A 47,507-nucleotide genomic window follows, 5' to 3' on the forward strand; every position below is an offset into this window, starting at 1 on the left:
GAGACTCATTTTTTCCCTCTCGAAGGTACAGAGTACATGTATCGCAACTTGGAACTAAAGCCAGGGGTCCCACCTCTTAATTACAAACCTCCCCGGCGCGACAACGTGGTTGACTTCCTTGCAAGACGTGCGCGGCCTAAAAGAAAGACTTAGCCATCTTGAAGCCTTCTTTAGCTGCAATCTCTCTGTTTCGCTAACTGTTTATCGACCAAGATCCATAAGCGGAAAGGGCTATATCACAGGGCAAGACCAGGTCTTGGGAGCGGGTTAAAAGCTGACCTACCCGCAAGCGGTTGCTTATTGCCAGATCTTTATAGCCACACTTACGCTTACGCCTAACGCCGCGAGGGCGATGGCTATGGTAGCCCATACCAGCCCCCTTATCTCCTGACGGAAAGTCCTTATCTCTTCCCTTATGCCGTTTTCCGAGGCCTTGATCTCCTGCCTCAACTGGGTCTCCATGGTTTTCATATCCTGCCTTAGCTGAGACTCTATGGCCTTCATTTCTTGCCGTAATTGTGACTCCATAGACTTCATCTCTTGCCGCAGTTGAGACTCTACGACTTTCATTTCTTGCCGCAATTGAGACCCCATATCCTTTATTTCCTGCCGCAGCTGGGTTACATTTTCCTCCAGTTCTTTACGCAGTTCCCGGATCTCGGCCCGCAGGTCCCTTATCTCGCCCTGGACCCAGCTCCCCAGGAAAAACATCTGCCCCTCCCGGCGAAACTGTTCTTCTTCCGAAGCGGCAATCTCCTTTCGGACTTCCTCCATGGCTTTCACCTACTTTCTAGTTCCAGTATAGCACCGGGCTAAACAAAAGCAACACGATTTTCACTTTTGGAAAAGCGACAGGCCGGATATTGGCTACATTTAAGATAAGAGGCCGTTAAAAAAGGCTCTGAATAGGGGCTGGCAGTCAAAATATTCGCGCCAGGTTTCCTCCAGGAACGTATACCGCGCCCATTCGTTTTTGCTCACCAGCAACTCGCCGCGGGTGGCGTGGTAGGGGCTGTCAGGAGACTATTATCTTTGATATGCCTAGCGGGGGCTTCCTTGGCCATCCGGGCGGCAAGATGATTACATATGCCCAGGAAAAACCGGGATGGGCCTCTGGATGGGCCCGGTTAGATTTTAATGGGCTATGCCGAGCAGAGCTTTCACGTCGCTTTCACTGGACACCTCAAATATCTTCTCCGCCAGCTCGTCAAGCTCCTTCAAGGAGAGAGCCTTGATTTTCTCCTCTACCTCAGGAGAAACAGAACCTAAACGCTTCTTTAACTGCTTTAGCAAAATTTCCCTCCGTCCCTCCTCCAGGCCCACTTTCCGGCCTTGCTCCAACCCTTGCTGCAACCCTTCTTGCCATCCCTTTATGTGCCACGAAGTCCTGAGTTCCATTACCTTCTTCACCTCCTCCGGACTTAATTCCTTATGTAACATCTCCTCCACTTCCTTCTCCTCTTCCGGGCTTAAACCCAGGTAAGTGTCAAATATCGCGGTTATAAGCCCCAGTTTCGCCGGGTCTAGCTGCATCCTGGCTACCATCCTGGTAAACTCTACCTTTAACCGCCGCCTCTCCTGGGGGCTGTAGTCCATCTTGCTAAGAAGCGCCGCCGCCACCGGATTGTCGCTCCTTAGGTACTTCCTCCACGGCAGCTTCTTAAGTTGCACCTTGTAAAACTTAAACTCCAGCACCTTAAGAAAAGAGAAGGCTACTTCGTGTTTGTCCGGCTCCTCAGCCTTGCTGTCATATGAAAAGACGGCTATGGGCAATACCTTCTTCTGGTATTTCTCATATAGCCGGCTAAAGTATATAAACATGCGCCGGGCAAAGTCAGGTTCTCTATAAGCTTGAGGCTCTACGTGGATAAGGACATAGCCCTCTTCTCCTTTTATTTTAACACTGGCTAGTATATCTACATAGTGCTTTTCTCCGGCGGTGATGTCGGTGATGATCTCCTGGGTCAAGAAGGTCAGGTCGGAATAATCGATTAAGGCGTGGGCTTCGGGGAAGAAGAGCTCCATGAATTCTTTAAAGAAGTTGGTGATGAGCTCTTTGAATATGGCGTCATGGTCTATGGGCATTTCCGGTTTCTCCTGTTTTTTCTTTAGTTTACGTTATTTTACTTTGGGTGTAAAGAGGTGAAAAGCTTGGGCAAGGGGCTAATAAGAATCGCTAACCCTTCACCTGGCAGTGGAAAGCTGCCTGGACATAGCCAGTCATATTATCTCTGCTGAAGGATTAAGGGAGCCTACACGCTTAAGGCCCGCAACTTGTGCGCGGGCCTTAAGTTAAACCCAATATTTCTTTCAAGGGCTGGCGCAGCTCGATAGGTATGGTAGCAATTTTGGTGCGCTTGCCCTCTAGGACCGCTTTGCCCACCATGACCAGAGCCCTGGACCAGAGGAAGCTCGAAACGTTAACTGCTCCACCGATCAGTTGGTCACCGGAGTATTCAGGTTTGGCATTATATATGATATTATGTATAATATTATCGGGAGTGAATTACTATCAATGACAAAAAGAGAAAAGCTGCTAGAGAAAATAAAGCGCAATCCTTGGGATGTTAATTTCGAGGATCTGGACAAGATTCTTAGACAACACGGTTTCAAGTGTAGACAGCCAAGCAAAGGGAGCAGCCATTATACCTACATAAAGGGTGATATTAGGCTAACGCTCCCCAAGCAAAATCCTATGAGGCCAGTGTATGTAAAAATGACATTAAGAGTAATAGAAGAAGCAGAAGAGTAAAGGAGGAATTTGCCTTGAATAAGGGTCTGGCTTACTACCTCAGTCTTGAGTATCCGTTTGTAGTAAAACCCCTTCCTAAAGAAGACGGCGGTGGATATATGGTCGAATTTCCTGATTTACCCAATTGCATCGGTACTGGAGATACAATTGAAGAGGCCATTAAGATGGCCCAGGATGCCAAGAAATGCTGGATCGAGGCTAGCTTAGAGGAGGGTTTAACTATACCCGAACCTTCTAACCCGCACGACGAACTGGCTGAATACAGTGGCCGTTTTCCCCTGCGGATGCCCAAAAGTCTTCATAAAATGGTTATGGAAAACGCCAGAAAGGAAGGAGTTAGCGCCAACCAGTATTTAATTCACCTGATAAGCCTGGGTATAGGAAAATCCATGAATTCACAAGGGTAAGAAGCAGTCCTAGTTATCCAATAGAAACCCCTTCTGCGAGCTCTGGCTTGTAGCCTGCTATCGCCGAACCTTGGCCGTCACAAAATTATTTTTCCTTCAGCTAGCCAGAGTTGGAAGCCGGCAAGGCAGAAATAACCCGCGGGCGAATGGGCGGATTGGGGTGAACTCCTCGTTTACTATTTGAACCAGATTGGAGGCTGTAAGGGCTCCTGGCCCATAGCCTTCTTTTAAAAGAGCAGCCAGTTTCTCCTTAGGTACTTTGCCCCCACCTTCCTGAATTATTTTATCAATTATTGCTTGCAGCTCTTCCGATTGGCGCGCAAGTCCCTGCAATCTTCTGGAGGCGTCAATGGTTGCGCTTTTGGCTTGGTAGCGGCGTTCTTGCTCAAAGAGAAGGGCGTTAAGCCGTTGCCGTTCTTTCACTATTTGTGCTGCCCTCTTCCAGTTTCAGTTTCCGGGCACAGCCGTTAATCTTGTAAATTTTAAGGCACCGGTACCATTTTCCGCTATCTTCTTGGCAAACTACCCCGCTATTATTACGGTAATCCTTCATATCAACAATTACTTGAGCGGCCAATTCCGCCGCTAAACGGGTAATAATAAAATATAAGTAAGAAGAAGTATCTCTTTTCGCGTCATAGGCGTATCCCTTCCTTAATTACTCGCTCCACCAATGAAGACACTGCTCCCTCCATCAGAACCAAGCTTACAGGAAAAGGTACGGCGATTTCCTCCGCTTCTGCCACGGTTCTCCAGTAATTGGCACGGGCAGGAAAGCCTTCAACCAGAAGGTCTATATCAGAGCGGGGAGAAAAGTGTTTTCCCTAAACCAGCGAACCAAAGAGATAGACGTTTTTCACCCTGTAACGTTCATTCAAATGCCTGGCTACTGCCCGTGCTCTGTCCAGAGCAAGGCTCCGTCTTTCTCCCTCGGCCTGCCGCTTGTTCTGGGCACGGCATTTCCAGCTCTGCCTTATGGCAGCCCAAGTGCTACTGTATTCAGTTCCCCTAGACCCAGGTTGTCGCTTCACATTTTGTGTACGCCTCCGCTGATAATAATATAACGCACCGTCATAAAGGCCCCCATCTTAAGCGCGGGCCTTAAGTTAAACCCGATATTTCCTTCAAGGGCTGACGCAACTCGACCTTTGCCCAGTAGAAGCCGTCGCCTTGCAAGCCTTTTGCACTTAGAGGATAACCTTCGAAGTTAAGTCGCGGCCAGCAACTCGCCGCGGGTGGCGTGGTAGCAGGTGTCAGGAGACGATTATCTTGGATATGGCTAGCGGGGGGCTCCCCTGGCTACCCATGCGGCAAGATGATTAGGTATGCCCAGGAGAAACCGGGATGGGCCTCTGGATGGGCCCGGCTAGATTTTAATGGGCTATGCCGAGCAGAGCTTTTACGTCGCTTTCACTGGACACCTCAAATATCTTCTCCGCCAGCTCGTCAAGCTCCTTCAAGGAGAGAGCCTTGATTTTCTCCTCTACCTCAGGAGAAACAGAACCTAAACGCTTCTTTAAAAGCCTTAGCAAAATTTCCCTCCGGCCCTCCTCCAGGCCCACTTTACGGCCTTGCTCCAACCCTTGCTGCAACCCTTCTTGCCATCCCTTTATGTGCCACGAAGTCCTGAGTTCCATTACCTTCTTCACCTCCTCCGGACTTAATTCCTTATGTAACATCTCCTCCACTTCCTGCTCCTCTTCCGGGCTTAAACCCAGGTAAGTGTCAAATATCGCGGTTATAAGCCCCAGCTTCGCCGCGTCTAGCTGCGGCGAGAATATCTACATAGTGTTTTTCTCCGGCGGTGATGTCGGTGATGATCTCCTGGGTCAAAAAGGTGAGGTCTGAATAATCGATTAGGGGGTGGGCTTCGGGGTCATGGTTCAGGAGAAATATAAAACAAGAAAGGATTTGTACCGCCCGTATCCGGGCCCCCAGACAATTCGTTAAATAATTCCAGACTACGGCGCCAAACCTTTTGGGCCTCCATGAGCCGTAGCTGCAAGCTTTCTATCTTCAGCAGGCATCCCAGCCGCTGGTCGCCGGCCAACAACAAGCTGCTACGAAATTCGCCCTCCTGTTCTTCCTCCCAGGAAATTATTTTTTGCAGCACAACATACCCTGTGCCGCCCTGATCTCTGAAGAGGGGTCGGCGAACAGGAAGGGGTACTAACGTCATCTGCGGGCCCAGTACGATAGGGGAAGCATGTCGCCGCCCTTCCCTGCCCCACGCGCTTAGGGCTTGTCGAGTACTCATCCCCAAAAAACCTAAGATATTATTTACCACCGTCTTAGTGCGATTTCTCACCTCCAATTTGCGCCTGTCATCGAACCACACTTCGGTATAGTTTCCCCCATCGTCTTTCCCGTAAATCGGAAGGAGACAAGTTAAGCGGACTAATTCCTTTTCCCGGAGCCAGCCGTAATCAGCAGCATTCATACTAAACACCCCCGAAGGAACGTCAAACTTTTCAATTATTATTGTGGAATAGCCTGCCAGAAGAGTCAAATTCTGAAAAATAACCACAGAAGGTCATAATTTATCGTTTTTCACCGCATAAGACCTTTTTTCTTAAGTTTCGTTTGGGCTTACGTAAATTTGTAGAAGGCGTATGGACCTTTGCGTGCATCATTTCTGGTGAAGCGATAGACAAATTAACTATATTCCTCCAGCCATTCCTGCACTTTCTGTAAGCCGGTTGCCGTTATCCTCCATCTTTTCCCGTCCTGTGTCACCCACCCTTCTCTCTTGGCGCGCTGCAAGTATGTCGTGAGGCTGTTGACAGTGGTTGATTTCTCCCGCAGGTCTGCCTTGAGTATGCGGCGCAGGTCTTCGTTGGTGGGCGGTTCTTTGCGGCAGTAATCAGCATAATAAACCACCAATGTAACCAGTTCTTTGTTATTCTGTATTAGCGCCCTGGAGCGGAGTTCGGCAATAGTCGGGATGGCTTCGAGATTTTTTTCCATTCCCTCGCCCTCATCGGATACCCGTCCTACTTCCGCGGCCCTGTCTTCCCTTTCGGCAAAATAACTCCTTTCTTTTGCAAATTCGTATAAAAGTTCCGATAATAGTGGGTTAGCCAAAGTTTCCCTAACGAATTCCTGGTCGCCCTTCAATACTACCTTTAACCCCCTGGTAACCAACTTAAAGTATGCCTCCATGAGTTTTTCCTCCCAATATAGGATTATTTTTCTAATAACAGATTAGCCGTTATCTCCGCGCTTGTCAACGGACAAATTACCAAACTAGCGTGGAAACCTGCAGTACCTGTTTATCGACCGCTGTATACTTTGGAATGTCTATTTTTCAACTTGTTATGACTACAGGCATACAATGAATGATTTTTTGCCTAATGTGTATATTGTTTGGTGACAAGCAAAGGTATCTACATTAGGCAAACTGCACCTGGATTCGACCCGCTTTAGGAGTTAAATCATATTTAATTAGTACCCCCGGGACCCACTCCGCTTTCTCTCCGCTTCCACTCCGCTTTATGGACATATGAATCATAAAATAGGATTTAACTCAGGTTGGGCAGCTCACGGCGACCTCGGGATAGAAAAAGTAAAGGTATCTATCCTTGACTTTGCGGCGGTAGATGGATTCTACGGCCAGGGCATAGATCTCCAGTTGCGGCCGGTAGCGTTCTGCCACCTCCATCAAGGAGGCAGGCTCTATCTTATCGGTTTTGTAGTCGATGAGCAAGAAGCCCTCTCCCTCGTCTACCAGGCAGTCTATTATCCCTTGGACTACCACGGTCTCCTTAGGCTCCCCTTCTCCCAGTTCCGGGTAAAAGCGGCCGGCAGGCAGGCCCAGGGTAAAAGGTACCTCCCTTAAGATCCTTTTCCCCGCCAGCAGGCGTTGTCCCAGGTCGCTTTTAAAGAAATTGGCGATCCTGGAACAGGAGACAGCAGCCGCCTGTTCGGGGGTGAGTATTTCCCTTTTCACCAGCGCCTGGACCTGCCGGGCAATGCTTTGGTCATCCAGGGGCCCGCTTAAGTCCAGATGCTGCATTACCAGGTGGAAAGCGTTGCCCACTTCCAAGGGGGTGAGCTCCTGGACTGGCTTAAGGAAGCGCGGCTGCCGTATGACTGCCGGCATAAAGGGCCGCACTTCTATTTCTTCGCCGGTGAGGGGACCATCCAGGGAATTTTTTACGTCGCTGACGGCGATCTTGGCGAATTTGGTCGCATATTTCGCGTAAGGGTAGCTCCAGTTGAGGGCCTGGAGGACCTGTTCCCGGTAGGGGCTTTGTACGGGTACGGGGTCCAGTTTTTGGACTCTTTGCAGCAGCTCCTCCAGAGGGCCGCCTTTTTGTTCTTCCGGCGCCGGGAGGCTCCGGGGGTCCCAGTAGTATATTTGCCACGTGCCGGCATCGCGTGTGGGCCCTGAGTCGGCGACCCTCAGGGCCGGCAGTATCCAGTCTAGATAGTTCCGGGCGGTAAGGAGGATGGAAACGGGGAGGGGTTGGTCCTGCGCTCTTCCGGTGGGCCATAAGGCGCGCAATCTCTCCTCCCCTCCCTTTACGGTTCCTACCAGGATCAATTTTTCCCGCGCCCGGGTTAAGGCTACATAGAGGATGCGCAGCTCCTCAGCCAGGTTTTCTCTTTTAAGGCCGTCCCGTACCGCCATATAAAGCAAAGTAGGATAAACCAAACTTTTTGCGGGGTCTACAAATTGTAAGCCCAGGCCCCATTCTCTGTGGATGAGAGCATTCTGGTACAGGTCTTTTAAGTTAAACTGGCTGCCCAGGCCGGCCAGGATAACCACGGGGAATTCCAGGCCTTTACTCTTGTGCACGCTCATCAAGCGCACCACGTTTTCCTTTTCCCCCAGGGGCTGGGCTTCGGCCAGGTCCTCGCCGCTTTCCTGCAGCCGCTCTATGAAGCGCAAGAATCCGAAAAGGCCGCGCAATGAAGTCTGTTCGTACTGCCGCGCCCGGTCTATAAGAGCGCGCAGGTTGGCCTGGCGCTGCTGGCCGCCCGGCAAGCCTCCTGCCCAGTCGTAATAGCCTGTCTGGCGATATATGGTCCAGATCAGGTCGGAAAGTTTGCCCCGCCGGGCGAGAGTGCGCCAGTCTTCGAGTTTTTGCCAGAATTGGGCCAGGCGTTCTGCCAGGGGCCCTTGCCCTGTTTTCACTTCGGCCGCCACCGCGGCCGCGAATTCTCCCTGGGGATGCCTGGCGCGCAGCCTGGCCAGGTCGTCGGCCTTCAAGCCTACTATGGGCGAACGCAATACAGCGGCCAGGGGAATATCTTGATAGGGATTATCTATTATTTGCAGTAAGGCCAGCATAGTGGCTATCTCCGGGGCTGCCAGGTAGCCCTCCCCGGTATCTGCGTAGGCCGGGATACCCCACAGGCGCAGTTCTTCCAGGAAGATCCCGGCTTTCCCCCGGGTGGAGCGCAAGAGAATTACAATATCGCGGTAAGTCAAGGGCCGGTAAGACCGGTATTGGGCGTCCCATATTTGGCCCCTGTTCACCAGTTCCTGGATGCGGTGGGCTACTAGGCGGGCCTCTGCCTGGACGGTCTCCAGTTCTTCCGGTTCCTGAGGAGCAGGCCCTTCCTCCAGACCATTCGCCTCTCCGTCACGGTTAGCCTGGTGTATAAGCAGGTGCAGCTCTACCGGTTGAGCTGAGGTGTCCCCTTCAGCCGCGGGATAAGCGGCTCCCGGCCGCAGTTCGGCGGCGGTGTCGTAATCTATCTCCCCTACTTCGGCAGTCATGATATGGCGGAAGAGGAAGTTAACGGCGGACAAGATTTCCGGCCGGCTGCGGAAATTAACGGTGAGATCCAGGCGGCGGTGGCGGCTGCCGGGAGCTTTATCGTAAGTAAAATATTTTTCCAGGAACAGGCTGGGTTCGGCCCAGCGGAAGCGGTATATGCTCTGTTTCACGTCGCCTATTAAGACGAGATTGGGCCGCTCCCCTCCCTGCCGGGAGACCAGCCGCAGGATAAGGTCCTGCAAGGGATTGATATCCTGGTACTCATCCACCAGAACTTCTACAAAGTGCTCCTGCAGTTCCCGGGCCAGGGACGAAGGCGCCAGGTTATGGGGCCCTGCTTCCGGCGCAAGCAAGAGCTTAAGGCAGTAATGTTCCAGGTCGTTAAAATCTACCAGGCCCTGCCTCTCTTTGATTTCCTGGTAAGCTTGAGCAAAAGCAAGGACCAGGTCAACCAGCTCCTCTACCAGGGGAGCCAGGTCTTGCAGGGCGGCCAGAGTCTGGGCGGCGGAGTGGGAGAAATAGGTCTCCTGCCAGTGCCGTATCTTGTCTTTGTAATTCTGGCGCAGGGCCTGGACCTGCTCCTTTAGGGCAGGATCCACATCCTTGGGAGAACGTCGCAGCTGCCCGAAGGAGATGTCCTGGCCGGTCTGGCAAAATTCGTCCCAGGACTCCCTGCTCGCCCGGTACAGGCGCCGGAGGTGGAAGAGATCCTCGGCGAGCGCTTGCGCGTAGGTTGCGGGGCCCCGCGGGTTTTGGGCGAGGGTTAGGGCTTCCTCTGCTTCCCTTATTGCTCCTTTGATTTCCAGGGCCAGGCTTTTCTTTAAGGCGCGGACCCAGGGAAGTTCATCGAAGTTCTTAACACCGTGATTTTTATAAGCCGCCAGGACCTGCTTAAGCCAGAATTCCGGCCAGGGATGGGTGCGGGCAAAGTTGTAGAGGCGCAAAGTCAAGTCCTGAAGGAACTGGTCGTCCCGCTGACCTCCAAAGGCGTCCACCAGCCGGCCAAAGGCAGAGCTGGTTTCCAAAGCCCGGGCATAGCGTTCTTCCAGGACCTGTTCCAGTATTTCCTGGCGCAGCAGAGCGGCCTCTATCTCCCCCATTATCCGGAAAGATGGGGTCAAACGGATAAAATAGAAGTATTGCCGCAGCAGGTCCAGGCAAAAGGAGTGCAGGGTGGTGATGCTGGCTTTTTCCAGGAGCAGGATCTGGCGGCGAAGATGTAAGGAGGCCGGGTCTCGGGCCAGTGCCTGGTACAGGGCGTTGCTTATGCGCTCCCGCATTTCGGCCGCGGCCGCCTGGGTGAAGGTGACCACCAGGAGCCGGTCGAGGTCCGTTTTTTCCCGCGGGTCGGTGAGGCGCTGAATAACGCGTTCGACCAGCACCGCTGTTTTGCCCGCTCCTGCTGCGGCGGATATTAAGAGGTTAGAACCTCTCGCTTGTATGGCTTCCCTTTGCTCCGCGGTCCAGTTCATTTTCACCGGTTTCTCCTCTATATGGGTTTCGTTATATTACTTGCTCGTTGGCAGATATCCGCGAAACCCGCAGTTTCTCCCAGAGGCTTTTGTTATCCGGATCGTGTAAAAAGCGATAGCTATTGCCGGGCAAGAGGGGGTCAAAGCCGCAGACCTGACGGTAAGGGCAGTACGGACAGGGCGAAGAGCCTTTCCAGCGGTAGGGGGATATGCTGATGACCCCCTCCAGGATCTGCCGGCCGGTGTCTTCCAAGATCCTTCGCAGGTGTTGCCGGAGTAGAGCGAACTGTTCCGGGGATAATGTAGAAGACCTGCTCCCCGGCAGAAGGGGAGAAGGCTGGGGCCAACGGTTGTCCATAAGGCTTAAAGCGCCGGGATCGCCCAGGAGTAGCCCCTTCATTTTGAACTTTTTCAGCAGCTCTTCTTCTATATCAATATCCTGGGAAGGGCCGGGGCTCCTTACCAGGGGGTTTATCACCGGGAAATAGAGAACTCCGGCCGGCAGGCAGGGCTGCCCGAGGAGGTCCTGACCATGGGTTAGAAGGACTTCCAGGTAAGTGAGGAGCTGTAGCTTTAAGCCCCAGTACAGTTCGGCCAATTTTAGATCGGTGGAACTGGATTTGTAGTCGACAATGCGCACCCACAGGCCCTGTTGGCCGGGGGCTACGTCCACCCGGTCGATGCGGCCGGATATTTCCAGCACTTGTCCTCCGGGCATAGTTATCCTTAGAGGAGGCAGCTGGCCCTGGGGGCCGAAGGCCACTTCCAGCCCGGCCGGCCGGAAAGTGCTGTTCCGGGCCTCTTTAGCCAAGACTGCAGCGGCCCGCTCTAGGGTTTGTTCCAGCTTGCGGGTCAAATAGCGGTAGCGGGCGGTGCTTAAAAGGATCTCGTTTTGCAGCCTGGGGGCCAGTTCCGCCACTATCTCCCGGCAAAGCTCCTGGCAGTGGCTGTTCTCCAACTGGCCCCAATCCAGTTGCTCTCTTTCAAGGGTTTCGGCCAGTTTCTTTAAAGCAGCGTGGAAGAACTGGCCCAGGTCCGGCGCCACTAGTTTGTAGCGCTGGCGCTCTTTAAGTCTTAGGCCGTCCCCCAGGAAATGGGCAAAGGGGCAGGCCCGGAATCTTTCCAGGCGGGATACGCTGGTCCTTAAGGTTTCCCCGTACAGGGCGCGGCTAACCTCGGGCTGCAGGGGCTCCTCCCGGTTGGCGTAAAAAATCCCGGCTATTATTTTTTCCAGCTGCTGGCGGTAAAGGGGGTGCTGCCGGGCCCAATTATATACCTCGAACCACACGGGATCTGGGCTTTGGCCCGCCACAAGTTGGCGCAGCCGGCCGGCCAGGTAAGAGAGCGCTGGGGCCGGACGGGCTATTAAGTTTAGAGGGGAAGCCCCTTGGAGATCGGGTTCTGCGCTCAGAAAGGTTTCCTGGAGGCTGGGCAGGAGAGCTTTTACTCGGCCGATCACTGGTGAGGGCCTCAAGGCCCGGCCCTCCTCATCGGCCAGGGCGTAGCTCAAATAAAGGAACTCCCTGGAGCGGGTGAGGGCTATATAAACGAGGTGCTGTTCATCCAGGAGGCGCCTTGTGCTTCCGGGAGCCAGGTTTAATCCCTTTTGTTCCAGCTCTTCCCTTTCGGCATCCTTGAAGAACCCCATGGTGGCCGGACGGGCGGGAAAAAGCCCTTCGTTGGCGCCCAAGAGGAAGGCGGCCCGCACCTCCGGGTGGCGCGAGCGGTCCAGGGAAGTCACCAAGACCTGGTCCAGCCCCTGGGGGATAAGTCCTAGGCGCTGGCCCTCCAGGCCAGCGGTTAAGACTTTAGCGTACTCGTCCAGGGTCAAAGCTTCCTCTCCCAGGATTTCCACCAGTTGCTCCAGGGTTTGCACCACGGTTTCCCAGATTTGAGCGTGTTCCTGGGCTTCGTCCCAGAGGCCGCTGGCCCCGGCCCGGGAGCGCCAGCTTTCCAGCTGCTCGGGCACTTTTAGCCGCAGGAGGAGGTTATAGAGGGCGAGGGTCATCTCGCGGCAGTTGCTGGCCTGGCGCAGGGCGCGGTCCAGGGGGCCCAGGAAAGTGACAACCTTATCCCTTAGGGCATTGATCTGCTCCAGGTCAGAGGAATCTTCAGCCGTAGCTGTTTCTTCCTCCAGGGTATAGCGGCGCTGATAAGTCCAGGGCCGGCCGTCCAGCCAGCTTGATCCCCGGATACCATGGGCCAGGACGTAATTTTCCAGGATGTCTACTTCTTCCCTGCTTATGGGCACCAGATCTGTTTTTAAGAAGCGGAAAAGGGGATCGTAAGCCCAGTTCTGGGCCACGGTTTCCAGGGCAGCGCGCACCAGCTCCACTAGGGGATGCTGGATCAAGGGGCGCTTGGCGTCAATAAAAAAGGGAATATCATAATCGGCAAAAACGTTGGCTATAAGGTCCCGGTAGAGCTCCAGATCGCGCACCAGCAGGGCGATCTCCCGCCAGCGATAGTCACGGGTGCGGCAAAGGTGGATTATCTCTCGGGCCACCCCCTCCACTTCGGCCCGGCGATCCGTGGCTGCCAGCAGCCGCACGTGATTCACGGGTCCCTCCCGGGCCGGAGCGGCCGGATGGAAGAAGTTTCGTTCCAGATAGGCCAGCTCACCGGCCAGAAGGAAACGGTAAGGTACCTCTTGATCCAGCACCGCGGGAGGATCTACCGGTACTTCTAAGCGGTGGGCCAGGTCTTTAAGCCTGGCCAGGGTCTCTCTGGTGGGGTAAAAGGGGTCCCCTTCGAGGACGGGTTTTTGAAGTTCGCGGCTGTCCAGGCAGAGGGCGATATGTACGCACCGGCAAACTCTTAAAAGGCTCTCCAGTACGGCGTACTCCTGGGGCGTGAAGCCGGTAAAGCCGTCCACCCAGACCTCGGCTCCCCGGAGGCTTTGGGCTTGGAGAAGGTTGGCAGCCAGAAGCTCCAGGGTATCCTCGGGGTCCAGGAAACGAGGGGCTAAAGCTTTTTCCATCTCCTCCCACAGGAGGGCCAGGTCGTGGAGTTTAAGGGCCAGGGGACTGTGCGGATCTTGGGCCTGTAAAGAGGTGCTGGCCTGCCGGAGGTCTGCCGGGCTAAGGCGGTAACGTTTGAGCTCCTGCAGGGCAGCGGCCAGCTCGGCCACAAAACCGGGCTGCCGCCAGGCACCTAGGTGCAGGATTTGTAATTCTGCTTCATGGCGTTCCAGCAGGCGCCGCAGGATCATGTGTTTGGCCAGGTCGCTGATATAGGGCCTGGTCAGCCCTCCTACTTCCTGGCCCACCCGCCAGGCCAGGCGGCGAAAGCTTAAGACCTGGGCGCGGATCGACCCCTGGAGGTCGGGACCGGTGACCAGGGCCTTTTCCATTTGGAAGGTAGCCTGTTCGGGTACCAGGAGGACGAGGGGCGGCCCCTCCGGGTCGGCCAAAAGCTCCCGCCGTATGGAGTCCAGGCAATAGCGCGTCTTTCCCGTACCGGCGCGGCCGAGGATAAAGTGCAGGCTCATAAAGTCCTCCCAAAAAGGGAACGGTTGTACAACTGGCACATCCCGAGTTTTAGTCTCGTAGCCCTGGCGTATCCCCAGTTGTGCCTCTAGGCCTGCTTGGCTTTCGCTCGCGAAAGTTTCCCTCGCGGGCCAAACTAGCGCTCGGCCTAAAAGCTTAAGGCGGGGTTCCTCGTCAGCTGGCATCCTTGCCGATAGGGCCGGTCTTAGGCCTCTCTATCCTCGACCCCTTCTTAAGCTTTCGGCCGAAGCTTAAGTTTGGCTACCGCGAAGGCTTGTTCGCTCGCTTTCAAGTCCAAGCAGGCCTAAGTTTCAAGCCTGGATACGTCGGTTGTTCACCGCTCCCCTTATAAAGCCTTCAGTTACTCTTCTTTATCCCGGGCAGCCCTGGCTGCCTGGATAATTTTTTCGGCAATGCCCGCCGGCACTTCCTCGTAGTGGTCAAACTCCATGCGGAAATGGCCGCGGCCCTGGGTGAGGGATTTGAGATCGATGGCGTAGCGGTACATTTCCGCCAGGGGAACTTGGGCCCGGATGACCTGGTTTTTGCCGTTGGGCTCCATGCCCAGAATGCGGCCCCGTCGCCCGTTGAGATCGCCTATAATATCGCCCATGAATTGCTCGGGCACGGTGATCTCCACGTTCATGATGGGTTCCAAAAGTACCGGTTTGGCCTGCTCCATGGCTTTTTTGAAGGCCATGCCGGCTGCGATCTTAAAGGCCAGCTCCGAGGAGTCTACGGAGTGGTAGGAACCGTCGGCCAGGTTTACTTTAATATTGGTAACGGGATAGCCGGCCAGGATGCCTTCCTGCATGGCCTCGCGGATACCCTTTTCTACCGCCGGGATATACTGCCGCGGCACCGCTCCCCCGAAGATGGTCTCAGTGAATTCAAATTCCTTGTCCGGCAGAGGCGACATATCTATAAAGACATGGCCGTACTGGCCGCGCCCGCCGGTCTGCTTCTTGTATTTGCCTTCTACCCTGGTGACGGAACTCTTGATGGTTTCCCGGTAGGGCACCTTGGGCGTGGACATTTCTACTTCCACGCCGAACTTGGACTGGAGGCGTTCGACCGTGATGTCCAGGTGCAGTTCGCCCATGCCGGTTAAGATGGTTTCCCGGGTCTCGTTGTTTTTGGCTATGCGGAGGGTGGGGTCCTCTTCCAACAAACGGGCCAGAGCGTTGCTGAGCTTATCCTCATCTCCTTTGCTCTTGGGCTTGATGGCTACCGGCAGCGTAGGCTCGGGGAAGGTTATACCTTCCAGCAGCACCGGATGGGCCTTGGTGGTCAGAGTATCGCCGGTGGAGGAAACGGTTAGCTTGGTGACGGCCCCTAGATCTCCGGGTTTTAGTTCGGTTACCGGTACCTGATTTTTGCCCTGCAGGGTGAAGATAGACCCTATTTTTTCTTCGCTCTCTTTGTTGGCGTTGTATACGGTGGAATCGGGCCGGAAAATGCCGCTGTAGACACGGAATATGCTAAGTTTTCCTACATAGGGGTCGGCCAAGGTTTTAAAGATCAGAGCGGAGAGGGGTTCTTTTTCTAATTCGGCTCCGGATTTCCCCGCCCGGGAGGCTGGGGACGGCAGGAAATCAACGATAAAGTCCAGCAGAGGCGCCACAGCTATATTCTTAAGGGCGGAACCGCAGAGCACCGGTATCACTTTCCCGCTGGCCACGGCCTGTTTAAAACCGCGGCGGACTTCTTCCGGCGTCAGCTCCTCACCTTCCAGGTATTTCATTAAGAGCTCGTCATCGCCTTCGGCAGCCGCTTCGATTAAGGATTCCCGTATGGATTTTACTTCCTCTTGGTATTCGGCTGGTATGGGTATTTCCTGGGCCTTGCCGTCCTGGTAGGAATAGGCTTTGAGGCCCAGCACGTCGATTATCCCGCTGAAGGTTTCGGCTGCTCCTATGGGTAGCTGCACGGGAACAATATTGCCGCTCAGACGTTCTTTCATGGATTCCAGGGCCCGGTGGAAATTGGCGTTTTCGCGGTCCATTTTATTGATGTAGGCCAGGCGCGGTAGCCCCTGGGCATCGGCGTGCTCCCACACGATCTCCGTCTGCACTTCTACTCCGGCTACGGCGCTCAAGACCACCACCAAACTATCCGTTACCCGCAAGCTGGCTAGCACATCGCCGAAAAAGTCGGCATAACCGGGGGTATCCAGCAGATTTATCTTGTTATCCTTCCACTCGCAAAAAGCCAGGGAAGTGTTAATGGTTACCTTGCGCTTGACTTCTTCAGGATGAAAGTCGGTGACGGTATTGCCTTCCTCTACCCGGCCCAGCCGTTTAGTGGCTCCTGCATTGTACAGAAGCGCCTCAGTGAGACTAGTTTTGCCAGCACCGCCGTGGGCTACGATGCTGACGTTGCGAATACTTTCCGTGGGGTAAACCTTCATTAAAACAAGACCTCCTCGCTGCTCTATGGGTTTATGAAATATAATTGGCTTTCTGTTTTAAAAAATCCTTTTTCCCTTTAAATATTTTTTACCTAACCGTTTTTTATTTCTACTTTTCCCTTCTTTTGGTTCTTCTAAACCGCCCAGGACGAGCATAAGGATTTTAGGCGAGGGGTGAAAGGTTATGCCGGGGACCGGTCTCTGGCAGGGGGCAGCCATACTAATGCTGGCAGGCCTCTTCAACCGGGTCTTGAGCTTTATTTACCGGATTTTAGTAATACGGCTTATCGGGCCGGAGAGCATGGGGCTGTACGAGATGGTTTTTCCTTTCTATACGCTGGTGCTGGTAGTGGCTACGGCCGGAATACCGGTAGCCCTGGCCAAGCTCGTAGCCGAGCGGGTGGCACGCCAGGAGTGGAGAAGGGCACGCAATGTTTTTAGGCTATCTTTGTTTTCCTTAAGCTTAAGCGGCCTAACCTTTACTCTCCTGCTTTACTGGGGGGCTCCTTACCTGTCCACCAAGGTTTTTGCCGATAGCCGGGTGTACCCGGCCTTTATGGCCATGATAGTCGCTCTCCCTCTGGTATGTGTCTGCTCTGCCTTCCGGGGCTATTTTCAAGGGCTGCAGCTGATGCGCCCTCTGGCTGTGTCGCAGATGATGGAACAGGTGGTACGGGTGAGCAGCGGCTTGTGGCTGGCTATGCTGTTTTTGCCCCGCGGTATCGAGTGGGCGTCTGCCGGTCTGGCCTGGGGTATGGTCCTGGGGGAAGGAGTGGGGTTGCTGGCCAGTTTGCTCATCTTCTGGTGGGCCAGGGGTTATTATGAATTGGATACAGGCAGGACTCACCTCTTTAGCGACCTCCTGCCCCTCACCCGGCTGGCCGTACCCGTCACCCTCGCTCGGGCTGCCAGCGGCCTCATGCTCACCCTGGAAGCGCTGCTAATACCTCGCCAGCTGCAGGCCTGGGGAGTTTCTTTGCGGGAGGCTACTACCCTTTACGGCCAGTATTCCGGTATAGCTTTAACCTTGATTTATCTGCCCATGATTATTACGGTAGCGGTGGCCATGGTCATGGTACCGGCCATGTCCGAGGCCCAAGCCCTTAAAAACTATGAACTGTTACAAAAGCGCTGCACCCAGGCCCTCCGGGTCACCATCTTAAGTGGTTTACCCTTTGCCGTTTTCTTTTATTTTTTCGCTACCGAAATTTCGGCAGCCATATTTAAGACGCCGACGGCCGGTGTCCCTTTGAAAGTTTTGGCCTGGGGCTGTGTTTTCCTCTATCTCCAGCAAACCACTAACGGCATTTTGAACGGGCTGGGCGCCATGAACACCGCCCTGTATACTACTCTGGTGGACGGGGTGGTGGATATCCTGGCCGTCTATTTCTTAACTCCCCTCTGGGGCATAGTAGGCGCCGCCCTGGGAGTGAACTTGGGCTGTGCTTTTAGCACCTTCCTCAACTTGATGGCCATAAGCCGATTGATTAAGTTGCGCCTGGATATGAACTTCCTGCTCTGGCGACCCTCGATAGCTGCCCTGATCCTGGGTTTAGGCATAAAACTGGTGTGGGGCCTTTTGAGCGCTTGGAACGGACCCTGGCAGCTGGTGGCCACTTTGGCGGCAGGGGGCCTGTTATACTTTGGCGCCCTGCTCTTGACTCGCACAGTTTCCGGCCGCTACCTATGTTTTTGGAAATGGCTTTAAAGAAAAGGCCAGATTTTTATCCTCGCGCAGTTTCGTTAAAAAGCGGTGATTGGTTAAGTCCAGCTGGATAGGTGTGATGGAGATGTAATTTTGGTTTATGGCTCCTACGTCCGTATCCGGCCCGGGGTCCAGATCCTGGACCTCTCCCCCCAGCCAGAAATATACCCGTCCCCGGGGATCTACTCGCCTTTCAATGGTATTGACGTATCGCCTGCGGCCCAAGCGGGTGTAGGCTACACCCGCTATTTTTTCGGGGGACACATTGGGAATATTAATATTAAGTAAGGTGTCGGGGGGCAGTCCCAGGTCGGGCATCACCCGGCACAAGGAGGCTACAAAGGAGGCCGCAAAGGTATAATCAGGGTCCTGTTCCCCGGCCAGGGAAACGGCTAGGGAAGGTATTCCGTTGATACACCCTTCGATGGCCCCGGATACCGTGCCGGAGTAAAGGACATCGGTACCCAGGTTTTCGCCTCGGTTGATGCCGGAAATCACTATATCCGGCGGCTGGGGCAGCAAAGCCTCCAGGGCCAGCTTAACGCAGTCGGCCGGAGTGCCATTCACCGCCAGGCCGCGCAAGCCATTAGCCAGTTCAGTTTCCGTTACCCGCAAGGGTTTATGCATGGTGATGCCATGGCCGATGGCGCTTCTTTCCTTTTCCGGGGCCACGATAAATACGTCGGCCAGGGAGGACAAATGTTGGCCGAGGACCTTTAATCCTTCTGCTGTTATACCGTCGTCGTTGGTCAGTAGAATGAGCAATAGATTACACCTCGTAGATAGAAAGGATCATTACTTCCTTGACTTTATCTTTGGCCAGACCGAACATGAGCCGGTAATCTTTAAGATTCTTGTTCAGAAAGTCTACAATCTGGTAAAGGCTTTCGTCGCTGGGAATGGCTTTGGAAGCGAGCAACCGCATTTCGGGTACCTCCGGTAAATTCGGTGGCTTCCTGGGCATCGCCAGGTATTAGACCTAAGGCTTTATTATAGCAGTAAACCGCCTTCTCTTCCACCTTTAAGCGGGCATAAATATGCCCTTTTAGTTCCCAGGCTTTGAGGCTTTGGGGATACCGGCTGAGCAGCTCCTCCAGGTAGTGCAGGGCTTCTTCTTGCCGGCCCAGCCTCCTTAAGCACTCCGCATAGCTTAAGCCGATCGTCTCGTCCTCGGGGTCCAGGGCCAGCGCTCTTTGATAATAGGTCAGGGCCAAACTTTCTTTACCCATATCTACCAGGAAAGTGGCAATTTCATAAAATAGGGCCGGCTCTGGCGGTAAAAGCTTTAAGGCCTGTTCATAGCAGGTCAGGGCTTCGGCCCTGCGGCCACAAGCCAATAGGCTCTTGCCCAGGTTGATCCAGAATTCGCCTGCTGCGGGATCTAGGGAGATGGCTTGCCGGTAGCAATTAAGGGCCTCTTCTACCCTTCCCGCTTGAAACAGACATACCCCTAGATTATTCCAGAGATAAGCATCCATCTCATTGTAGCGCAGGGCGCGGGCAAAATACTCGCAGGCCTCTGACCACAGGGACAGCCGCTGGGCTGCTACGCCGGCGTTAACCGCTATAGCTGGGTCCTGGGGTGAAAGCCTAAGACCTTGCCGGCAGCTTTCTAAAGCCAGGGCAGGATGGCCCAATTTTAGATAACAGTAACCCAGATTATTCCAGGAGATGGCATCCCGGGGCCTTAAATTTAGATATTGGCGGTAAAAAGCCACGGCTTCTTTATAAAGTTCTTTCTCCAGCAGTTGTTCGGCCTCTTGCTTGAGCAGCTTGGGCAGGGCGTGACGGCGAGAGGCAGGAACAGGCAACTTTCATCTCCCCTTTTTCTTCGTCCTGCCTCTAAATTTTCGCCCCTACCCGCACTAATTCCTACCATAAATACCAAAAAGTTTCTGCCAAATATCAACACCATATTTATTTTATTTGCGCTTATCTTTGCATTCTCGACAGTACCCGTAAAACTTCAACTGGTGATCGGTAATTTCAAAATCGGTTTTTTTGGTAATCAGGGTCTCCAGGGATTCCAGCAGGTCGTGATCGAATTCTTGCACCTTGCCGCAATTCAAACAGATCAAATGGTGGTGGTGGTGTTCATCCCGGTGGGTAAATTCGTACCGGGCCCGGCCATCGCCGAAATTAATACGTTGGAGAATATCCAGGTCCACCAGGAGATCTAAGGTGCGATACACGGTGGCCAGCCCGATATCCGGGTATTGGCCTTTGACAATGTTATAGACCTCTTCGGCGCTCAAATGTTCGCTGGCGTTATTTAAAAAGGCTTTGAGAATTACCTGGCGCTGGGGAGTAATTTTATAATCCTGGTCATGCAGTTTTTTATAGATTTCTTCCAGATGGCTTTCCGTCATTTATCTCACCTTTTAATAGTAAGATTTTCCAGGAGTCCCCACATTTTATCTTCCCCTTCGGGGTTGGTGGCTAACCGCAGCTGGCCGGAAGCTAAGAATAGCCTTAAGGCGCCGGTGAGTAAGCCTTCTGTTAAGTTCTGTTCCCCAAGGATATGAGAGGCGCCGAGAATTAAAGCGGCTAACGGATTACCACCTGCCCGGACTTCAGCTCGAGGGAGAGTTGGAGAGTTATCAATATTAATGTCCACATGGGGAGTAGTTATATAAGCTTCTTGGCCCTTGGCTATATACATGGCTACAATATGTTTGCCGCTATATAGTAGGTTGCCCCAAAAATCGGCCAGTAAAAGGGTGTATTGGTCACTATAAAGGCGACCTATATAAGCCCCGGCTAAAGTTTCTTTTAGCGGGAAGTTATAACGGCGGTGATCGTGATATCCCACACCTTCTATGGTAAAAGTTTTATCCTTTATGGTGATTTCGCCTTGGACAGTTGCGCGCGGTACCGGCACTTGCCAGGCCAGATAAAGCCGCCCTAGATCGCCATAAGCGATCCTTCCTATTCCAGGCTGCCAGCCAGGCACTTCAGGTTTAAGTTCCAGCTCTCCGGATACCTGCTGGTTTTTAAACCTTACCCGATACTTACCGGATAAGTCTTCGGCTTCGTTAGGTCCTATTTTTATACGGCAACGGTCGGTGGCAGCCGCAAAATCTGCTGAGGATACGGCCTGGGTTTCCTGCCCTTTTTCTCCTTTGACCCACCAGGACAGGTGCGATCGGGCTTGTAGCTGGCTGGAATTGGTTACAGTAAACGACGTCCTTAAGTATATATCCTGGTCAGATAATACCTCAAAAATCCAGCTTTCCTCCAGGGTCTCTCCAGGCTGCGGGCGATGGTAGGCATCGTCTTCCGGGGTTAGCGGCCTGTCAGTTAGGGCATTGAACTCAGCATCTTGCCAGAATGAAAAAGTGCTTTCCCTCACCAGTATCACTCCCTTGAACCGCTCGAACTCATTCTATGCCTAAATTCGACGCGAAGCTTAAAAAACCTCCTGCCGTTACTTAGGTTCTTTTCTCTTGACCGGCCGCATAAGGTTAATATGAGCCAGTTATCCGCGGGAGGTGGAAAGGTTGCGTTACCTTCTGGTAGGACTGCTTCACGCGTTAGGCGTAGCTTTGGGGCTGGCGATGGTTTTGGGTTTCTTGCTCTATGCTACTCCCCTTTCCGAGGCACGGCTGCCCGTGATGGCGGGGGTAATCCTGGCACTGGCTGTTTTTTGGGGAGCTTTGCAGGCAGCCCGCCTGGCCGGTTCTCGCGGCCTTTGGCAGGGTCTGGGAGTCGGTTTTCTTTTTTCCCTGGTTATCTTACTGCTGAGCTGGACAGGCGTCCCGGCCAACCTGGCCCTTTTCGTGCAGAAGCTGGGGATATCTTTGCTGGCCGGGGCCATGGGAGGCATTGCCGGTGTAGCTGGCCGCTAGGGCTTATTTCTTTATTTCCCAGTGGCCTGCGATGTGGGTAATTAGCCACCGGGGACCTACCTTTTTTAGGCTTAGGGTTACTGGAGTTTCGAAGGTATCGGGGCTCAAAGGACGCCAGATGACGTCTCCTTTCACCCAGGCCTTGTCCCCGGAGGTAGCAAAATCATTAACATAAAAGACGACATAGACGCCGGAGGTGGTGCTCCGGCGGTCTTTTTTCAGAGCAGTAATAATACCTGCCGCGGTGAGGCGCTTCCAGTAATCGGGATCCACCAGGGACGGCAGCCGGCTCCAGTTGGCCTGCTGGATGGCGTTGTAGAATTCATTGGCCGTCTGGAGGGGGGAGTTGCTTTCTATAGCCGTAATTTTCCAGGTTTGACCGCTTTTGACCAGGTGGATGGTTTCTTCCGCGGAGATAAGGCCCCGCCTGGGGGACTCCCATTCGGCTTTGCCCCGCGCCCAGGCCCGGCCTGCGGCTTCATCTACGTTTTGTTCGGAGACCAGGAAAAGCACAAAGCGCAAGTTGGGCTCTAAGTTTTTCCTGGCCTGCCATTCTTCCCAAAAGCCTTCTTGCTTAAGCCGGGTCCATAGCTCGGGAGTGACCAGTTCGCTAACTTTCTGGCTGTCTCCTTCTTCTATGGCCTTGTAGAAAAAATAGATAACATCAAAGGGAGAAGGAGAAGACGCAGTAATAGAGGACATGGCCGGCCTGGCCGGTATCAATAGGTCTGATTCTCCCCGGCTTCCCGTAAATCCCCAGAAATAGCTGACAATTAACCCGAGGAGGAAACCTAAGCCAATATATCTTAACTTTATGGGTCGCAAAACCCTTCACCCCTTTCTATTTAATTCTAAGGGTGAAGGGAAGGGATTATGCTAAAAAAAGAGGGGCTTTCCCCTCATTCCTGGTGGAGTATTTTTTTTAGTAAACGCTTCAGAAAACCCGGCAGGGGTATAAAATAGACGCGCACTCTTTTGTCACCTCGCTCTAAGCTTGATCCGGGACCTCACTATATACTATTAACAGCCTTGGGGGAAAGTGATTAAAAATTAAACCAGGAGGCCAGGTGCCTGATTATTTCTGCTACTGTTCCCTGTTGAAAGTTTGTAGGGGGCAAGGATTTGAGAAAATAGACACCATATTGCTGGGAAGCGAGGCGACGGTCTAAGACTACTACTGCTCCCCGATCGGAAGAGCGGCGGATTAGGCGGCCAAATCCCTGGCGAAAGCGGATTATGGCCAGCGGGAGGCTAAGACTAGTGAAGGGGTCCACACCCTTGGCTGCCAGGTTTTCCAGGCGGGCGGCGAGCACCGGTATATTGGGCGCCGGAAAGGGCAAGCGGGGAATAATTACGCAGCGCAAAAGATCCCCGGGCAGGTCGATGCCCTCCCAGAAGCTGCTGGCTCCTAGAAGAATGGCCTGGGGACAGCGGCAGAATTCCTCCAAAAGCTGAGAACGATTGCCGTCCACTCCCTGCCCCAGGACTATAAAGGGAGAACCGGCTAAAGCCTGGTTTAAAGCTTCGTAGACGGCCCGCAGGAAGCGGTGAGAATTGCAGAGGACCAGGGTACGCCCCCCTGCTACTCGGGAGATTTCGGATATGGGCAGGGCCGTAGCCCGGGCATACTCTTCATCGCTTAACCTGCCCGGATTGGGCAGGTCGGTGGTAGCGCAGATCAAGGCCTGGTCCTGATAATTGAAAGGAGAATCTAATGAACAGGTATGTATTCGCTCCAGGGGCAGGAGACTTAGGCCCGTGCGCTGGCAATAGAAGTCAAAGCTTTCGTTGACCCGTAAAGTAGCCGAAGTTAAGATAATGCTTTTTTTCGGTCGGAAGAGCATTTCTTGTAACAGGGGTCCTATCTCTATGGGGGCGCTGTAGAGGGTAAGATAACCGTTATTGCTTTTTTCTACCCAGGATACATTCTGGCCTTCTTCCCCGTCGAGAAGAAGGTTTAGATTTTGCCAGTGAGTTTTTAAGGCACCGGCCAATCTTTCGGCTTCCCGGGCTTTTTCCATAGCCCCGGCTTGATCCAGCAGAAGAGCTAATTTTTCCAGGTCCCACCACAGCCGGTTCCAGGCCTCTTCCAGAAAACCGGCAGCGGTCAGGACGCCTTCCCACAGAGGAAGTTCCTTAACCCGCTCGGTAAGGCGCAGGCTGGGTTCCAGAGGACTAGCCTTGGCTCCTTCCCACAAGGAATGGAGGGAGCTAAAGAAGGCCTCGGTTGCCTCCCGGGCCAGGGCCGTGGCGCTGAGGCTTTTTTCTAGTTGGGTTAATAGTTTTTGCTGTAATTCACCCGGCCATTTAGCGACCTGGGCTAGAAGCCTGGGAAGATATCCGTTTTGCCTGTTCCCTCCATCCAAGTGACGGAAAAAGGCATTCAAGCTGGTTTGGCTAAAGGAAGTGGCCAGGTGGTCGGTGGCAGTTTCTTCTAAATGATGGGCTTCATCGATAATTACATAGGGAAAAGGCGGTAGGACCTGGTTATCCAAGCGCAGGTCGCTCAGGAGCAGGGAATGGTTTAAGATTAAAATATCGGCCTCTTCCGCCCGGCGCCTGGCGGCTGTCACGAAGCAGGATCCGGCCATGAAGGGGCAATGGAGGCCTAAACAGGTCTCATTGTCGGAGGAGAGGAGATTTTTCCATCCCTCTTCTTCCGGCGCTATTTTGATTTCGCTCCAATCGCCAGTACGGGTTAAATCCAGCCAGCGCCAGATTCGCATGAGAAAAAGTTTTTCCGTTTTTCCTCCGGCAGACAGAGTATCCTCTAATTCGCGCAACCGCCGCCGGCAAAGGTAATTGTTCCGGCCCTTTACCAGAGCGGCCTTAAAGCGAAGGGGCAATATCTTTTGGAGGAGAGGTATATCCTTGGACCATAGTTGCTCTTGCAAATTGATGGTATGGGTAGCAACGGCTACCCGGCAACGGTTATGGCGCGCCCAGTAGATAGCCGGGATAAGGTAAGCCAGGGATTTGCCGGTTCCGGTACCGGCTTCCACTAGGGCGTGTTTGCCCTCGGCGAAAGCTTGGGCAACGGTGCGGAGCACTTTCTCCTGTTCCGGCCTGTATTCAAAGCCAGGCAGATTGGCGGCGAGCAATCCGCCAGGAGCCAGGAAAGACGCCAGCATATCGGGAGAAAAAGGCGGAGGAGGGCTGTCCTCCTCTGCTGGGGCAAAAAGCCCCTCCAGAGCGGTAGCGGCTTCTTCCCTTAAGGGGTAGTATTGGTTCTGGGCGTTTTCGGCGGTTGTAAACCAGGTGGATAAGTGTGAGGGCGCCAGATATAAAAGGCGGCGCAAAAGGGAGGAGCCTAGTTTTAAAGTCTCCTTCCAGAGAATCTCCAGTAAGGCGGCGGTAGCTGTAGCATCGGCCAGGGCGCGATGGCGGGTAGTGAGGTTTAGTTTAAAGTGGTCGGCCAAAAAGCCCAGTTTATGGGAAGGTAAGCAGGGGAACAGGATGCGGCTAAGCTCCAGGGTATCGAGGGTCGGCCCGGGCCAGGGGTAGCCCAAGGCTTGTTCCAAAAAGGCCAGATCAAAAGCGCTGTTATGGGCTACTAAAGTGGCTCCTTTGGCCAGAGACAAAAAACGGGGTAAGACTTCTTCTAAAGGGGGCGCGGTGGCTACCATGTCATCGTTAATACCTGTTAAGCGCTGAATAGGAGGTGGAACGGGAATACCGGGATTAACCAGGGTGCTGAATTCCTCGACTAAGTGCCCTTCTTCAAAACGCAGCGCAGCGACCTCCAGGATACGGTCCTGGGAGGGATTAAGACCGGTGGTTTCCAGGTCCACCACCACATAACTGTGGGATAGCATGTTCAGTCCCGCCATTCCTCTTGCTCCTGTGCCTAGACAGACGGACTAGCCGCCTGCCCTATTTTTCTTCGTAGACCCGGTTCCTCTGCTCTTATGGGCCGGATACGAAGTGATTGTAGCCCCCACGGGGAAGGGGAGTTTTTTGGCCTTGATGTATTAAGCTTAAGCCCTCTTCAGCCGGAACTACTTCCCCTATTACTGTGACCGGAGTACCGCAACGGCTCATTACCTCTTGGCATATGTCCTCGACGGCTTCTGGCCGGCAGGTCCAGAGAAGCTCAAAATCTTCACCGCCGAAAAGGGCGTAATCCAGCGGGTCTTTAGCATAGATAGCCGCTACTTCCCGTACGGCAGGTGAGATAGGTATTTTTTCTGCGTATAAAATAGCCCCAACCCCTGAGGCCTTGGTCACCTCCCTTATTTCGCTGGCCAAACCATCGCTTATATCATCGGCGGAAGTCACGCCACCTGTGGTTACCGCCACCCGCGCTTCGTGTACGCGGGGTGTGGGCTGGAAGTGGCGTTTCCTTAAAGCAGCAGCCGCGTCTGCAGGAACGGGACGAGGGTCTAGGAGGAGATCTAAGCCGGCGGCCGAGCCTCCCAGATCACCGGTAACCAGGATTACATCGCCCGGCCGGGCAGTGGAGCGGTAAAGGACGCGCTCTGCCTCCACTTTGCCCAGAATGGCGATGTTGATTACTAAGGCCTTGGGGGAAGAGACAGTATCTCCCCCTATGATATTTACGCCGTACTCCCGGCAGCATTCTTTGATACCGCGGTAAAGTTCATCTACGAATTCCACTTCCTGGTGGGGATACAGGCCTAAAGAGATTAAAATCTCTTCCGGAAGGCCTCCCATAGCAGCGATATCGCTTATGTTTACTGCTGCTGCCTTATATCCTAGCTCAAAGGGAGTAGCGGTATCCAGGGTGAAATGGATACCCTCTACCAGCATGTCGGTGGAGGCCAGGAGGAGGTAGCCCGCTGGGGATAGGAGGACGGCAGCATCGTCGCCGATGCCTTTAACTACCCTCTCCGGCCTGATTAAGCAACCTTCTTTAATGCGATCTATAAGTCCGAATTCGCCCAGTTGTGCCAGATGCAAGGGAAAACCCTTCCTTTTCTTAACTTCCCTTCTTATATTGCCATAAGAAAAAGGCCGGTGCAAGTTCTCCCAATTCCGGCCTAAGATACTTTCTCTGGCATAAGCTGTTGAAGATGGGCTAACAGATCCTTTAAACGTTGCTGGATAAAAGTATCTGTTGGATCCAGTTGGTAGGCGGACCAGTAATAACTTATGGCCTGGGCCAGGCGCCCATGATATTCGTGGATTACGCCCAAAGCCAGCTGGGCTTCCAGGTCTTTAGGGTTTCGGCGGGCTCGCCCCAGGTATTCTAAAAACTTAGATTCATCTTCCAGCCAACTTTGCTCGAAAAAGGCTTCCCCTATTTTAACTTTCATGCTTTCTCCTCCCTCCGCCACTGTTTACATTTTATGGAGGAGGGGGGCAAAAAAATGCCTCTTATCAATTCAATTTAGTTTAACCAGGCAAGGCTCCCAGCGCAGGGCTCTGGCCAGTTCCCTATAAGCGACCTTTTCGCGCCTGGCTCCCAAGGCTACCAGTATAGCCTCCAGGGTATTGGCGGAGGGAGAAACTTCCCCCCACAGGGGGGAGAGGCTCACCAAGTAGCTCGCCCCTCGTTGTTGCAATAGTTTACGGTCTTCCACCGTAGTGCCGCCCGTAATTATGATTTTGCCCTTCAAAGTCGAGGGAAGATACCTGCGAATGAAATGCCAGTTCCCGGCAATTATATGGGCTTGCCGGAATAGGAAAGCCAACCCCCTGCTGATCTTCTCCTGGCGAGGGCCTAAAGGGTAGAGGTAACTAAGAGGAATATGCGCCAGAAACGGCAAAGTAAAATGCGCCACCGGGACAAAAAGACTTAAGGGTAAAGCCACAGGCAATTTTAAACCAAAAGCCGCATCGCCTGCCAATACTTTACAACCGGCCTGCACCAGGGCTTGAGCCAGCCAGTAGCGATCCAGGACTGAAACCACCAGGGCTGTTTTACCGGCCAAACTTATTTCCCGCTCCAGCAAGGCGTTCACAGCTAAAGGCTCAATAGCTTCCTTCCAGCCCGAGCCATCTACCAAGGGTGTATTTTTAACCTTGGAAGCTAAATATTGCCCTGCAGGGCAGGGCATTTGACGTTTGCCCAGGTGGTAGGAAAAATTGACTCCACCCACGCCCAGGGCTGTGACTTTCCCGTCCAGGGAGGCCAGAAGATGGCCCGCCTTTACTATGCTGCCGTTACAACCGATTCGCTCGACGGTTAAAGTGCTACCGGGCAGGGATAGCTTGTACTGATAGTCTCGCCGGGGCGTACCCAGACTGACGCTTACCACACGGAGCATGTTACTTGGAAGCGACATTTTTTAATTGGCGTACCAGGTATTCGGACAGCACCGCATAATCTTCTGTCGCCAGGTGTTCTGCTGCCGAACCATCGAAAAGAATGGTACCATTAGGCGGCATTTCCTCATCCCCCGCCCATAGGGCTATGCGCACCGGGACCAGAGGAAAGGGATACAGAGTGATACCGGCCTCGCCCACACTGGCTATCTCCCCGCCAAGGGTTAAGCCGGCCTGTAAAAACTTGTCCAGATTGGGTCCGAAGGCTTTAATCAAAGGCACAACTGCCCTTCCGTAAAAGGGCTGCTGGTAAAGAGTGCCTCCGGGCAACTCTTTAAAAGAGATCCATCTCCCTTGCAAAGATGTACCGGGACTGGTAAGATAATGCAGGAGCAGAACTTGGAAACGAGGATCTACCCCTTGTCCCCCTTCCTCATAAACGTGGCCGGAAGGATATTTTATCCGGTAAATCCTTCTTAAAGAGGGGCAATGGAGTTCCTGTAGCTGCTCCTGCCAGGCCACTTTTTTACCCCTGGCTATCTCCCAGGGAGAAAGGGCTTGCAGTTCTTTTCTGGCCAATTCCAGGGTAACATTTAGGTTGTAAGGCAATTTATCCATGGTAAACCTGCTTTCCTTACAAGAGTTTAAAAAGAAAAAGCCAGCGCGGTTGGCTGGCCGGTACTTTCTTACGCCAGAGGAACTGTAATACAGTTCTTCTCCTTTTCTTCCTCCAGGAATATTTCCAGCTCTTCTTCTTTCAGGATACGGTAGTCTACCTCTTCCCCTTCAATCCAAGTGAGCAGATATTCCACCGCCCTCGCCCCCTGTACTCTGTATACATTATTCTTAGGTATAGAATACCATTCCGGCCTGATTATTTCAAGCTTGACTTTAAGAAATTCTTTGGCTATAATCTTTATTGCATTGAATGAGCGCCCGTAGCTCAGGTGGACAGAGTAACGGAATCCGAGTCCGGAGGTCGCAGGTTCGAATCCTGCCGGGCGCGCCATGAAGCCATGCGCCAGTAGCTCAGCTGGTAGAGCAGCTGACTCTTAATCAGCGGGTCGTGGGTTCAAATCCTACCTGGCGCACCAACAAAATCAAGGGTTTGCGGGTTTGGTAGGAAGTTCCAGAAGGCCAATTTACTATTACCATACTACTACCCGCAAAAAAACGCTGGGGCTAGTTCCCCGGCGGTTCTTTTAATCTAGGTGGATTGTATAATTCAGTTTATCCCTCCTTTGCCTGGGAGGGATTTTTCTTTATGCCCAGTATCCTGTCTAGCCTGGCAGCCGCCAGGCGCTTTAAATCTATCCCTACATGGGAGTAGGTGTCCAGGCAGACCTTTGGTTAGGAAGTGTCATTTAGCACCCTCTTCCCCGAGTGTCCTTGACCCAGGCAAGTAGCTCCTCCGCTGCCATTGGAGGACAGAATAAAAACCCCTGCACCAGGTCACACCCCTGCTCTTTTAACCACTGGAGCTGTTCCAAAGTCTCCACACCTTCAGCTACGGTGTACCGCTCAAGGCTTTTGGCCAAGGCCATTATGCCCAAAACTATGGAAGTATCGTATCGATTAGAAGGGACACCCTTTATAAAGGAATGGTCAATTTTAATGGTATGTACCGGAAAGCTACGCAAGTAACGTAGGGTTCCGTAACCGCTCCCAAAATCATCTATGACTAGCCTAACTCCCATAGCTTCCAGTTCGTTAAAAATCCTTTCTACCGTCTCCGTATTATATATAGCCGTAGTCTCTGTGATTTCTAAATCTAGAAGCCTGGGGTCAAAATCTGTACTAATGAGTATCTTTTTCAAGGTTGCTACAAAGCCCTTCTCATTTAGCTGACGGCCGGACACATTAACGGCCAAACGGACCGGCCCTAACCCCTTTTCCCGCAACTTCTGCACTTCGGTACAGGCGGAGCGCAAAACATACTCGCCTAGCGGTACAATAAGGTCTGTTTCTTCTGCTATAGGGATAAAATCACCCGGCAGGAGGAGCCCACGGGTGGGATGGTTCCAGCGGATGAGGGCTTCCAGTCCTCGCATCTCTCCTTCCCGCAAGCTGAAATAAGGCTGGTAATATACTACCAGTTCTCCACTGGTGATGGCCTTACATAGGTCCTGCTCTAGAGCCATTCGTGCCCTCAAGGCTGAGTGATCTTCAAGGCTAAAAAATGCGAGCCGGTTTTTGCCTTCCATTTTAGCCCGTTTGGAAGCTAAATGGGCTGCATGTAGAAGCTCATCCGGCGTGGCTCCATCTTTGGGATAAAAAGCCACACCTACAGAACCTGTGATGATGAAATTTTGACCCTTCACCCGCACAGGTTGACGCAGACGTTGCAATATCCTTTCTCCCCAAAAAACGGCCAGTTCCTCCCGTTCTAAAGGAACTAGTAAGACGAACTCGTCTCCACCTATCCTTAAGGCTGTACCGTGCTCCTGTGCGAGTTCACTTATCCTCCTACCCAATACCTGTAAAACCCTGTCTCCTACAAGAAATCCTAAGAGAGCATTTATATCATCCAGCCGGTCGAGGTCAATGTAGAACAGGGCTAATCGGAGGCCTCGCCGGATAGCTAAATTTATGGTAGCTTCAAACATACTATAAAATTGGAGCCGGTTGCCCAGACCAGTCAGGGCATCGTGGTGGGCTACCTGGGCTACTGTCTGAGGATTTGTTTCTTTATGAGCTAGGCTGGTACATAAGGCTAAGTAGTGAATAGGTTTCCCTTCCTGGTCCCTTATAGCGGTGACGGTTACCCAGCGAGGTATAAGCTCTCCATTCTTATGTCTTAACCACAGCTTCCCCTCCCATAGTTCGTGGTTTACTAAATAGCGCCGCAGGCGACGGCAAAAATTCTCCTGGCCTTCTCTAGCAACCCTCAAGAAAAAAGGACGTCTCCCGATTACCTCCTCCGGGCTGTACCCTGTTATGCTAGTAAATGCTCGGTTGACCCACTGAATGATAACATTTCTGTCGGTCACTGGCACTCCTTCTGTGGTGGTTTCCAACACCCTTTTAGCTATAGCTATACCCACAGGCCCTGCGATGTTCTCTGCTTTCAGCGGAAGAATTAGTTCATGATCCCAGCTGTTCCCCATAGCTCTACGTTCCCCCAATGTCTTAGCGACCTAGAGTACTGCGTCTTTTTACATTTTTCGATATTCAGGTTATTTTTTCCTGCAAAGCCGGAGCTCTTTTCATTCCTTAGAATAAGGTTATTGCCGATATCAGTTTTGACGTCATTGATAAATTCATTGTCTGCATCCTTGACTATATCGCTCTTGCGGTCCTCGTAAAATTATCATACATTGGTGGTAGAAGGAGCCAAATCAGCAGGTTATTTGACCAGAGCCCAGTGGTCATTGTGGTCCCCCTCACAACGCAGAGCGGTATTTGGGCCAGGGAAAACCGGATTTACGTGGAAACCGGTGTTTCTTCCCGGCAAACTTAGGAGTTAGTGGCAAATGAGCGATATCCTTCTCTGTGATCTGGACGCCTTTTTCGCTTCGGTTGAGCAGCGAGACCACCCGGAGTACCGCGGGAAGCCCGTTATAGTGGGCGGCAATCCTGCAGCCCGCGGTGTGGTTTCCGCTTGTTCCTACGAGGCCAGGAAATACGGCGTTCGCTCGGCCATGCCCATGAAGAAAGCCCTAAGATTATGTCCCCAGGCCATCGTCCTGCCGGTCGACAGGCGGCGCTACCAACAGGTGTCTGATCAGGTCTTTGCCATATTCGAGCGTTTCACCCCGGATATTGAGAAAGTTTCCATAGATGAAGCCTACCTGGCGGTTCCTACGGGAGAAGGCATAAAAATAGCCCGGGCCATCCGGAGCGCTGTCAGAAAAGAGCTGGATTTATCTTTGAGCGTGGGAGTTTCCAGCAATAAACTCCTGGCCAAAATGGCCTGCGAACTGGCCAAGCCGGATGGTTTAAGGGCGATATGGCCAGAAGAGGTACCTGAAGTCATATGGCCTTTGCCTGTGGGGAAACTTTTTGGGGTGGGCCCCAAGACAGAACAAGTGCTGGGTAGCATGGGAATTTATACCATTGGCGACCTGGCCGGTAAGAGGGAAGTTGAAATAATAGAACGGCTGGGTTCTACCGGCCTGGAACTTCTTCTTTTTGCCAGGGGCATAGATTATCGCAGGCTGGAAATAGTGCAGGAAGCCAAAAGCCTGGGGAGAGAAATTACCTTTGAGAAGGATAAGTGGGATCCTGAGGAAGTAGCTGCTGCTCTGGCCCTTTTATGTGGCGAGGTCGGCTACCGGCTGCGCAGCCACCATCTTAAATGCCGGACCGTGACCCTTAAGATCAGGAGAGGTGATTTTACTACTTATAACCGTTCGCGAACCCTCCCGTTCGAGACTGATTTAGACAGCGATCTTTACCGGACAGCTAAGGAGCTCTTTGAAAAAAGCGGGGTAAAGCCTCCCTGGCGTTTAATAGGAGTTCAAGTCGGTTGTCTTTCACGGGGGGACATTGAGCAACTTTCGCTAGAGCCGGAGAATGTGAAGAAAAAAGAAGAGAATCTCTTAAGGGCAGTAGACGGCTTACGCCGGAAATACGGGAAAAGTGTGGTGCAACGAGCGGTTATTTTAGGGGTAGCACCGGATAAAGATTGAGGTGGTTCGGTTGAACTGCTCCCTGGCCGAGGCCCTCTGGAGCGCCTTTGAGCAATACCGCGGGTACAGCAACGCTCAATACTGCGAAAAGCGGCTACTAGAGGAGGAGAATGAACGCTTTTACCAGGGGCAATTTTTTCAAAAAGTTTTTCCGCCCACACAAAACATCTTGCGCCACATAAGAGAAGCCCGTTTTTTAAGGCCGCCCCAAGTGGATGCTTTGGAGCTTTACGTTTACCTTAAAGAGATCGAGGGCAACCCTACCATTAAGGAGCTTTACCAAAGGTTTCTGTCGCCGCAAAGGCCGGAAACCTCAAGAATATGGGATAGCCTCGACAGGGAACTTCAGGGACTGGCCTATCCCAACTGGCTTTTTGCCCTGGGCATGGGCATGGGCAAGACCATCCTAATGGCCACCATGATCTTTTATAACTTCATCCTGGCCCAACATTACCCTCAAGACAAGCGCTTTGCCCGGAACGCCCTGGTTTTTGCTCCAGATACTACCATTGTCCATTCCCTGCGCGAGATTCAGGAGTTTGATTACACGAAGGTTTTCCCGCGAGAATATGTCCTTTTCTTAAGCAGCAATCTTAAGTTCCATTATTTGACTAGTCCGGAAGCGGAGTTAAATGTGCTTCCTGGCTCCTCCTATAACATAATCGTCTCCAATGTCCAAAAAATAGTTTTGCGCAAGAACCAAGAAAAGAGTTATTCTTTATATCCCAAAATTAAAGATCTGGAGGGCGAGTGGCAGGTCAATAAACGGCTGCGGCAGATAGAAAAGCTGGAGGGCCTGGCCATCTTTGTGGATGAGGCCCATCACGCCTTCGGTCGTTCCCTGATCGGCGACCTCAAAAGGGTACGGCAAACCATCAACAGGCTTAATCGCCAATCTCCCCTGGCTGGGTGTGTCAATCTGACAGGTACACCCTATGTGAAGGGCCAGATATTGCCGGAAGTAGTTTTTTCTTATTCTGTCAAACAGGCTATTGAGGAAGGCTATTTGAAGCAGGTGAAGTTTATTGATTACGTTAACACCAAAACAGAAGATTTTGTCCGGGATGTGGTGGAACGTTTCTGGAAAGAATACGGCGAAGAGCGACGGGAAGGTCTCCTGCCCAAAATAGCCTTCTATTGCACTACCATTGCGGAACTGGAAGAGGAGTTCCGCCCTCTGCTGGAAAAAGCCCTGGCCGAAAAAGGACTTCCCCTAAAGAAAATTCTGGTAAACCACAGCAGAGTGGGTGAAGAAAATTTACGCCTTTTTCGCCTGTTGGATACTCCTGAAGCTGAGAGCCAGTTTATTTTGCTGGTAGGCAAGGGTACTGAAGGGTGGAACTGCCGCAGCCTCTTTGCTACGGCCATGTACCGCCAGCCCAGAAGCAAGGTGTTCCTCCTTCAATCCGCTTTAAGGTGCCTGCGAGCTATAGGAGACATGCCCCAGACAGCCAGCATTTTTCTTTCAACAGAAAACCGCCGTTTATTGGAAAAGGAGCTTAAGAAGAATCTAGGCCTTAATAGCTTTGAACTGGAAAGGTGCAAAAACCGCAACCGTCCCCCTGCCCCATTATCTTTTGCTCCCGCTACCCGGGGCGCGGCATCCATCCTCCTAGTGCGGCTGCGGCCAGGGTCAGAAGGGCGGCAGATGGAAGATGCTTCGCCTTCTAAACCAATAACTGGCGGGGGAAGCCCAGAAAGGCTCGAATTGGCCTTGGACAGGTATTACCAGGAGCACCGGGAAGATTTTTTGGCGCAAGTGCGTGAAGGGGACCTGGAAGCAGGCACCGGGGTTTTCCGGGTGAAATTCCAAGAAGGTAAGGTCCTGGAGCGTCGCCAAAAAAGGTATACCCTTTATACCCTAGTGGAAGAAGTGAGCCGCTTCACCCATTTGCCTTGCCTTAAGGTGGAGGAGCTTTTACTCCACAGCGACCTGGGTATCGACGGCTGCGTGGCGTGGGTGAACCGGGAAAACCGGCTAATCGAAGTGATAATCCGCCGGGTACTAGAGCACTGTAAAAGAATTTAGTAGGTCAGGCCACCTGGGGAGGTAGGGCCTGACCTATGGGTCTCCTACGCTTCTATGCCCGCCCAGTAGTACCTGCGCCAAGTTGGCCTTTAGGGCCGGAAGCGGTTGCCGGGTCAAAGCGGTACTGGGCTGTGGCGGCCAAGGATGTATCCTGGGGTAGAAAGCTACCTAAGCGCAACATAAGAGTAATGGCTAACAGGACCAGGCTAAAGGGCAAAAGGCCAACAGCAAATTCGACGGGTGAAGGTACGTAGGACCAAAAAGACACGAATATGGGCCACCCGTTCTTAAATTCTCCTAGGGCTACAGGATAATTCCAGCCCTCTACGTCTATTCCGGGCAGAGTAAGGTGTAAAGGGAAAACGTTGTAAGCAGCAGGCATAAGTAAAAACCGGTTGGCAAAGATACCGATGAAGAGCAAAAGGCTGCCCAGCAACAGGGAGTTAGGCGAGTTCTTACCTTTTTCGCTAAAGAAGTAGATCATGGTGAAGGCCGGCAGCGCCAATTCTAGCAGGTAGATCCAACCATAGCGGCTCAAGATAAGGGAGAGGGGCTCTAATTCTTCAGGCATCCCCCACCACCAGCGCACCAGCAGCTCATTGAGGGTAAAGAAGAAGTGAAGGACTAAAGCGCCGGCTATAATATGGGCCAGGCTCTTAAAGGCCTTTTGGTGTTGAGCAAACTTTTCTTTCCCTACCAAAAGGAGCGAAACTACCAGGACGAGGGCCGCGCCGGAAGCCACTGCTTTGGCAATGAAATCCGGGGCCAGCAGGGCCGAACTCCACCAGTTGCGGGAGGCCTGGGTGGCAAAAATCCACGCTGTAACCGTATGGATTAAAATGGCCACCGGGAGCCCTCCCAGGGCTATCCTCTTGGACCATTTCCGGGAAATCTCTTCTACCTGGTCTACAGAAAGTTTTCTCGTCCAGCCGTTTAAAAATCCACGTCCTTCCTTTTTCCAATCGGGCAAAAGCTGGACGTAAACACTTAAGAAGGTGAGAATGAGGTACGTGGTAACCACGATTAAATCCCAGATCAGAGGAGAGCGGAAGTTGGGATGTAAGATCATGTGGTAGATGCGGTCCACCCGGCCGAGATCGGGCAGAATCACTGCCCCTGCCCCTAAAATGCTGGCGAAGGCCGTAAGAGAAGCGATTTTGGTGAAGGGCTTAAGATGTTCTATATTCAAGAGATAAACCGAGGAGGAGACGATCAGCCCCCCGGCAGCTATTCCCACAAAGAAAGCAAAGGTAGCAATATAGAGTCCCCAGCTAAAGGGGTTGCGCATGTTGGTTACAATGAGGCCCTTAGCGAGCTGGTACCCCCAGGCGGATAGGCTTACCAGCAAGAGCAATATGGCTAAAGCCAAAGCAACATTCCCTTTCCTCATACTTCTTCCCTCCTACTTTCGTGGCCTCGTGGGAGGAAGGTAAAAAATTTTGGGCGAGGTGCCCAGTTCCTCACGCAACCGCACGGTTTGCTGTGTACGTACCAGGTTGCTTATTTCCGAGCCGGGATCCTCCAGGTCGCCGAAGGTCCGCGCCCTTGCAGGGCAGGCCTGGACACAGATAGGCTCTTCCCCCTTGTCGATGTACTGAATACATAGAGTGCATTTTTCTACAATACCTTGGGGGCGGTTGGGTGTGTACACCAAACGGCCCTCTTTATCGCGATGCTCTAAGGGATAGCCATAATTATATCCTCTGGCATACCCAACTCTTTCTTTGGCCTTTTTAGGGTCCTCCCAGTTAAACTGGCGCACTCCATAAGGACAGGCCGCCATACAGTAACGACAGCCGATACACCGGTTATAGTCGACCAGCACTACACCCCGTTCGTCGGTATAAGTAGCACCTACCGGGCATACCTTTACACAGGGTGCATTATCACAAAACTGGCAGGAAACGGGTAAAAAGTACATCTGCACTTGACCGTCTTTACCGGCAGGAATCTGGTGCTGGCTGCTTCCCGGAGTGAAAACTCGGTTCCACCAGGTGCCCGGCGGCTGGGAATTATGCGCTTTGCATACCACCATACAGGTGCGGCAGCCAATACAACGGTCCAGGTCGATGACCATTCCTAGTTTCATAATCTCCCACCTACCTTTCGTACGTCGCAGAGGGCCTCGTTCCAGGCCGTATTGGGAGCCCATATTCCAGGAACAAAGTAGACTTCATGGGTGGGCTTGATAAAGGGATAGGTCAAGGAGTTATAGGAATCCCCGGCGAGGTAACGGCTCCACCAACCTTGCTCAAAGATAACTACTTTCCTACCCATACCCGGGTCCAGTACCGCGTAACCCCTCACCTTACCGCGGTCGTTGTAAGCCTCCACCAAATCTCCCTCTTTAATCCCTTTGGCTGCCGCGTCCTCGGGGTGCAGGAATATTTTCGGCCTGTTATCCTCCAGCTCGTTCATCCAGAGATTATTGGAGAAGTTGGAGTGAATCCGGTAAAGGGAATTACGGGTAATGTAGACGAACTGGTACTTATCTTTCACCGCAGGATTCAACGCATACTCGCTGTCTATAAAGGGCGGTTTATGCACCGGCAAGACCTCGCCTAGTTCCCTAAAGGTGTCTTCTTCCTTGTAAAATTCGATCCTCCCGCTTTTGACAAATTTGGCCGTGGCTTCCAAAGGGGCTGGGCGGCTTAAGGGCGGGAAGGGCTTTTTAAATTGCACTTGTTCGTAAAAGGGGATTTGGCGATAGCCAGGAACTTCAGACTTAAGGCGTACCGGCCCCTTTTTGAGCTGTTCCAGGGTGATCCCGGCCACGGGGGGCCCACCGGTTTGAAGGAGCAGCTCGATCACCTTTTCGGCCGCTGCCTTTTCATCCAGTCCGGGGAAAAAGTGTTTCTCAAACTCGGGGTCCAACCGCTTGGCAATCTCCCGGGCAATCCAGAGCTCGGATTTCGATTCGTAAAGGGGCTCGATGGCCGGCTGTTGCAACTGCATGTAGGGGTGCAAAGGCGTGGTGGTAAGTTCGATCTTTTCATACCAGGTAGCTACCGGGAATACCACATCGCTGTAGCGGCAACTGGTGGTCATCTGATTGTCCAGGGCCACAATAAATTCCAAATCTCCCTTTTGGGCCATTTGACGTAAACGGTCGGCCATATTGTGCTGGTCGAAGGGATTCCCCCAGCCGAAGATAAAGGCTTTAACTCCGTTGGCAGGCCACTTGGCCTTCATGCCCGGCGTGGGGCCATGAAGGATATACAGCCAGGGAAGCCATTTGGCTGGTTTAGGGAACCACCAGGCTTTCACATCAAACCTTATCTTGTATTGGCCGGCGTAAGTGGATAGGCCCGCTCCAGGTTTGCCTATGTTGCCGGTGAGCACGGGAATGAGAGCCAGAGCCCTGCCCTTTAAATCGCCGTGATACCACTGGTAGTTGCTGGCACCGTAAATTACATGTAGGGGCGAAGTGGTGGCCATCTCGCGGGCCAGGCGGACAACGGTAGACCCCTTCACACCGGTCTCCTGTTCTACGTAGGCCGGTGTATAGGTGCTCAAGTGTTCTTTCAGCAACTGAAATACCGGCTTGGCCTTGACCTTTTGCCCGCTCTTTAATTCCACTTCTACTTCGCCTTCTATAATTACATCCATGGGAAGTTCCAGCTTTTCCGGGTGTACGGCTATAGGCTGGCCGTTGTAGGCCACGAAGGCCTCGCGGTAGGGCGGTAGTCCCTGCGGCTTGGCGAGCCCTTTGACTTCCTCGGCTTTAAGGCGCGTCTTGGTGTCCAAGCGCACCAGAAGGGGCATGTCGGTAAAGGTTTTGATGAATTTCTCGTCATACAACTTTTCTTCTATTATGACCTTGGCCATGCCTAAGGCCAGAGCTGCGTCGCTGCTGGGCTTAAGCTGGACCCACTCGTCCGCTTTGGCGGCCGTGGGAGAATAGTTGGGATCAAATACTACCAGTTTTGCCCCCTTGTTTCTGGCCTTAATCAACAGGTCAGAATCCACGAGCCTGGTGACCATGAGATTGGAGCCAAAAACAGCAATGTAGCGGGAATTGACCCATTCCAGGGGCTCCAATTCCTCTGACTGTACCCCAAAAGTCTGGGGCCAGAACATGGGCAGGTCACCATTCTTGTCGTAGGGGTGATTAAGGCTCCAGCCCGCCAGCGTAGCAAGGGCAATCCAGGCCCCCTTTTGCACATGGCCGGTTCCCCCTACCTGGAAGCTAAAGCATATGGATTCCGGACCGTATTTAGCAGCGAGTTCCTTCAAGCGGCGGGCAGTATAATCCAGGGCTTCCTCCCAGGAGACTTCTCTGAATTCTCCTTTGCCCCGTTCCCCTGTCCTGATCAACGGCTTTTTTAAGCGGTCGGGTCCATAAATAATATTGGTGTAACTCAGTCCTCTCAGACAGCCGCGGGGCCCGTACTCGGGTTCGGGGTAATCATTGGTCGGAAACAAAGCCTTAATTTGTCCATCTACTACCATGGCTTTAATACCGCAAGAAGCGGTGCAGTTGGGTGAACATACCGAGCGCACATATTTAATTTGTTTCTGGGGTGCAGTTTCGGCTCCGGCTTTTGCTATAAAATATCTGGTGGTCCCCGTGGATCCCACCAGCGCGGCGGCCACGGCCGAAGCCTTTAAAAACTGCCGGCGGCTGACCTTAAATTTTCCTTTTTCCAAGATTAATCACCTCCACTTTTCTAATCCTATGAAATTCCCTTTACCTTTTTAGGCCGATTGTACTTATTACGCTCGTACACCACCGCCTTCGCAGTTGGCTTGTGAATTGGTACTCATATTTCCCAGTTATATTTAACAAGCAAAATCCGTGCCAGCCATAAAAAGAGCCCCGGACCTAACGAATCCGGGGCTTGGCTATAATCTGGTCTGGGCCACAGCCTCTAAAATTCTAGAAAGCTCTCTAAAATTTTAGAGATCTATCTTCTCTATCCGGCAAGCTGAGACTTTAGTAAGGGGCTGGCGAGAGCAGGGATCCAGCAGGCGGGCCGTCAAATGGTTGGCGGCCTGGGGATATTGCCTTTCTCCGGGGTCCAGGTCCCCAAAATGAAAAGGTAAAAAGATTTCTCCCGGCGCTACTACTTCCGTGAGGTGGGCGCGCACTTTAACCCATCCTTGAGGAGAAACTACTTTAACCCATTCGCCCTCAGCAACGCCCAGAGCAGCGGCATCTTGGGGATTTATTTCCACGAAAGCATGGGGAACCAGAGTGTTTAGTTCAGGAATGCGTTTGGTTTTGGTACGGGTATGGTAGTGTTCTATAACCCGTCCCGTGTTAAGCCAGAAAGGATAATCCCCGTTTGTTAAACCAACCGAGGGTGTCCAAGGTACAGCCCACAGACGAGCGCGGCCTGGCGATTCGTTGAATTCGCCGTAGGCCTGGGAAACTTCGGGGGCTGTCGGGAAGGTGGCGTCAGCGTACAGGCGCGGAGTACCTTGGCGGGTGACGTCGGGACAGGGCCACTGGATCCCGCCCTGGGTTTCGAGAAGTTCGTAAGTGATCCCTGTCATATCGTCAGGCCGGTTCCGGGTCAGTTCTTTAAGCTCGGTAAAAACTTCCTCGGGATGCTGCCAGGGGAAGAGTTCTCCCGCTCCCAGGCGGCGGGCGATCTGGCAAATAATGGTCAGATCATCCTGGGCCTGTCCCGGGGGATCAACTGCCTTCTGAACCAGGTTTACCCGGCGTTCGGAATTGGTAATGGTACCGGTCTTTTCTCCCCACTGGGCGGCCGGGAAAAAGATGTCGGCAAAAGCTGCCGTCTCCATGGGATAAAAAATGTCCTGGACTACAAGATAAACGCGCTTGAGCTGCTCACGCACATATTCCTGATGGGCTAGAGAGACGGCAGGATTGGTGCCGATTACCCAAAGCACTTGGAGTTGCCCGGAAGCAATGAGTTCCAGCATGGTATTGATATCATTGGTAAAGGTTGGTAGCACTTTCTCTTCAATACCCCAGTAGCGAGCCACTTCCTCCCGGTGCCGGGGATTCTGGGGATTGCGCAAACCCGGCAGGCAACCGGCACCTCCTATTTCTCGCATGCTAAGGGCTGAGGCCTGACCGGTCAGAGAAAAGGGCGCACATCCAGGTCGGCCTATTTTACCGGTTATTAAATGTAAAGAATTGATCAGAGTAACGGTATCCACCGGCTGTACGCTTTGATTAACACCTTGACAGAAAATCGTAACCGCTGTGCCGGCCAGGCCAAAAATATGAGCTGCTTCTATGATTTGAGCGGCGGGGACGCCGGTGAGTTCTTCTGCTACCTCCGGGGAGAACTGCCTGGCTGATGCGGAAAGAGCATCAAAACCGGCCGTGGCCCTCTCGATAAAGGCTCTATCAATTAAGCCTTCTCTAATGAGGACATGGATAATAGCGTAGAGTAAGGGTACATTGGTACCGCAGCGCAACCGGAGGTGCAGGTCGGCTATGCTGGCAGGTAAGGTGTAGCGTGGGTCGGCCACAATTATTTTGCACTGGTTACGTTGGCGGTTGCGGATAATCCGCTGCCATAATTGGGGATGCATTTCGGCCGGGTTAGCGCCAAAAATAAAGATTACTTGGGCAATATCCAAGTCCTCGTAACAGCCCGGCGGAGCATCTATGCCGAAAGACTTAATGTAACCGGAAACGGTAGAAGCCATACACAGGCGGGTGTTAGCATCTATATTGGGAGTGCCCCAGACTCCCTTAGCTAGCTTGTGGAGGGCATAATATTCCTCTAAAGTTAACTGGCCGCCATGGTAGATACCGATAGCTTCCGGTCCGCCTTTATCCAAAGCTTCGCGTAACTTGGCTACAAAGGCCTCCTGGGCCCTTTCCCAGGTGGTTGCTTTTAACTCACCATTTTCCCGCATGAGGGGTTGAGTGGCCCTTTCCGGGTGTTCCAAAGTTTTCCACTCATAAGTGCCTTTTAAGCACAGGTGACCGCGGTTTACGGGTGAGGTGGGGTTGGGCCTCACGGCCACTGCCCGGCCGTCCTTTACTCCCAAATAGAGTCCACAGCCGGTGCCGCAGTAGCCGCAAGTGGTGTAGACCCAGCGGTCCACCGGTGCTTCCTTGTTATTGAGCAATAGATTTTCCAGACTGCGGCGTAACTCTAGTGTGGACATGCCTCTTACCTCGCCCCGTATATTATTCCAGGTTATATTTTTTAATCTTCTGGTAAAGCCCGGAAGGATGGATCCCCAGCAAGCGGGCAGCTTCCTGTTTGTTACCCCCGGCAGCCAGTAGAGCTTTCTTTATGGCCTCTTGTTCAGCTTGGGCCACAGCTTCCTTTAATTGCAGCCCTCCCTGGTGGTCACCCCGATAGACATAGGGAGGGAGATGGTGCAGTTTAATTGTTTTTTCACCGGGTTCCAGGAAATTAAAAGCATGCTCCAGAACATTTTCCAACTCGCGCACATTGCCCGGCCAAGAGTAACGTTGGAACAATTCTTGTACCTCCTCGCTGATACCCTCTATATCCAGGCCATATCTGCTGTTAAACTTTTGCAGGAGCATTTGGCATAAAGGCACTATGTCCATGGGCCGTTCCCGCAGAGGTGGGATCTGGAGGGTTATTACTGCCAGGCGATAGTAAAGATCTAGGCGGAACTTACCTTCTCTTACCAGAGAGGGCAGATCTTTATTCGTCGCGGCGATAATGCGGACGTCTACTTTAATGGTTCTTCTCCCCCCTACCCGCTCAAAGGAGCGTTCCTGGAGGGCGCGCAAGAGTTTGGGCTGCATGCTTAAGGGCAAATCGCCGATTTCATCCAGAAAGATGGTTCCCCCATCCGCCAGTTCAAATTTCCCCGGTTTGCCACCCCTGGCAGCTCCTGTAAAAGCTCCCTCATCGTAGCCGAAGAGTTCGGCTTCCAACAAGTTTTCCGGAATGGCAGCACAATTGATCTTTATTAAAGGTTCCTGCCTTCTGCGGCTCGCCTGGTGAATGGCGCGGGCGAACAATTCCTTACCCGTGCCGCTCTCACCCAATAATAAAACATTGGCCTCCCCTCGTGCTACCCTAGCTGCCCGTTCTTTTAACTCCTTGATCTGAGGGCTTACCCCTTGAATGGCTTCAAAGGGCGAAAGATTTTGCTGTAAGATTTTCAGCTCATTTTTGTATAGAGTAAGCTTATTTTCTAACACTTGGAACCGGTGATAAAAATCTCTAATGCTTTCTTCGGCCAGGGCTTGTGCGGAGATAACCCTGCCAACTCCCCCCAGAATTTGGCCGCTGTTTTTCTTGAGGGGGATTTCCGCCAGGAGCAGCTTTTGTCCCCCGAATTCTAACTCCGGATTTAAGTAGGGGCAGCCGGAAACTATAACCTCGGGCAATCGGGTAAAGGGAATGACCTCCAGAACCGGCAGGCCTGCCAGTGGCTTTTCTTCCAGACCAAGTAAAGAGCGGTAATATCTATTGAGAAAGACTATTTTCCCCTGTTTATCCACCACTACCAGGCATAAAGGTAGTTCGGCGAGCAAGGCCTCATAAAGCTCGATAAGGTTTTGCAAAGAGAACAATTCCGAGCATTCACTTGAAGGGGGACCCCCCTGCTCTAGAACGATTAATGCTCCCGCCTTGTTTTCTTCAGGAAGAGGGAAATAGTTAACGCGAAAGGTGTGATTTAATCCCTGATAGGTAGTGCCTACAAGGGGTTGGCCGGTGGTAAACACTTCAGCCAGGCGGGTTTCGGGAAAAATTTCAGTCAATCTTCTTCCCCGCACTTCCTGTTGGGGTAGCCCCAGGATAGAGATGGCCTGAGAATTGATGCCGGTTATCACTCCTGCCCTATCCACCCAGATCAAGCCATGCTGCAGGGATTCGCTGGACACCAATAGTACTCACCGCCTTAATGGTGCCTGTTAAAACTAATTATAATACAAAAAGCCCGGCAGTTATAGCCGGGCTTCGCTGGATCCTAAAGCTTGAGAGATGGAGACGGCGGCTGTTCGAACGGCCTCTACCAGTTTCCCTTGTAGTAAATCATCTGTTATTCGGCTGCTGGGACCCGAGACACTGAGGGCTGCCACTACGCGTTGTTCATGGTTTTTTATAGGAGCGGCCACACAGCGTACTCCCTCTTCCAGTTCGCCCCTGTCAAGGGCAAAGCCCTGTTCTCGTATTTTCTCCAGTTCCTGTTTTAACTGTTCCACATCGGTAATGGTAGCTGCCGTATAACGTTTCAATGGTGTGTTAGTCAGAACCCTTTCCAGCTGGGAAGGAGTGAGGGCTGCCAGCAACACTTTACCTGCTCCGGTACAATAAGCAGGGCCTCTGGTGCCCGGACGGGCTAACATCTTGATCATATTTTTAGATTCTACCTGGTCTATATAAACAACTTCCGCACCGTCTAAAACAGCCAGATTGGCCGTCTCATTGAATTCCTCCACCAGCTGCCGCAGGTACGGACGGGCTATAGCCCTGATGTCCAGGGAATACAAAGCCCGGTTGCCGATTTCGAATAATTTTAGGCCTAGACGGTATCTGCCCTGGTAAGGCTCCTGTTCTACAAAGCCTCTCCTGGCCAGGGTGTTGAGCAAGCGGTGGACAGTGCTGATATGCAAACCCAGTTCTGCACTTAAGGTGGAAAGCATTACCGGACCTTCAGCGCGGGCCAAAGCCTCCAGGATGGATAAGGCCCGATCCACTGCTTGGACACCCTGCCCTTTTGGATTATTTTTTTCCCGTCCCTTACCCTGCGGCACCATCACTTCTCCTTTTTTATGACTCTAAAATGCGTTCTGCTTCTTCTGCATCCAGATCCATTACATAGGGGATGCCGCTGATTTGAGCCGCCTCCGGCGTGAGGGCTACCAAATCATCGCGGGTGATGTACTTCAAGGCAAATTTACGGGCTCCACACATGAGCTGCTGTAAGCCAACGCCGATGCGATCGAAGAAGCTATAAACTCCGATGGCTGCGGGTGGAATTTCAGCAAAGGCCTCGCCATATTTTGCTTTTAACTGGGCAGCAGCTACGAAAATTTGCTCTACTGTTGTACCATACTTGTTGGCAATTTCCGCTGGAACCTTACCGTTCTTAATAGCCTCACCCAGAGTTTTACCCACCATGGCAGCAGCTAAAGGAGCCCTGGCCATGCCTACGGCTTTAATGTAGGGCGCACCCAAGGCCAGACCCTTGAATACCTGGTCTTCCAGGACAAAGCCCCCGGCTATAGCTACACTGGGGATAAAAGCGCCTCGCTCGGCAAGTTTTTGTAGATATTTGTAGAGCAGGCATTCCAGATAAACGGTGGGAATACCCCATTCGTTCATCATCCGCCACGGGCTCATCCCCGTGCCTCCGCCGGCCCCATCTACTGTTAGGAGATCTATTTTCGCTTCCGAGGCAAACTTTACCGCTCTAGCCAGGTCGGCCGGGCGGTAAGCTCCGGTCTTCAAAAACACGTATTTGGCGCCGTGCCGCCGCAACTCCTCCACCCGCGCCAGGAAGGATTCCCGTTCCACCATACCTATACGGGAATGCCGCTCAAATTCCTTAAAGGCCCCTTGCCGGAAGGCCTCCTGCACTACCGTGTCTTCCGGATCAGGATGGACGATGTACCCCCGTTGTTTGAGCTGCAAGGCGCGCTCCAGCGAAGGTAATTTGACTTCTCCACCGATATCTTTAGCGCCTTGTCCCCATTTCAATTCTACTGCTTCTACTCCCAGCTTATCAATAGCATATTCTAGCACACCTAATCTAGTATCTTCAACATTGCTCTGCACGACGATGGCGCCATAACCGTTATACCATTTCTGGAAAAGCTTAACCCGGCGTTCCATGTCCGGGGACCGCACTACCCGGCCGCCAGAAAATTCCGCATCTGGGTCCATACCGCACACATTTTCACCAATGGTAAGAATAACACCGCTGATGGCCGCGCCTATGGCCAGACCGTCCCAGTTTTGTTTGGCCACTTGAGTGGAACCTAAGCCAGGAATGACCAAGGGTAGCTTCAGTTTGATCTGGTTGTCGACGCCGACCGCGCTTTCAATATTAACGGCGGGGAAAATAGCCTTATCGCTGTCCGCCTCAATTCCGTGGGCCCCTACGGCCGTACCCATGATATTAAAATGGGAAAGATCAACGGGGTAATCCTTTTCCGCTGCTGCTGTTATGGGCCCAAAGGGCTGCGGGTAGATTACCTCTCGACCGCGGTAGGCCGACTTACCTATTTCACAGAGACCTGGGCACCCTTCCTGGCACGTAGCGCACATGCCGCTAAAGGGGCATACGCTACCCGGCGTGCGGTTCCTGGTAAGGGTAGCAGCACTAGCATTAATACCCTTGCTGAAACTCACTTCTGTTCCCCCTTGACATAGATTTAGTGTTCTTCCCTATAAATTTAGGAAGAACCTTGACTTAACCCCCAAAATTTATTCTAAATGGCCCTAAATTAGCTGTCAACGAAATTTGTTTTTACATCATGAAAACATAAGGGCAAAAAAAATGACCCTAAAATTTATCTCTCGGGTTTTAAATCGCACTGTATTAAACCTTCATAGCATTCATCACAAAGGAATTGACCGCAAACCGGGCAGATACGCATGTCTGGTGGATTTACGTCCAGGCAATCATAACAATAAGCCGTATCACAATGCCGGCAAATAACGCCTTCTACCTTTTTAGCCTTACAACGGTCACAAACGGGTATTTCCATATCTTCCCTCTCCCTTTAACTGCTTTGATTAACGTCTTGGTCTTAAAAAAATAATTCGTCCTGCAGTATAGAAGTTCCTCCTATCCAAGTTCCTCTTAATACCAAACAAATAAAAAAACTCCCTTGCGGGAGTTGTTACGGGCTCTTAACAAAGGTTACCCTGTTAGCCCCAGGGCCATGGGCTTCACAATTTCTTCTGCAATCACCTGTACCTTGGCATTATTAGTCAAGAGACAGGCATTGGCTTCATCCGTATCTATGTGGAATTCCAACCGGAAATTAGGGTGGACGCGTACCAGCACATTTTGGAAAATTAGTCCTCGTTCGCCGTCTACTAGTACGCTAACCTTATCCTTATTTTTAAATCCGTACCTCTTGGCTTCCTCTGTGGGCATGTGAATATGCCGCAGAGCTACAATAACACCACGTTCCAAAACTAACACTCCAGCCGGCCCCACCAGGACACACCCCGGAGTACCTTCCAGATCGCCCGAATCCCTTAGCGGGGGATTCAATCCCAATTTGAAGGAATCAGTGCGGGATATCTCTACCTGGCTATAAGCACGAAGAGGACCAATGATTCGTACGTTTTCCAGTACTCCCTTAGGACCTACAACTGTCAGTGTTTCGCGCGCGGCAAATTCCCCTGGTTGAACGAGATCCCTTAACTTAGTTAGCCCGGCTTCGGGACCAAAGAGGAGCTTAAAATGTTCTGGCGTAAGATGCACATGCCGCCCTGAAACACCAACAGGAACTTCCAAAATACTTTTATACATATACATGATGGGCCCTCCTCCCCCTTCTCCATTCGGCCCATAAAAACTACCATTCGGAGCTAGTTCTATACCGTTCACCCTAATTATATTACCATCCGGCATGTGAGGCAAGGGGGAAGGGCTATGTTGAGAATTTTAAGTTATTAGTTTCACATTTTAATACATTTGATAAGGCACGTTTTACAACTACCGTTACAAGGTTGATATGAATAAAGAAGAGCATGGCAGCGAGGACAACGCCACAGTTCTTTATTAGCAACTGGATATCCACAGCGAGGGCACCTATAATCACCTTGTTGCATGGTTGGCTCCTCCTAGAAGTGATGTGATAAACCCCTTAAATCAAGGCTAATTGCAGTCGAAAACACGAGATAAATAATAGGTGATGTTT

38 protein-coding genes and 2 tRNA genes are annotated in these 47,507 nt (G+C 52.4%); 8 read left to right on the plus strand and 32 right to left on the minus strand.

Going from position 1 to position 47,507, the window contains the following annotated elements:
- Positions 1–297: 297 nt before the first annotated feature.
- Together AC1BI1_RS11635 and AC1BI1_RS11640 are read right to left on the minus strand one after the other, a co-directional pair.
- Positions 298–774: a DUF1640 domain-containing protein gene (locus AC1BI1_RS11635; protein ID WP_476717468.1), complete on the minus strand. Its 477-nt coding sequence runs from the start codon at positions 772–774 to the stop codon at positions 298–300.
- A 360-nt stretch (positions 775–1,134) separates the two neighbouring features.
- Positions 1,135–2,085: an Rpn family recombination-promoting nuclease/putative transposase gene (locus AC1BI1_RS11640; protein WP_476717469.1), complete on the minus strand. Its 951-nt coding sequence runs from the start codon at positions 2,083–2,085 to the stop codon at positions 1,135–1,137.
- A gap of 430 nt (positions 2,086–2,515) precedes the next feature.
- Here AC1BI1_RS11640 and AC1BI1_RS11645 point away from each other — a divergent pair, with 430 nt between their 5' ends.
- Both AC1BI1_RS11645 and AC1BI1_RS11650 read left to right on the plus strand, forming a co-directional pair.
- Entirely contained in the window at positions 2,516–2,752 is a 237-nt protein-coding gene (locus AC1BI1_RS11645) for a hypothetical protein (RefSeq protein ID WP_476717470.1), read from the plus strand.
- Between the two features lie 14 nt (positions 2,753–2,766).
- Positions 2,767–3,159, plus strand: coding sequence for a type II toxin-antitoxin system HicB family antitoxin (locus AC1BI1_RS11650; RefSeq protein WP_476717471.1), 393 nt, complete (start codon positions 2,767–2,769; stop codon positions 3,157–3,159).
- A gap of 96 nt (positions 3,160–3,255) precedes the next feature.
- On the opposite strand, the gene AC1BI1_RS11655 is transcribed toward AC1BI1_RS11650, so the two are convergent.
- The 8 genes from AC1BI1_RS11655 to fusA all read right to left on the minus strand — a co-directional run bounded on the left by AC1BI1_RS11655 (position 3,256) and on the right by fusA (position 16,258).
- On the minus strand, positions 3,256–3,582 hold the full coding sequence (locus AC1BI1_RS11655; protein ID WP_476717472.1) for a hypothetical protein: 327 nt from the start codon (positions 3,580–3,582) through the stop codon (positions 3,256–3,258).
- Between the two features lie 401 nt (positions 3,583–3,983).
- The gene (locus AC1BI1_RS11660; RefSeq protein WP_476717473.1) at positions 3,984–4,190 is read right to left on the minus strand and encodes a hypothetical protein; all 207 of its coding nucleotides are present in this window, start codon (positions 4,188–4,190) and stop codon (positions 3,984–3,986) included.
- Between the two features lie 342 nt (positions 4,191–4,532).
- Positions 4,533–4,838, minus strand: a complete 306-nt coding sequence (locus AC1BI1_RS11665; protein WP_476717474.1) for a DUF4351 domain-containing protein — start codon at positions 4,836–4,838, stop codon at positions 4,533–4,535.
- 197 nt (positions 4,839–5,035) lie between these two features.
- Entirely contained in the window at positions 5,036–5,599 is a 564-nt protein-coding gene (locus AC1BI1_RS11670) for a hypothetical protein (RefSeq protein WP_476717475.1), read from the minus strand.
- A gap of 215 nt (positions 5,600–5,814) precedes the next feature.
- On the minus strand, positions 5,815–6,321 hold the full coding sequence (locus AC1BI1_RS11675; RefSeq protein ID WP_476717476.1) for a hypothetical protein: 507 nt from the start codon (positions 6,319–6,321) through the stop codon (positions 5,815–5,817).
- Positions 6,322–6,685: 364 nt separating this feature from the next.
- Positions 6,686–10,360, minus strand: coding sequence for a helicase-exonuclease AddAB subunit AddA (gene addA / locus AC1BI1_RS11680; RefSeq protein WP_476717477.1), 3,675 nt, complete (start codon positions 10,358–10,360; stop codon positions 6,686–6,688).
- A 31-nt stretch (positions 10,361–10,391) separates the two neighbouring features.
- Complete coding sequence (gene addB, locus AC1BI1_RS11685) at positions 10,392–13,850, minus strand: helicase-exonuclease AddAB subunit AddB (protein WP_476717478.1); 3,459 nt, start codon at positions 13,848–13,850, stop codon at positions 10,392–10,394.
- Positions 13,851–14,209: 359 nt separating this feature from the next.
- The gene (fusA, locus tag AC1BI1_RS11690; protein ID WP_476717479.1) at positions 14,210–16,258 is read right to left on the minus strand and encodes an elongation factor G; all 2,049 of its coding nucleotides are present in this window, start codon (positions 16,256–16,258) and stop codon (positions 14,210–14,212) included.
- 184 nt (positions 16,259–16,442) lie between these two features.
- Between fusA and AC1BI1_RS11695 the strand changes: the two genes are divergently transcribed.
- On the plus strand, positions 16,443–17,966 hold the full coding sequence (locus AC1BI1_RS11695) for a putative polysaccharide biosynthesis protein (protein ID WP_476717480.1): 1,524 nt from the start codon (positions 16,443–16,445) through the stop codon (positions 17,964–17,966).
- Here AC1BI1_RS11695 and surE read toward each other — a convergent pair.
- The 5 genes from surE to AC1BI1_RS11720 form a co-directional block, all read right to left on the minus strand.
- Positions 17,943–18,728 (minus strand): 5'/3'-nucleotidase SurE, encoded by a 786-nt coding sequence (surE, locus tag AC1BI1_RS11700; RefSeq protein ID WP_476717481.1) that lies wholly within the window; start codon positions 18,726–18,728, stop codon positions 17,943–17,945. The genes AC1BI1_RS11695 and surE overlap by 24 nt on opposite strands.
- 4 nt (positions 18,729–18,732) lie before the next feature.
- Positions 18,733–18,864 carry a DUF4264 family protein gene (locus tag AC1BI1_RS11705; protein WP_476717504.1) on the minus strand — a complete coding sequence of 44 codons (132 nt, stop codon included), beginning with the start codon at positions 18,862–18,864 and terminating at the stop codon, positions 18,733–18,735.
- Positions 18,809–19,774, minus strand: a complete 966-nt coding sequence (locus AC1BI1_RS11710; protein ID WP_476717482.1) for a tetratricopeptide repeat protein — start codon at positions 19,772–19,774, stop codon at positions 18,809–18,811. Before AC1BI1_RS11710 ends, AC1BI1_RS11705 begins: the two co-directional genes overlap by 56 nt.
- Positions 19,775–19,885: 111 nt before the next feature.
- Entirely contained in the window at positions 19,886–20,332 is a 447-nt protein-coding gene (locus tag AC1BI1_RS11715; protein WP_476717483.1) for a Fur family transcriptional regulator, read from the minus strand.
- A gap of 5 nt (positions 20,333–20,337) precedes the next feature.
- On the minus strand, positions 20,338–21,315 hold the full coding sequence (locus AC1BI1_RS11720) for a hypothetical protein (RefSeq protein WP_476717484.1): 978 nt from the start codon (positions 21,313–21,315) through the stop codon (positions 20,338–20,340).
- 148 nt (positions 21,316–21,463) lie between these two features.
- On the opposite strand from AC1BI1_RS11720, the gene AC1BI1_RS11725 reads away from it, so the two are divergent.
- The gene (locus tag AC1BI1_RS11725) at positions 21,464–21,811 is read left to right on the plus strand and encodes a TIGR04086 family membrane protein (RefSeq protein WP_476717485.1); all 348 of its coding nucleotides are present in this window, start codon (positions 21,464–21,466) and stop codon (positions 21,809–21,811) included.
- A gap of 3 nt (positions 21,812–21,814) precedes the next feature.
- Here AC1BI1_RS11725 and AC1BI1_RS11730 read toward each other — a convergent pair whose 3' ends face one another.
- The 7 genes from AC1BI1_RS11730 to AC1BI1_RS11760 all read right to left on the minus strand — a co-directional run bounded on the left by AC1BI1_RS11730 (position 21,815) and on the right by AC1BI1_RS11760 (position 28,851).
- Positions 21,815–22,636, minus strand: a complete 822-nt coding sequence (locus AC1BI1_RS11730) for a hypothetical protein (RefSeq protein ID WP_476717486.1) — start codon at positions 22,634–22,636, stop codon at positions 21,815–21,817.
- 218 nt (positions 22,637–22,854) lie between these two features.
- Positions 22,855–25,641: a helicase C-terminal domain-containing protein gene (locus tag AC1BI1_RS11735; RefSeq protein WP_476717487.1), complete on the minus strand. Its 2,787-nt coding sequence runs from the start codon at positions 25,639–25,641 to the stop codon at positions 22,855–22,857.
- Between the two features lie 76 nt (positions 25,642–25,717).
- Positions 25,718–26,731 (minus strand): thiamine-phosphate kinase, encoded by a 1,014-nt coding sequence (gene thiL / locus AC1BI1_RS11740; RefSeq protein WP_476717488.1) that lies wholly within the window; start codon positions 26,729–26,731, stop codon positions 25,718–25,720.
- 80 nt (positions 26,732–26,811) lie between these two features.
- Positions 26,812–27,087 carry a tetratricopeptide repeat protein gene (locus AC1BI1_RS11745; protein ID WP_476717489.1) on the minus strand — a complete coding sequence of 92 codons (276 nt, stop codon included), beginning with the start codon at positions 27,085–27,087 and terminating at the stop codon, positions 26,812–26,814.
- A 69-nt stretch (positions 27,088–27,156) separates the two neighbouring features.
- Positions 27,157–28,032 (minus strand): quinate 5-dehydrogenase, encoded by an 876-nt coding sequence (locus AC1BI1_RS11750; protein ID WP_476717490.1) that lies wholly within the window; start codon positions 28,030–28,032, stop codon positions 27,157–27,159.
- A 10-nt stretch (positions 28,033–28,042) separates the two neighbouring features.
- Positions 28,043–28,657 (minus strand): DUF3786 domain-containing protein, encoded by a 615-nt coding sequence (locus AC1BI1_RS11755; protein WP_476717491.1) that lies wholly within the window; start codon positions 28,655–28,657, stop codon positions 28,043–28,045.
- A gap of 68 nt (positions 28,658–28,725) precedes the next feature.
- Positions 28,726–28,851, minus strand: coding sequence for a hypothetical protein (locus AC1BI1_RS11760; RefSeq protein ID WP_476717492.1), 126 nt, complete (start codon positions 28,849–28,851; stop codon positions 28,726–28,728).
- A 120-nt stretch (positions 28,852–28,971) separates the two neighbouring features.
- On the opposite strand from AC1BI1_RS11760, the gene AC1BI1_RS11765 reads away from it, so the two are divergent.
- A tRNA-Arg gene (locus tag AC1BI1_RS11765) sits at positions 28,972–29,048 on the plus strand.
- A 9-nt stretch (positions 29,049–29,057) separates the two neighbouring features.
- Positions 29,058–29,133, plus strand: a tRNA-Lys gene (locus tag AC1BI1_RS11770).
- Between the two features lie 270 nt (positions 29,134–29,403).
- Here the strand turns inward: AC1BI1_RS11770 and AC1BI1_RS11775 are convergent.
- The gene (locus tag AC1BI1_RS11775) at positions 29,404–31,146 is read right to left on the minus strand and encodes a putative bifunctional diguanylate cyclase/phosphodiesterase (RefSeq protein ID WP_476717493.1); all 1,743 of its coding nucleotides are present in this window, start codon (positions 31,144–31,146) and stop codon (positions 29,404–29,406) included.
- A gap of 366 nt (positions 31,147–31,512) precedes the next feature.
- Here AC1BI1_RS11775 and dinB point away from each other — a divergent pair, with 366 nt between their 5' ends.
- Together dinB and AC1BI1_RS11785 are read left to right on the plus strand one after the other, a co-directional pair.
- Positions 31,513–32,670 (plus strand): DNA polymerase IV, encoded by a 1,158-nt coding sequence (dinB, locus tag AC1BI1_RS11780; RefSeq protein WP_476717494.1) that lies wholly within the window; start codon positions 31,513–31,515, stop codon positions 32,668–32,670.
- A 10-nt stretch (positions 32,671–32,680) separates the two neighbouring features.
- On the plus strand, positions 32,681–34,699 hold the full coding sequence (locus AC1BI1_RS11785) for a DEAD/DEAH box helicase (protein ID WP_476717495.1): 2,019 nt from the start codon (positions 32,681–32,683) through the stop codon (positions 34,697–34,699).
- A 52-nt stretch (positions 34,700–34,751) separates the two neighbouring features.
- On the opposite strand, the gene nrfD is transcribed toward AC1BI1_RS11785, so the two are convergent.
- From nrfD to pduL, 9 genes are all read right to left on the minus strand, one after another.
- Positions 34,752–36,089 (minus strand): NrfD/PsrC family molybdoenzyme membrane anchor subunit, encoded by a 1,338-nt coding sequence (gene nrfD, locus AC1BI1_RS11790; protein ID WP_476717496.1) that lies wholly within the window; start codon positions 36,087–36,089, stop codon positions 34,752–34,754.
- A 12-nt stretch (positions 36,090–36,101) separates the two neighbouring features.
- Positions 36,102–36,788: a 4Fe-4S dicluster domain-containing protein gene (locus AC1BI1_RS11795; protein WP_476717497.1), complete on the minus strand. Its 687-nt coding sequence runs from the start codon at positions 36,786–36,788 to the stop codon at positions 36,102–36,104.
- Complete coding sequence (locus AC1BI1_RS11800; RefSeq protein ID WP_476717498.1) at positions 36,785–39,349, minus strand: molybdopterin-dependent oxidoreductase; 2,565 nt, start codon at positions 39,347–39,349, stop codon at positions 36,785–36,787. Before AC1BI1_RS11800 ends, AC1BI1_RS11795 begins: the two co-directional genes overlap by 4 nt.
- Positions 39,350–39,598: 249 nt before the next feature.
- Positions 39,599–41,800: a molybdopterin oxidoreductase family protein gene (locus AC1BI1_RS11805; RefSeq protein ID WP_476717499.1), complete on the minus strand. Its 2,202-nt coding sequence runs from the start codon at positions 41,798–41,800 to the stop codon at positions 39,599–39,601.
- Between the two features lie 22 nt (positions 41,801–41,822).
- Complete coding sequence (locus AC1BI1_RS11810) at positions 41,823–43,508, minus strand: sigma-54 interaction domain-containing protein (RefSeq protein ID WP_476717500.1); 1,686 nt, start codon at positions 43,506–43,508, stop codon at positions 41,823–41,825.
- Between the two features lie 63 nt (positions 43,509–43,571).
- The gene (locus AC1BI1_RS11815) at positions 43,572–44,381 is read right to left on the minus strand and encodes an IclR family transcriptional regulator (RefSeq protein ID WP_476717501.1); all 810 of its coding nucleotides are present in this window, start codon (positions 44,379–44,381) and stop codon (positions 43,572–43,574) included.
- Positions 44,382–44,397: 16 nt separating this feature from the next.
- Positions 44,398–45,981, minus strand: a complete 1,584-nt coding sequence (locus AC1BI1_RS11820; protein ID WP_476717502.1) for an FMN-binding glutamate synthase family protein — start codon at positions 45,979–45,981, stop codon at positions 44,398–44,400.
- Between the two features lie 161 nt (positions 45,982–46,142).
- Positions 46,143–46,340, minus strand: a complete 198-nt coding sequence (locus tag AC1BI1_RS11825) for a hypothetical protein (protein WP_476717503.1) — start codon at positions 46,338–46,340, stop codon at positions 46,143–46,145.
- A 155-nt stretch (positions 46,341–46,495) separates the two neighbouring features.
- Positions 46,496–47,116, minus strand: a complete 621-nt coding sequence (gene pduL / locus AC1BI1_RS11830) for a phosphate propanoyltransferase (RefSeq protein WP_476717505.1) — start codon at positions 47,114–47,116, stop codon at positions 46,496–46,498.
- Positions 47,117–47,507: the final 391 nt, after the last annotated feature.

The sequence above is a fragment of the Thermanaeromonas sp. DSM 22490 genome (genome assembly GCF_056378755.1).

Excerpts from the sequence above, each read along its gene's own strand:
- AC1BI1_RS11635 (WP_476717468.1), bottom strand. The coding sequence starts at position 774 with ATGGAGGAAGTCCGAAAGGAGATTGCCGCTTCGGAAGAAGAACAGTTT.
- AC1BI1_RS11640 (WP_476717469.1), bottom strand. The coding sequence starts at position 2,085 with ATGCCCATAGACCATGACGCCATATTCAAAGAGCTCATCACCAACTTC.
- AC1BI1_RS11645 (WP_476717470.1), top strand. The coding sequence starts at position 2,516 with ATGACAAAAAGAGAAAAGCTGCTAGAGAAAATAAAGCGCAATCCTTGG.
- AC1BI1_RS11665 (WP_476717474.1), bottom strand. The coding sequence starts at position 4,838 with ATGTTACATAAGGAATTAAGTCCGGAGGAGGTGAAGAAGGTAATGGAA.
- AC1BI1_RS11670 (WP_476717475.1), bottom strand. The coding sequence starts at position 5,599 with ATGAATGCTGCTGATTACGGCTGGCTCCGGGAAAAGGAATTAGTCCGC.
- AC1BI1_RS11675 (WP_476717476.1), bottom strand. The coding sequence starts at position 6,321 with ATGGAGGCATACTTTAAGTTGGTTACCAGGGGGTTAAAGGTAGTATTG.
- addA (WP_476717477.1), bottom strand. The coding sequence starts at position 10,360 with ATGAACTGGACCGCGGAGCAAAGGGAAGCCATACAAGCGAGAGGTTCT.
- addB (WP_476717478.1), bottom strand. The coding sequence starts at position 13,850 with ATGAGCCTGCACTTTATCCTCGGCCGCGCCGGTACGGGAAAGACGCGC.
- fusA (WP_476717479.1), bottom strand. The coding sequence starts at position 16,258 with ATGAAGGTTTACCCCACGGAAAGTATTCGCAACGTCAGCATCGTAGCC.
- AC1BI1_RS11695 (WP_476717480.1), top strand. The coding sequence starts at position 16,443 with ATGCCGGGGACCGGTCTCTGGCAGGGGGCAGCCATACTAATGCTGGCA.
- AC1BI1_RS11715 (WP_476717483.1), bottom strand. The coding sequence starts at position 20,332 with ATGACGGAAAGCCATCTGGAAGAAATCTATAAAAAACTGCATGACCAG.
- AC1BI1_RS11735 (WP_476717487.1), bottom strand. The coding sequence starts at position 25,641 with ATGGCGGGACTGAACATGCTATCCCACAGTTATGTGGTGGTGGACCTG.
- AC1BI1_RS11745 (WP_476717489.1), bottom strand. The coding sequence starts at position 27,087 with ATGAAAGTTAAAATAGGGGAAGCCTTTTTCGAGCAAAGTTGGCTGGAA.
- AC1BI1_RS11755 (WP_476717491.1), bottom strand. The coding sequence starts at position 28,657 with ATGGATAAATTGCCTTACAACCTAAATGTTACCCTGGAATTGGCCAGA.
- AC1BI1_RS11775 (WP_476717493.1), bottom strand. The coding sequence starts at position 31,146 with ATGGGGAACAGCTGGGATCATGAACTAATTCTTCCGCTGAAAGCAGAG.
- dinB (WP_476717494.1), top strand. The coding sequence starts at position 31,513 with ATGAGCGATATCCTTCTCTGTGATCTGGACGCCTTTTTCGCTTCGGTT.
- nrfD (WP_476717496.1), bottom strand. The coding sequence starts at position 36,089 with ATGAGGAAAGGGAATGTTGCTTTGGCTTTAGCCATATTGCTCTTGCTG.
- AC1BI1_RS11795 (WP_476717497.1), bottom strand. The coding sequence starts at position 36,788 with ATGAAACTAGGAATGGTCATCGACCTGGACCGTTGTATTGGCTGCCGC.
- AC1BI1_RS11805 (WP_476717499.1), bottom strand. The coding sequence starts at position 41,800 with ATGTCCACACTAGAGTTACGCCGCAGTCTGGAAAATCTATTGCTCAAT.
- AC1BI1_RS11825 (WP_476717503.1), bottom strand. The coding sequence starts at position 46,340 with ATGGAAATACCCGTTTGTGACCGTTGTAAGGCTAAAAAGGTAGAAGGC.
- pduL (WP_476717505.1), bottom strand. The coding sequence starts at position 47,116 with ATGTATAAAAGTATTTTGGAAGTTCCTGTTGGTGTTTCAGGGCGGCAT.